At 70.1% G+C, this 53426-nt stretch carries 62 protein-coding genes (2 of these 62 running past the window's edge); 25 read left to right on the top strand and 37 right to left on the bottom strand.

From position 1 onward, the window contains the following. From ACIHFD_RS26930 to ACIHFD_RS26920, 3 genes are all read right to left on the bottom strand, one after another. Positions 1-258, bottom strand: partial view of an LLM class flavin-dependent oxidoreductase gene (locus ACIHFD_RS26930; protein ID WP_397369191.1) — the 5' end (the start) only. It extends 849 nt beyond the left edge of the window; only the first 258 of its 1107 coding nucleotides appear in the window; the start codon lies at positions 256-258; its stop codon lies beyond the left edge, outside the window. A gap of 1054 nt (positions 259-1312) precedes the next feature. Further along, positions 1313-2704 carry a cysteine--tRNA ligase gene (gene cysS, locus ACIHFD_RS26925; protein ID WP_397369190.1) on the bottom strand — a complete coding sequence of 464 codons (1392 nt, stop codon included), beginning with the start codon at positions 2702-2704 and terminating at the stop codon, positions 1313-1315. A gap of 64 nt (positions 2705-2768) precedes the next feature. Next, positions 2769-3155, bottom strand: a complete 387-nt coding sequence (locus ACIHFD_RS26920) for a PPOX class F420-dependent oxidoreductase (RefSeq protein ID WP_350733268.1) — start codon at positions 3153-3155, stop codon at positions 2769-2771. A gap of 58 nt (positions 3156-3213) precedes the next feature. On the opposite strand from ACIHFD_RS26920, the gene ACIHFD_RS26915 reads away from it, so the two are divergent. Next, complete coding sequence (locus ACIHFD_RS26915; RefSeq protein WP_397369189.1) at positions 3214-4230, top strand: DUF2637 domain-containing protein; 1017 nt, start codon at positions 3214-3216, stop codon at positions 4228-4230. A 59-nt stretch (positions 4231-4289) separates the two neighbouring features. Here ACIHFD_RS26915 and ACIHFD_RS26910 read toward each other — a convergent pair whose 3' ends face one another. The 4 genes from ACIHFD_RS26910 to ACIHFD_RS26895 all read right to left on the bottom strand — a co-directional run bounded on the left by ACIHFD_RS26910 (position 4290) and on the right by ACIHFD_RS26895 (position 6101). Beyond that, entirely contained in the window at positions 4290-4559 is a 270-nt protein-coding gene (locus ACIHFD_RS26910) for a GlsB/YeaQ/YmgE family stress response membrane protein (RefSeq protein ID WP_397369188.1), read from the bottom strand. 98 nt (positions 4560-4657) lie between these two features. Further along, on the bottom strand, positions 4658-4945 hold the full coding sequence (locus ACIHFD_RS26905) for a GlsB/YeaQ/YmgE family stress response membrane protein (RefSeq protein WP_397369187.1): 288 nt from the start codon (positions 4943-4945) through the stop codon (positions 4658-4660). A gap of 185 nt (positions 4946-5130) precedes the next feature. Then, positions 5131-5601, bottom strand: a complete 471-nt coding sequence (gene ispF / locus ACIHFD_RS26900) for a 2-C-methyl-D-erythritol 2,4-cyclodiphosphate synthase (RefSeq protein ID WP_350733262.1) — start codon at positions 5599-5601, stop codon at positions 5131-5133. 17 nt (positions 5602-5618) lie between these two features. Beyond that, positions 5619-6101 (bottom strand): CarD family transcriptional regulator, encoded by a 483-nt coding sequence (locus tag ACIHFD_RS26895; RefSeq protein ID WP_043624891.1) that lies wholly within the window; start codon positions 6099-6101, stop codon positions 5619-5621. Between the two features lie 275 nt (positions 6102-6376). On the opposite strand from ACIHFD_RS26895, the gene ACIHFD_RS26890 reads away from it, so the two are divergent. Further along, entirely contained in the window at positions 6377-6955 is a 579-nt protein-coding gene (locus tag ACIHFD_RS26890) for a copper chaperone PCu(A)C (RefSeq protein ID WP_397369186.1), read from the top strand. Positions 6956-7018: 63 nt separating this feature from the next. On the opposite strand, the gene ACIHFD_RS26885 is transcribed toward ACIHFD_RS26890, so the two are convergent. Further along, positions 7019-7711, bottom strand: coding sequence for a response regulator transcription factor (locus ACIHFD_RS26885; protein ID WP_185070431.1), 693 nt, complete (start codon positions 7709-7711; stop codon positions 7019-7021). Beyond that, positions 7708-8880 (bottom strand): sensor histidine kinase, encoded by a 1173-nt coding sequence (locus ACIHFD_RS26880; protein WP_397369262.1) that lies wholly within the window; start codon positions 8878-8880, stop codon positions 7708-7710. The genes ACIHFD_RS26885 and ACIHFD_RS26880 overlap by 4 nt, the downstream gene beginning before the upstream one ends. Before the next feature lie 133 nt (positions 8881-9013). Between ACIHFD_RS26880 and phoU the strand changes: the two genes are divergently transcribed. Both phoU and ACIHFD_RS26870 read left to right on the top strand, forming a co-directional pair. Next, entirely contained in the window at positions 9014-9658 is a 645-nt protein-coding gene (gene phoU, locus ACIHFD_RS26875) for a phosphate signaling complex protein PhoU (protein ID WP_350733256.1), read from the top strand. 251 nt (positions 9659-9909) lie between these two features. After that, on the top strand, positions 9910-10185 hold the full coding sequence (locus ACIHFD_RS26870; RefSeq protein WP_350733254.1) for a hypothetical protein: 276 nt from the start codon (positions 9910-9912) through the stop codon (positions 10183-10185). A gap of 406 nt (positions 10186-10591) precedes the next feature. Here ACIHFD_RS26870 and ACIHFD_RS26865 read toward each other — a convergent pair whose 3' ends face one another. From ACIHFD_RS26865 to mshA, 3 genes are read right to left on the bottom strand one after another with little or no spacing between them, the layout of a single operon-like run. After that, positions 10592-11335 (bottom strand): phosphoglyceromutase, encoded by a 744-nt coding sequence (locus ACIHFD_RS26865; protein ID WP_363962087.1) that lies wholly within the window; start codon positions 11333-11335, stop codon positions 10592-10594. A gap of 23 nt (positions 11336-11358) precedes the next feature. Then, complete coding sequence (locus ACIHFD_RS26860; protein ID WP_397369185.1) at positions 11359-11838, bottom strand: YbjN domain-containing protein; 480 nt, start codon at positions 11836-11838, stop codon at positions 11359-11361. Between the two features lie 48 nt (positions 11839-11886). After that, positions 11887-13125 (bottom strand): D-inositol-3-phosphate glycosyltransferase, encoded by a 1239-nt coding sequence (mshA, locus tag ACIHFD_RS26855; RefSeq protein ID WP_350733436.1) that lies wholly within the window; start codon positions 13123-13125, stop codon positions 11887-11889. Positions 13126-13286: 161 nt separating this feature from the next. On the opposite strand from mshA, the gene ACIHFD_RS26850 reads away from it, so the two are divergent. Together ACIHFD_RS26850 and ACIHFD_RS26845 are read left to right on the top strand one after the other, a co-directional pair. Then, positions 13287-14030, top strand: coding sequence for an SDR family NAD(P)-dependent oxidoreductase (locus ACIHFD_RS26850; RefSeq protein WP_397369184.1), 744 nt, complete (start codon positions 13287-13289; stop codon positions 14028-14030). Then, positions 14023-14871: a class I SAM-dependent methyltransferase gene (locus ACIHFD_RS26845; RefSeq protein ID WP_397369183.1), complete on the top strand. Its 849-nt coding sequence runs from the start codon at positions 14023-14025 to the stop codon at positions 14869-14871. The genes ACIHFD_RS26850 and ACIHFD_RS26845 overlap by 8 nt, the downstream gene beginning before the upstream one ends. Here the strand turns inward: ACIHFD_RS26845 and ACIHFD_RS26840 are convergent. Genes ACIHFD_RS26840 through ACIHFD_RS26830 form a run of 3 tightly spaced genes read right to left on the bottom strand, consistent with a single transcriptional unit; the run spans position 14844 to position 17607 of the window. Next, the gene (locus ACIHFD_RS26840) at positions 14844-15347 is read right to left on the bottom strand and encodes an O-acetyl-ADP-ribose deacetylase (protein ID WP_397369182.1); all 504 of its coding nucleotides are present in this window, start codon (positions 15345-15347) and stop codon (positions 14844-14846) included. The genes ACIHFD_RS26845 and ACIHFD_RS26840 overlap by 28 nt on opposite strands. Positions 15348-15363: 16 nt before the next feature. After that, positions 15364-17127 (bottom strand): cytochrome c oxidase assembly protein, encoded by a 1764-nt coding sequence (locus ACIHFD_RS26835; RefSeq protein WP_397369180.1) that lies wholly within the window; start codon positions 17125-17127, stop codon positions 15364-15366. A gap of 3 nt (positions 17128-17130) precedes the next feature. Further along, on the bottom strand, positions 17131-17607 hold the full coding sequence (locus tag ACIHFD_RS26830; RefSeq protein WP_397369178.1) for a DUF305 domain-containing protein: 477 nt from the start codon (positions 17605-17607) through the stop codon (positions 17131-17133). Between the two features lie 104 nt (positions 17608-17711). Here ACIHFD_RS26830 and ACIHFD_RS26825 point away from each other — a divergent pair, with 104 nt between their 5' ends. The 6 genes from ACIHFD_RS26825 to ACIHFD_RS26800 all read left to right on the top strand — a co-directional run bounded on the left by ACIHFD_RS26825 (position 17712) and on the right by ACIHFD_RS26800 (position 21178). Further along, positions 17712-18068 (top strand): BlaI/MecI/CopY family transcriptional regulator, encoded by a 357-nt coding sequence (locus ACIHFD_RS26825; RefSeq protein WP_357725389.1) that lies wholly within the window; start codon positions 17712-17714, stop codon positions 18066-18068. Next, positions 18065-18970, top strand: a complete 906-nt coding sequence (locus ACIHFD_RS26820; RefSeq protein ID WP_350733240.1) for a M56 family metallopeptidase — start codon at positions 18065-18067, stop codon at positions 18968-18970. Before ACIHFD_RS26825 ends, ACIHFD_RS26820 begins: the two co-directional genes overlap by 4 nt. Before the next feature lie 63 nt (positions 18971-19033). Next, positions 19034-19525 (top strand): helix-turn-helix transcriptional regulator, encoded by a 492-nt coding sequence (locus tag ACIHFD_RS26815; protein ID WP_350733238.1) that lies wholly within the window; start codon positions 19034-19036, stop codon positions 19523-19525. Between the two features lie 3 nt (positions 19526-19528). Continuing rightward, positions 19529-19930 (top strand): hypothetical protein, encoded by a 402-nt coding sequence (locus ACIHFD_RS26810; RefSeq protein ID WP_397369177.1) that lies wholly within the window; start codon positions 19529-19531, stop codon positions 19928-19930. Positions 19931-20049: 119 nt separating this feature from the next. Beyond that, on the top strand, positions 20050-20418 hold the full coding sequence (locus ACIHFD_RS26805) for a DUF2516 family protein (protein WP_192789781.1): 369 nt from the start codon (positions 20050-20052) through the stop codon (positions 20416-20418). Positions 20419-20443: 25 nt separating this feature from the next. Then, a complete protein-coding gene (locus ACIHFD_RS26800; RefSeq protein WP_397369176.1) occupies positions 20444-21178 on the top strand; it encodes an alanyl-tRNA editing protein in 735 nt (244 codons plus the stop codon). On the opposite strand, the gene ACIHFD_RS26795 is transcribed toward ACIHFD_RS26800, so the two are convergent. Further along, positions 21175-22086, bottom strand: a complete 912-nt coding sequence (locus tag ACIHFD_RS26795) for a TetR/AcrR family transcriptional regulator C-terminal domain-containing protein (protein ID WP_397369175.1) — start codon at positions 22084-22086, stop codon at positions 21175-21177. The two genes, ACIHFD_RS26800 and ACIHFD_RS26795, sit on opposite strands and share 4 nt — an antisense overlap. Before the next feature lie 109 nt (positions 22087-22195). On the opposite strand from ACIHFD_RS26795, the gene ACIHFD_RS26790 reads away from it, so the two are divergent. Both ACIHFD_RS26790 and ACIHFD_RS26785 read left to right on the top strand, forming a co-directional pair. Then, on the top strand, positions 22196-23284 hold the full coding sequence (locus ACIHFD_RS26790; protein ID WP_397369174.1) for an FAD-dependent monooxygenase: 1089 nt from the start codon (positions 22196-22198) through the stop codon (positions 23282-23284). Positions 23285-23312: 28 nt separating this feature from the next. Further along, positions 23313-24920, top strand: coding sequence for a DUF2207 domain-containing protein (locus ACIHFD_RS26785; RefSeq protein WP_350733228.1), 1608 nt, complete (start codon positions 23313-23315; stop codon positions 24918-24920). A gap of 18 nt (positions 24921-24938) precedes the next feature. On the opposite strand, the gene ACIHFD_RS26780 is transcribed toward ACIHFD_RS26785, so the two are convergent. Then, positions 24939-25847: an asparaginase gene (locus ACIHFD_RS26780; RefSeq protein WP_397369173.1), complete on the bottom strand. Its 909-nt coding sequence runs from the start codon at positions 25845-25847 to the stop codon at positions 24939-24941. Between the two features lie 60 nt (positions 25848-25907). Between ACIHFD_RS26780 and dtd the strand changes: the two genes are divergently transcribed. Next, positions 25908-26333 carry a D-aminoacyl-tRNA deacylase gene (dtd, locus tag ACIHFD_RS26775; protein ID WP_397369172.1) on the top strand — a complete coding sequence of 142 codons (426 nt, stop codon included), beginning with the start codon at positions 25908-25910 and terminating at the stop codon, positions 26331-26333. 155 nt (positions 26334-26488) lie between these two features. On the opposite strand, the gene ACIHFD_RS26770 is transcribed toward dtd, so the two are convergent. From ACIHFD_RS26770 to cyaB, 5 genes are all read right to left on the bottom strand, one after another. Further along, positions 26489-27427: a YgfZ/GcvT domain-containing protein gene (locus ACIHFD_RS26770; RefSeq protein ID WP_397369171.1), complete on the bottom strand. Its 939-nt coding sequence runs from the start codon at positions 27425-27427 to the stop codon at positions 26489-26491. A gap of 273 nt (positions 27428-27700) precedes the next feature. Next, on the bottom strand, positions 27701-28114 hold the full coding sequence (locus ACIHFD_RS26765; protein ID WP_185070409.1) for a Fur family transcriptional regulator: 414 nt from the start codon (positions 28112-28114) through the stop codon (positions 27701-27703). Between the two features lie 860 nt (positions 28115-28974). After that, positions 28975-29271 carry a DUF2470 domain-containing protein gene (locus tag ACIHFD_RS26760; protein WP_350733221.1) on the bottom strand — a complete coding sequence of 99 codons (297 nt, stop codon included), beginning with the start codon at positions 29269-29271 and terminating at the stop codon, positions 28975-28977. A gap of 6 nt (positions 29272-29277) precedes the next feature. Continuing rightward, positions 29278-29766 carry an FABP family protein gene (locus ACIHFD_RS26755; protein ID WP_350733220.1) on the bottom strand — a complete coding sequence of 163 codons (489 nt, stop codon included), beginning with the start codon at positions 29764-29766 and terminating at the stop codon, positions 29278-29280. Continuing rightward, positions 29753-30331 (bottom strand): class IV adenylate cyclase, encoded by a 579-nt coding sequence (cyaB, locus tag ACIHFD_RS26750; RefSeq protein WP_397369170.1) that lies wholly within the window; start codon positions 30329-30331, stop codon positions 29753-29755. Before cyaB ends, ACIHFD_RS26755 begins: the two co-directional genes overlap by 14 nt. Before the next feature lie 366 nt (positions 30332-30697). Here cyaB and ACIHFD_RS26745 point away from each other — a divergent pair, with 366 nt between their 5' ends. From ACIHFD_RS26745 to ACIHFD_RS26735, 3 genes are all read left to right on the top strand, one after another. Then, entirely contained in the window at positions 30698-31060 is a 363-nt protein-coding gene (locus ACIHFD_RS26745; protein WP_350733216.1) for a DsrE family protein, read from the top strand. A 370-nt stretch (positions 31061-31430) separates the two neighbouring features. Beyond that, positions 31431-32297 carry an RNA polymerase sigma factor SigJ gene (gene sigJ / locus ACIHFD_RS26740; RefSeq protein WP_397369169.1) on the top strand — a complete coding sequence of 289 codons (867 nt, stop codon included), beginning with the start codon at positions 31431-31433 and terminating at the stop codon, positions 32295-32297. Between the two features lie 70 nt (positions 32298-32367). Continuing rightward, the gene (locus ACIHFD_RS26735) at positions 32368-33555 is read left to right on the top strand and encodes an NAD(P)/FAD-dependent oxidoreductase (RefSeq protein ID WP_397369168.1); all 1188 of its coding nucleotides are present in this window, start codon (positions 32368-32370) and stop codon (positions 33553-33555) included. On the opposite strand, the gene ACIHFD_RS26730 is transcribed toward ACIHFD_RS26735, so the two are convergent. After that, positions 33507-34220, bottom strand: coding sequence for a type 1 glutamine amidotransferase (locus ACIHFD_RS26730; protein ID WP_397369167.1), 714 nt, complete (start codon positions 34218-34220; stop codon positions 33507-33509). The two genes, ACIHFD_RS26735 and ACIHFD_RS26730, sit on opposite strands and share 49 nt — an antisense overlap. Then, positions 34210-35439, bottom strand: a complete 1230-nt coding sequence (locus ACIHFD_RS26725) for a MurT ligase domain-containing protein (protein WP_397369166.1) — start codon at positions 35437-35439, stop codon at positions 34210-34212. Before ACIHFD_RS26725 ends, ACIHFD_RS26730 begins: the two co-directional genes overlap by 11 nt. Positions 35440-35597: 158 nt before the next feature. On the opposite strand from ACIHFD_RS26725, the gene ACIHFD_RS26720 reads away from it, so the two are divergent. After that, on the top strand, positions 35598-36032 hold the full coding sequence (locus tag ACIHFD_RS26720) for a YjdF family protein (RefSeq protein ID WP_397369165.1): 435 nt from the start codon (positions 35598-35600) through the stop codon (positions 36030-36032). A gap of 51 nt (positions 36033-36083) precedes the next feature. Here the strand turns inward: ACIHFD_RS26720 and ACIHFD_RS26715 are convergent, their stop codons facing one another. Together ACIHFD_RS26715 and ACIHFD_RS26710 are read right to left on the bottom strand one after the other, a co-directional pair. Further along, positions 36084-38960, bottom strand: a complete 2877-nt coding sequence (locus ACIHFD_RS26715) for an ATP-binding protein (RefSeq protein ID WP_397369164.1) — start codon at positions 38958-38960, stop codon at positions 36084-36086. Positions 38961-39127: 167 nt separating this feature from the next. After that, complete coding sequence (locus ACIHFD_RS26710; protein ID WP_397369163.1) at positions 39128-41071, bottom strand: hypothetical protein; 1944 nt, start codon at positions 41069-41071, stop codon at positions 39128-39130. 170 nt (positions 41072-41241) lie between these two features. Between ACIHFD_RS26710 and ACIHFD_RS26705 the strand changes: the two genes are divergently transcribed. Genes ACIHFD_RS26705 through ACIHFD_RS26695 form a run of 3 tightly spaced genes read left to right on the top strand, consistent with a single transcriptional unit; the run spans position 41242 to position 43995 of the window. Further along, positions 41242-41910 (top strand): hypothetical protein, encoded by a 669-nt coding sequence (locus ACIHFD_RS26705; RefSeq protein ID WP_397369162.1) that lies wholly within the window; start codon positions 41242-41244, stop codon positions 41908-41910. Then, complete coding sequence (locus ACIHFD_RS26700) at positions 41907-42551, top strand: hypothetical protein (RefSeq protein WP_397369161.1); 645 nt, start codon at positions 41907-41909, stop codon at positions 42549-42551. Before ACIHFD_RS26705 ends, ACIHFD_RS26700 begins: the two co-directional genes overlap by 4 nt. A 7-nt stretch (positions 42552-42558) precedes the next feature. Next, the gene (locus tag ACIHFD_RS26695) at positions 42559-43995 is read left to right on the top strand and encodes a hypothetical protein (protein WP_397369160.1); all 1437 of its coding nucleotides are present in this window, start codon (positions 42559-42561) and stop codon (positions 43993-43995) included. A gap of 24 nt (positions 43996-44019) precedes the next feature. Here ACIHFD_RS26695 and ACIHFD_RS26690 read toward each other — a convergent pair whose 3' ends face one another. Further along, the gene (locus tag ACIHFD_RS26690) at positions 44020-45267 is read right to left on the bottom strand and encodes a hypothetical protein (RefSeq protein ID WP_397369158.1); all 1248 of its coding nucleotides are present in this window, start codon (positions 45265-45267) and stop codon (positions 44020-44022) included. A gap of 215 nt (positions 45268-45482) precedes the next feature. Here ACIHFD_RS26690 and ACIHFD_RS26685 point away from each other — a divergent pair, with 215 nt between their 5' ends. Next, a complete protein-coding gene (locus tag ACIHFD_RS26685) occupies positions 45483-46031 on the top strand; it encodes a helix-turn-helix domain-containing protein (protein ID WP_397369157.1) in 549 nt (182 codons plus the stop codon). Here ACIHFD_RS26685 and ACIHFD_RS26680 read toward each other — a convergent pair. The 10 genes from ACIHFD_RS26680 to ACIHFD_RS26635 all read right to left on the bottom strand — a co-directional run bounded on the left by ACIHFD_RS26680 (position 46028) and on the right by ACIHFD_RS26635 (position 52044). Continuing rightward, on the bottom strand, positions 46028-46765 hold the full coding sequence (locus ACIHFD_RS26680; protein ID WP_355204254.1) for a methylated-DNA--[protein]-cysteine S-methyltransferase: 738 nt from the start codon (positions 46763-46765) through the stop codon (positions 46028-46030). The two genes, ACIHFD_RS26685 and ACIHFD_RS26680, sit on opposite strands and share 4 nt — an antisense overlap. Further along, complete coding sequence (locus ACIHFD_RS26675) at positions 46762-47322, bottom strand: RNA polymerase sigma factor (protein WP_350733193.1); 561 nt, start codon at positions 47320-47322, stop codon at positions 46762-46764. Before ACIHFD_RS26675 ends, ACIHFD_RS26680 begins: the two co-directional genes overlap by 4 nt. A gap of 85 nt (positions 47323-47407) precedes the next feature. After that, on the bottom strand, positions 47408-47710 hold the full coding sequence (locus ACIHFD_RS26670; protein WP_185070393.1) for a DUF1416 domain-containing protein: 303 nt from the start codon (positions 47708-47710) through the stop codon (positions 47408-47410). After that, a complete protein-coding gene (locus tag ACIHFD_RS26665) occupies positions 47710-48549 on the bottom strand; it encodes a sulfurtransferase (RefSeq protein ID WP_350733191.1) in 840 nt (279 codons plus the stop codon). The genes ACIHFD_RS26670 and ACIHFD_RS26665 overlap by 1 nt, the downstream gene beginning before the upstream one ends. Next, positions 48546-48959 carry a DUF4395 domain-containing protein gene (locus ACIHFD_RS26660; RefSeq protein WP_364258928.1) on the bottom strand — a complete coding sequence of 138 codons (414 nt, stop codon included), beginning with the start codon at positions 48957-48959 and terminating at the stop codon, positions 48546-48548. The genes ACIHFD_RS26665 and ACIHFD_RS26660 overlap by 4 nt, the downstream gene beginning before the upstream one ends. A gap of 171 nt (positions 48960-49130) precedes the next feature. Further along, the gene (locus tag ACIHFD_RS26655) at positions 49131-49580 is read right to left on the bottom strand and encodes a thioredoxin family protein (RefSeq protein ID WP_397369156.1); all 450 of its coding nucleotides are present in this window, start codon (positions 49578-49580) and stop codon (positions 49131-49133) included. Positions 49581-49608: 28 nt separating this feature from the next. Continuing rightward, positions 49609-50436 carry an anti-sigma factor family protein gene (locus ACIHFD_RS26650; protein ID WP_397369155.1) on the bottom strand — a complete coding sequence of 276 codons (828 nt, stop codon included), beginning with the start codon at positions 50434-50436 and terminating at the stop codon, positions 49609-49611. Next, positions 50433-50945 (bottom strand): sigma-70 family RNA polymerase sigma factor, encoded by a 513-nt coding sequence (locus ACIHFD_RS26645; RefSeq protein ID WP_350733182.1) that lies wholly within the window; start codon positions 50943-50945, stop codon positions 50433-50435. The genes ACIHFD_RS26650 and ACIHFD_RS26645 overlap by 4 nt, the downstream gene beginning before the upstream one ends. Positions 50946-51054: 109 nt before the next feature. Then, positions 51055-51720, bottom strand: a complete 666-nt coding sequence (locus ACIHFD_RS26640) for a DUF2993 domain-containing protein (protein WP_397369154.1) — start codon at positions 51718-51720, stop codon at positions 51055-51057. 72 nt (positions 51721-51792) lie between these two features. Then, on the bottom strand, positions 51793-52044 hold the full coding sequence (locus ACIHFD_RS26635; protein WP_397369153.1) for a MoaD/ThiS family protein: 252 nt from the start codon (positions 52042-52044) through the stop codon (positions 51793-51795). A 176-nt stretch (positions 52045-52220) separates the two neighbouring features. Here ACIHFD_RS26635 and ACIHFD_RS26630 point away from each other — a divergent pair, with 176 nt between their 5' ends. Together ACIHFD_RS26630 and ACIHFD_RS26625 are read left to right on the top strand one after the other, a co-directional pair. Then, positions 52221-52913, top strand: a complete 693-nt coding sequence (locus tag ACIHFD_RS26630; RefSeq protein WP_185070386.1) for a response regulator transcription factor — start codon at positions 52221-52223, stop codon at positions 52911-52913. Positions 52914-53012: 99 nt separating this feature from the next. Further along, positions 53013-53426, top strand: partial view of a tetratricopeptide repeat protein gene (locus ACIHFD_RS26625; RefSeq protein WP_397369152.1) — the 5' end (the start) only. Its footprint extends 3048 nt past the window's final position; only the first 414 of its 3462 coding nucleotides appear in the window; the start codon lies at positions 53013-53015; the stop codon falls past the right edge of the window.

Here is a 53426-nt window from a genome sequence, read left to right as displayed (position 1 = left end):
GGCGAGGAGGAGCGGGTGGCGGAGGGCGGGGAGCAGTACGGCGGTGCCGAGTGTGATGCGGTTCGTGGTGGCGGCGACTGCGGAGAGCATCATCAGCGCGTCGGCTCTGGGGCGCGTCACCGGGCTGTCGCCCGCCCACACCGAGTCGAACCCCAATTCCTCGGCCAGCCTCGCCTGCTCGATGAGCGCGGACAGGTTGTGGTTGCCGAGCACTGTCCAGTCGCGTGTCGGGAGTAAGTAGCCGATTTTCGGTCTCATGGGATCGTCTCCGGGTCGTGAGCGGGGGTCGTGGGTGGGGGTCGTGGTCGTCAGATGGTGGTCATTGGGATCTGGTGGGTGGTCGAGGTGCTTGAAATCGCAGGGGATCACGGGGGGCAGGCGCCCGGACGAGGGCGGCGAAGGTCGCACTGACCCTGCTGCCGTGGGGATGGCCGTAGAGCCGGTTGTTGGGGACCGGATGCCGGAGATGTCGGCGGTTTGGCCGCACTGCCCCGAATCCGCGCACGCGACGGGCGGGATGTGCTGGCTTGTGCGTCTGAGGGCGTGCGTGCGGATGTCACCTCGCTTTCCGCCATGTCATGGTCGCAATATTAACCATGAGCTTCCTGATTTTGAAGTGACAAGTTCAATTTTGGGAAGCAACGAATAGGGAGGGTTCTGACGAGACGCTCCGCGCGGTGTAGGCACACGCGGCGAGAAGGCCATCGCACCGGCGCGGTGTACCAGCGACGGCGTTTCTGGACGCCGACGCGGGAGCCTCTCCTGAACGCCAGCGCGGGAGCGTCACCTGAACGCCAGCGCGGGAGCGTCACCTGGACACCGACGCGGTAAAGGCGGGTCGCACGTAGAAGCTCTCTCGGAGGTGCTGAGCTTCTGAGGGGAGCCGCGACCTTGATACCGACCAGACTGCGGGGGCGTCTCTAGCCTGGCCTGGGTGCGGATGGAGGACAGCGGATGGCATCGCCGGTTGGCGGACAGGCAGGCCTGCAGCTCAGCTCACCTCGCGAGTGGCCCAGAGTGGCCTCTTTCAGCCGCATCCTGCTCCGCAGTGGGAACTGCCGGCGCCCGCCCCGGTCCCCGCCTTCATCCGCCTTGTCGAGCCCGTCGACCTGAGAGATTTGCCCCTTTGATGCGGCGCCCTCCCTGGTCAACGGCCTCCCGCGACAGTGGCAGCCCCGCGCATGCCGCACGGAACCACCGTTTATCGCGGCAGTCTCGGCCCCGGCGCATACTGCACGGAACCACCGCCTATCGCGACAGTGGCGGCCCTGTGCACACCGCACAAAGCCGCCACCGCCACCAGAACGCCTGCCTAGCGGGTGAGCTCCCAGCGGGCCCCGTGCGGGGTGTCCTCCACCGTGATCCCCGCCGCCGCCAACTGGTTCCTGATCGCGTCCGCCGCCGCGTAGTCCTTGCGCTCCCTGGCCGCCTTGCGCTGTTCGAGCGCGACCGCCACCAGCGCGTCCACCACCGGCGAGAGGTCCGAGCCCGCACCCCGCCACTGCGGCGAGCGCGGGTCGAGGCCGAGGACGTCCAGCATGTTCTGGGTCTCGGCGAGCAGCCGGGCCACGGCCTCCTTGTCGCCGCGCGACAGCGCCACGTTGCCCTCGCGCACCACCTCGTGCACGACCGCCAGCGCCTGCGGCGTGCCGAGGTCGTCGTCGAGGGCGTCCACGAACGCCTGCGGCAGCGGCGCGTCCGCGTCGACGTCGTGGATGACCTCGGCGGCGCGCGTGACGAAGCCCTCGATGCGCTGGTACGCGGCAGCCGCCTCCAGCAGGGCCTCCTCGGAGTAGTCGATCGAGGAGCGGTAGTGCGGCGCCGCCAGGTAGTAGCGCAGCTCCACCGGCCGGACCTTCTGCACCATCTCGGGGATCAGCAGCGAGTTTCCGAGCGACTTGCTCATCTTCTCCGCGCCGATCTTGAGCATGCCGTTGTGCATCCAGTAGCGCGCGAAGCCGTCGCCCGCCGCCTGGGACTGGGCGATCTCGTTCTCGTGGTGCGGGAAGATCAGGTCGATCCCGCCGCCGTGGATGTCGAAGGCCGGGCCGAGGTACTTCGTCGCCATGGCCGAGCACTCCAGGTGCCAGCCGGGGCGGCCGGGGCCCCAAGGGGTCGGCCAGGTCGGCTCGCCCGGCTTCTCCCCCTTCCACAGGGCGAAGTCGCGGGAGTCGCGCTTGCAGGACTCGTCGTCAGTGTCGGCCGCGGCCCGCATGTTGTCCAGCTTCTGGTTGGACAGCGCGCCGTAGCGATCGGCGTAGGACCGGACGTCGAAGTAGACGTCGCCGCCGGAGGCGTACGCGTGGCCGCGGGCGATCAGCCGCTCCATCAGCGTGATCATCTCGGGCACGTGGCCCGTGGCGCGCGGCTCGACGGTCGGCGGGAAGCAGCCGAGCGTGTCGTACGCCCAGGTGAAGGCCCGCTGGTTGCGCTCGGCCACGACGAACCAGGGCACACCCTCCTCGGCCGCCACCCTGATGATCTTGTCGTCGATGTCGGTGACGTTGCGGCAGAAAGCCACGTCATAGCCGGATCGCGTCAGCCAGCGCCGGAGCACGTCGAAGTTCACGCCCGAGCGGATATGCCCGATGTGCGGAGGAGCCTGCACGGTCGCCCCACACAGGTAAATCGACGCCCGGCCGGCTTCGACCGGAACGAATTCACGGATGGCGCGCGTGCTGGTGTCGTAGATGTGCAGGCTCACGAAGGCAAGGCTAACGCCTCAGAGGGCTAGTCACGCCGATAAATCCCGCCGTCACGCCGATGAATCAGCCTCGCAACGTCACTCTGTCCGGCGAGATCCGTACGATTACTCGCTCGACGCCCGGTTTGTCCTCCCATGGGAGCCCTCGGTACTTGTGCGAGAGCTCCTGAATGAGCGCCCCTTCCGGGTCGGACGTGATGGTCACGCGCCCGCGTACCTCCACATACCTGTACGGATTGTCCGGATCGATGACCAGCAGGCTCGCCCGCGGATCACGTTCGAAATTCCGCGGCTTCCTGCGCCCCCGCACAGTCGAGAACAGCACGTCGTCACCGTCCGTGCGTACCCACACGACCGTCGACTGCGGCCCGCCATCAGGATTGAGGCTGGTCACCGTCGCATAATTCGGGGCATCCAAGAGTTTGCGCGCATCTTCCGACAGCTCGGCCATGTATCTCCCTTGATCGGTCCTGGTCCTCATTCTTCTGTAGGCTCGAACCGCCATGGACGTGACTCCCCCCTCTATGCTGCGCCGCCTGGGCATTGCCCTGGCCGGGCTCGCGGTCGCCGCCCTCGCCGGGGCCGCGTGCGCTCTCTCCTTCGACGACCTGCGCGCGCTGGCCATCACCGGCGAGGCGGGCCAGGATCTCGCCTTCCTCTATCCGGCGGCCTTCGACGCGCTCCTGGTGATCGCGCTGATCGACGTGCTGTTGCTGCGCTCCGCCCGGCTGCTGGTACGCGCGCAGGCCGCGTTCGTGCTGGTCGTGCTCATCGTGGCGGCAGCGGCGGCCAACGTGGCGACGGCGGTGCGGTTCGCGTTCGACGTGCGGGCGACGGCCGTGGGCGTGGCCCTGGCGCCCTGGGTCATGCTGGCCGTGGCCCTGTGGCTCTGGCTGCTGCTGATCAAGCACGTACAGGCACATCGAGCGGAGAGCGAGGAGACCGCGCCCGAGCAGGACATCGTCCCCTTCCATCCGGAGCCCGAGCGGCCGCCCGTCGAGATCTACTCGGAACGGCTCTCCGAGACGCCGCAGCCGGCGCCGGTCCAGGAAATCCCCGAGCCGGTCCGGGAAATCCCCGAGCCGGTCCGGGAAATCCCCGAGCCGGTCCGGGAAATCCCCGAGCCGGTCCGGGAAATCCCCGAGCCGGTCCAGGAGGCCCCCGAGCCGGTCCAGGAGGTCGAAGAGGCCCCTGCCCCGGTGGCGGCGCAGGTGGCGGAGTGGCCCGTGCAGCACGAAGAAGCACCGGAGCCCCCCACGCGCCCCGTCCGCTGGGGCGACCGGGTCAAGCCGACGGACGTCCTGGTCCACCCGCGTGTCGACGAGAAGGACGTGGACACCCAGCCGCACCCCGTGATCGAGGACGACGTACCGGATCCCGGGCACGGCCCCGAGCTGGCCGACGACCTCGAGCGCCCGCGGGAGGACGAGTTAGAGGACACCGCCCCTCACCCGGTGATCCACGACGACGACGCCCCGGCCCCCGCCGAACGCCTCCGCAGCACCCCACGTCCCCCTGAAGACTGAGCCGTAAGACGTGAGAGGGCCCGTCCGGCACGATCCCGGGCGGGCCCAGCTATTTCCGTCTAGACGCTGGAGCCGCGCCGGAGCCCGGCGACCAGGCCCACGCCGACGATGGCCAGCACCACCTGCATCACCAGCTCGATCCAGTCGATGCCGTCGGTCGTCGCGACGCCGAGCACCTGAGCGATCAGCGTGCCTAGCAGGGCGGCCACGATGCCGACGACGATGGTGAGGATCCAGCCGATGGCCTGCCTGCCGGGGAGCAGGAGGCGACCGATTGCGCCAATCACGGCGCCGATCACGATGGCGCCAAGGATGGACTGGATAGTCATGGTACGAAACCTCCCCGTGAGAGTGAGCGGTTCACTCCCACGGAGATGCTCGCTACCCGATCTACCGCTTTTATGCGCGGTCTTTACGAATGAGCAGGTCAGGATGGTGTTCCACGGGTACGCCCGGTGCGTCCCGGGGTGAAGCGCGTCACGAGGAGCACACCGATGACCGCCAGCACGAGCTGGAGTATGTGCTCGATCCAGTCGATCCCCCGCGTGTCGGCCACGCCGGCGGCCTGCGCGATCAGCGTTCCGATCAGGGCTGCCACGATGCCGACGATGAGGGTCAGCCCGATGGACATGTTCTGCCTGCCAGGAACGACCAGCCTGGCCAGGGCGCCGACGATGGCGCCGATGACGATCGCGGAAACTATCGCGCCGATCATGTGCTGCTCCCCCCGAGACGTTCACATGTCGTGGGGACACATACCCTCAGAGCAGGCAAAACAACCAAAAAGGGGAGACGGCGGTCCGTACCGCGCCAGTGACGAACCGCCGCCTCCTGATACAGCGGGCTTCGCGACGACCCGCCGGGACACCCTCACGCATCCACACGTAAGACGCCCGGCGTTCAGGAAAGGTTGACGACCAGGGCTGTCGCGACGGCCGCGATGCCCTCTCCCCGCCCGGTCAGCCCGAGCCCATCGGTGGTGGTGGCCGACACGCTCACAGGCGCGCCCACGGCGGCGCTGAGCGCCTTTTCGGCCTCGGTACGGCGCGGCGCCAGCTTGGGCCGGTTGCCGATCACCTGAATGGCCACGTTGCCGATCTCGTAGCCCGCGGCACGCACCTGCCGCGCGGTCTCCTCCAGCAGCGCGACGCCCGAGGCACCCGCCCATCGCGGGTCCGCGGTCCCGAACAGCTGCCCGAGATCTCCCATGCCGGCCGCGGACAGCAGCGCGTCACACGCGGCATGCGCGGCCGCGTCGCCGTCCGAATGGCCCTCGAGCCCGGTCTCGCCCGGCCAGTGCAGGCCGGCGAGGTTGAGCTCACGTCCCGAGGCTCCTGAAGCGAACGGGTGGACGTCGACTCCGACGCCCACCCGTGGAAGATTGGTGTTCAGGAGTTGAGAACCTCGTCGAGCAGGGCCTCAGCCTTGTCCTCGTTGGTCTTCTCCGCCAGGGCAAGCTCACTGACCAGAATCTGACGCGCCTTGGCGAGCATGCGCTTCTCGCCCGCGGACAGGCCGCGCTCGCGGTCTCTCCGCCACAGGTCCCGAACGACTTCGGCGACCTTGTTCACATCGCCGGAGGCGAGCTTCTCCAGATTGGCCTTGTAGCGACGAGACCAGTTGGTCGGCTCTTCCGTGTGCGGCATCCGCAGGACATCGAAAACCCGCTCAAGGCCTTCCTGGCCGACAACATCGCGCACACCGACGAGTTCTGCGTTTTCGGCTGGCACCTGGACGGTAAGGTCGCCCTTGTCGACCTTGAGCACCAGGTAGGTCTTTTCCTCACCCTTGATGGATCGCTTCGTGATTGCTTCGATCCGAGCAGCCCCATGGTGGGGGTAGACGACTGTGTCGCCGACCTGGAAAGTCATGTGACAAGTACCCCTTCCGCTGTACTCCAGGGTACCACGCATCCACAGCCTCCCGGAACAGTGAAATCCTCATAACTGCAGGTCAAGGCCGCATATTAGGGCTTGACAAGTGCTCAACTCTATGTCTGGCATTTCCGGACATAGCTAATGACCTGCGGGGGCGTGGATATGACCATGGATTCGGATGGATATGGTGGGCGCTGCACATCACGCATGCGCGCCACCTGCGCTTAGCGCATGCGCGAGCCCTCCGCAAGACCAAGGAGAACCCGCCCGTGACCAGCCGTCGCTGGATTGTCGTCGCCGCGTTCTTGGCAGCCCCCATGCTGGCGGGCTGCGGGGCTGGATTCGACGCCACCACCAACAAGCCGTACGCGCCCAACGAGGCGCTGGCATTGATCGAGAACGGTGCTTACGGCACGCGCGGCATTCAGATCCCGCAGGCGTTCATTCTCGGGCCCGACGCCGGCGCGCAGCTCGCCTGGCGCGGCTCCGCCCCGATCTACCTGAACATTCTCAACACCGCCGGCACCCCCGACACCCTTGAGGCGGTCTCCGCGGGGAGCATGGGGACGGTCAAGGTCACGGCCCCGATCCAGCTCCCGAGCCGCCAGCTCGTGAACACCGGCAAGCCCACCCCTCAGCTCATGCTCGAGGCGATCCCCAAGAGCCTCAGGGGCGGCGAGAGCATCAAGCTGGACCTCCAGTTCGCCAACGCCGGGATCGTGTCCTTGAACGTCCCTGTGGTGACGCGCAGCCGTGAGTTCAAGGACTACCCGCCGGCGCCGAACGCCCCCGCGGCCCCCACGCCCACCCCGACGCCGTCCGCGTCGGCCTCCGAAGAAGCCCACTGACCCTTCCCCGGAAACGCCGAAACCCTTGTTCCGGTACGCGACTCGTACCGGAACAAGGGTTTTCTACTCTTCGGTGGCGTCGAATTTGTAACCCAGGCCGCGCACGGTGAGGATGCAGCGCGGGTTGGACGGGTCCGACTCGATCTTGGCGCGCAGGCGCTTGACATGGACGTCGAGGGTCTTGGTGTCGCCCACGTAGTCGGCGCCCCACACGCGGTCGATGAGCTGGCCACGGGTCAGTACACGCCCCGCGTTGCGCAGCAGCACCTCCAGCAGCTCGAACTCCTTCAGCGGCAGCTGCACCTGCTCACCGCGCACGGCGACGACGTGGCGGTCGACGTCCATGCGCACGGGACCGACGGCCAGCACCGCGGTCTCCAGCTCCTCCGTCACGTCGCCCTGGCGGCGCAGGACCGCGCGGATGCGGGCCACCAGCTCGCGCGACGAGAACGGCTTGGTGACGTAGTCGTCGGCGCCCAGTTCGAGGCCCACGACCTTGTCGATCTCGCTGTCCTTGGCCGTCAGCATGATCACCGGCACCTTGGAGCGCTGCCTGAGGGAGCGGCACACCTCCGTACCGGGCAGACCCGGAAGCATCAGGTCGAGCAGCACCAGATCTGCTCCGTTGCGGTCGAACGTGTCGAGAGCCTCGGGCCCGGTCGCCGCGACCGACACCTCGAAACCCTCTTTACGGAGCATGTAGGACAGGGCGTCGGAGAAGGACTCCTCATCTTCGACGACAAGTACGCGAGTCATTGGGCTGTCTCCAGGGGAATCGAGGGTGGTACTGCCACCGCCGTGCCGCCGAAGGCGGGCAGGCGGAGCGTGAAGGTGGAGCCGGACCCTTCCTTGCTCCAAACGGACACTTCGCCGGCGTGTGCGGCGGCGACGTGTTTGACGATGGCCAGGCCGAGCCCGGTGCCACCGGTCGCCCGCGACCTGGCCGCGTCGACGCGGAAGAACCGCTCGAAGATGCGTTCGAGCGCCTCCTCCGGGATGCCGATGCCCTGGTCGCTGACGCTGATCTCCACCGAGTCACCGGCGGGCCGCACGCTGACCACGACCCGGGTGTGCTCCGGACTGTACGCGACGGCGTTGTCGATCAGATTGCGCAACGCCGTCACGAGCAGTTCGTCGTCACCCCAGATGCGCAGGCCCTCGGTGCCGCCGGAGACCAGGGTGATGTCCTTGGCGACGGCCTTGGTGTTGCAGTGGTCGATGGCGTCGTGGATGGACTCGTCGATGGAGACCTGTCCGGGGGTGGGGATGGGCTCGGCGCCCTGGATCCTGCTGAGTGTGATCAGGTCTTGGATGAGGTAGTTGAGCCGGGCGGCCTCGTGCTGCATGCGCCCGGCGAAGCGGCTGACCGCCTCGGGGTCGTCGGCGGCGTCCTGAATGGTCTCCGCCAGCAGGCTCATGGCGCCCACCGGGGTCTTCAGCTCGTGGCTGACGTTCGCGACGAAGTCACGGCGTACGGCCTCGACCCTGCGGCGCTCGGTCTGGTCCTCCGCGAGCACCAGGACCTGGCCGTGCGAGCCGAGCGGAGCCACGCGTACCGCGAAGTTCGTGGTCTCCTGGCCGAACTTGTGCCCCGCCACGTCGATCTCGCTCTCGCGGATCTCGCCGTCACGGCGTACCTGCCGGGCCAGCGCCAGCAACTCGGCGGCCATCAGCCGGTCACCCTTGACCAGCCCGAACGCCCGCGCGGCCGAGCTGGCGCGCAGGACCTTGTCATGCGCGTCGAGCACCACGGCGGAGGAAGGAAGCACGGCCAGCACGGACGCGACGCCCTGCGGCAGCGCGCTCCCGGTCTGTATGCCATCCTCCACGGCAGCGCGTTTCGGAGCCTCGATCTGGTTTCGGTAGAACAGGACCGCCAGGGCGCCCACGACGAACCCGGCCAGGGCCGCGAAGCTCATGGCCATCTCACTCATGTCTTCGATGGTAGGTGGCCTTCTCCCAGGCGCAGACCCTCTCATCAGGGATGGAAGGCCCCTTTCCTGGAAAGTTCATCTGACGGTAGGGGTTCGTTCATCGAGGGGCACGTACGGTGACCACATGCGCGACGCGTACCACGAAGAACTTGATTCGCTGACCGACAAGCTGGTTGAGATGACCAGGCTTGTCCGCTCGGCCATTTCCCGTGCCACCACGGCGCTCCTCGACGCCGACCTTCAGCTCGCCGAGAGTGTCATTTCCCGGGACGAGGAAGTGAACGCGACGTTCGCCGAGGTCGAGGCCTCGATCTTCGACCTGATGGCCCGGCAGCAGCCGGTGGCCGTGGACCTGCGAATGGTCATCACGGCGCTGCGCATGGGCACCGACCTGGAGCGCATGGGCGACCTCGCCGTCCACGTCGCCAAGGTCGCCCGCCTGCGCCACCCCGAGTCGGCGATCCCGGCCGAGGTGCGCTCGACCATCGTGGAGATGGGCCAGATCGCGGAGAACCTCGTCACCAAGACCGGCAGCTGCATCGCCTCGCGGGACGTGGACTCGGCGCTGGAGCTGGAGCAGGACGACGACGCGATGGACCGGCTGCACCGGCGGCTGTTCCGCAACATCCTGTCCAAGGACTGGGAGCACGGGGTGGAGCCGGCGATCGACATCACGTTGATCGGGCGCTACTACGAGCGGTACGCGGACCACGCGGTGCGGGTGGCGGCGGATGTCGTCTACCTGGTCACGGGGGCTCGGCCCAGCTGACAGCAAGGCCTTCCACTCAGTGGCGCTTCGCGCGAAAGGGCTCAGGCTGTGTTGTGTGGGGGCACGCCCCCACACCCCCGGCGAGGGGACTCCCGTCCCCTCGCGCTCCCCTTGCCTGGGCCCTCTCGGTATCGATGTTGGCTTGGAGCATTCCGCCTGGTCTCGGTTCACAGAGTCGACAGGGCCGAGTCCGTCCTTGCGTGGCCCTTCACTGCAACAGGTAGCGTGCTGGCAGGAAGGGGTTGGCAGGCATGAGCGAACATCGCGAGACGACCGGTCGGTGCTATGCGTGCAAGCGCACATTCAGCTTCGACCCGAAAGAAGTCGTAACTTTCCTGATCGATCCCGAGACCCACATGCCGCCAGGGATCACGGTCCTCGGCTCTCTTCGGCCGGCCAAACCGGAAGCCGTGGCCAGGTCTGTCGACGAGCCCATCTGCCCTGATTGTGTGACCAAGGCGAAGCAGTACAGCGAGGAGAGCGGATCGGGTCGCTCCTGGGGAAGCTGGCCGTCGAGCAGCAATTGAGCTCTCGTGGCCCCCGAGATCAAAATCGGGCGGGGCGAGTCCTGAACGCAGCGATTCGGCGATCTTGTGGCGCGCAAAGCCCGCACCCTAGCCTTGGGCCCGCTCGCCTGTCGACGGAACACCATCGACAGCCAGAGGCGTTGATCTTCGGCCCGTCAGCTCACGTGTGACCGGCTCTGGGATGCCATCTTTCGACTGTGACACGGCCTGCCACGACTGGTCGCACGACGGCCGAGGCCCGGGGAGCGCGAGGGGACGGGAGTCCCCTCGCCAGGGGTGTGGGGGCGTGCCCCACACAACACAGCCTGAGCCCTTTCGCGCGAAGCGCGCCTCTCCTGCGAGGACCACGCCTTTGGGGGTCGAAGGGGGCTAAAGCCCCCTGGGAAGCGCTGGAAGGCGTCGTCGCCTAGCGGCCCTGGTTGGCGACGGCCTCGATGGCGGCCTTGGCGGCGTCCGGGTCCAGGTATTCGCCGCCCGGCCGCTGAGGCTGGAAGTCGGAGTCCAGCTCGTACAGCAGCGGAATCCCCGTCGGGATGTTGAGGCCCGCGATCTCCTCGTCGCCGACCCCGTCCAGGTGCTTGACCAGGGCTCGCAGGGAGTTGCCGTGGGCGGCCACCAGGACCGTGCGGTCGGCCGACAGGTCGGGGACGATCGAGTCGTACCAGTACGGGAGCATGCGGTCGACCACGTCCTTCAGGCACTCCGTACGGGGCATCAGCTCCGGGGGAAGCAGGGCGTAGCGGGGGTCGCCGGCCTGGGAGAACTCGTCGTCGTCCGCGATCGGGGGCGGCGGCACGTCGTACGAGCGGCGCCACAGCATGAACTGCTCGTCGCCGAACTCCTCGCGCGTCTGGGCCTTGTTCTTGCCCTGGAGGGCGCCGTAGTGGCGCTCGTTGAGGCGCCAGCTCCGCTTCACCGGCAGCCAGAGCAGGTCGGCCTCCGCCAGCGCCAGCTGGGCCGTCTGGATGGCCCGGGTCAGCAGGCTGGTGTGGACGATGTCCGGGCGCAGTCCGGCGTCCTGGAGGAGCTTGCCGCCGCGGCGGGCCTCGTCCTCACCCTTGGCCGAGAGGCTCACGTCCACCCAGCCGGTGAACAGGCCCTTCGCGTTCCAGTCACTCTCGCCGTGCCTAAGCAGCACCAAAGTCGCCATATCGCCAATCCTATGGTCAGGGATTACCGGTCCGGGTCGGCGAATCGGGCGAACGCCTGCAGGTTGGCCAGCGACTCCCCGCGCTTGGCCCGCCATTCCCACTCGCGCCTGATCGACGAGGCGAATCCCAGCTCCAGCGCCCGGTCGAACCAGTCGTCCGAGTACGTCAGCACGCACCCCAGCAGCCGGTCCACCTCCGCCTCCGTGACGGCGGCCAGTGGCACCCGGCCCACCAGGTAGACGTCCCCCACGGGGTCGAGCGAGAAGTGCACGCCGTACATCGAGCCGTTCTTGCCGAGCAGCCAGCGGTAGAACTCGGTGTGGTTCTCGTCGGGCTGGCGGCAGAAGAACGCCTCGACGTGCAGCGCCTGCTCCCCCACGATCAACCACGTCATGGTGGCGAGCTTGTGCTGCCCGGGCAGTTTGACCAGGAACGCGCCCGGCCGCGGCTCGTCGTAGGTGACGTCCGCGGCCTTGAGCGCGGCTTCGACGACATCGCGCATGCCGACAAGGATAGAAGGCCGCCAGAACAAAGGTCGGGCTGGAAAGGGCTAGAAGTTCAGGGCGATGGGCGTTTTGTGGAGGTTTGCGATGGCGGCCGCGTACACCTCCACCAGGCGGGACGCGGTCGCCTGCCAGCCGAACGCCGCCGCGTGCGCGCGGGCTCCCGCCGACATCGAGTCGCGCCAGCGCGGCGAGACGACGAAGCGGCGCAGCGCCTGCGCCCACTGCGCCGGGTCGTGGCCGTCCACGAGCAGGCCCGACACCCCGTCCCGCACGGCGGTGCGCAGCCCGCCCACGGCGGCGGCCGCCACGGGGGTGCCGCAGGCCTGGGACTCCAGGGCGACGAGGCCGAACGACTCGCTGTACGAGGGCACGACCGTCACCGAGGCCGCCCGGTACCAGTCGGCCAGTTCCTCCTGGGGAGCCGGAGGAACGAGGCGGACGACGTCCGAGATGCCGAGTTCGGCGGCCAGCTCGGTGAGCAGGGACGGCCTGGCCAGGCCGTTGCCCGAGGGCCCGCCGACGCAGACCACGACCAGGCGCTCGCGCAGCGACGGGTCGTCGATGAGCATCCTGGAGGCGGCGCGGAGCAGCACGTCCGGGGCCTTGAGCGGCTGGATGCGGCCCACGAAGAGCAGGACGTGCGCGTCCTGCGGCAGGCCGAGCCGGCGGCGGGCGGCGCCCTGCGAGGCGGGCTGGAAGACGGTGAGGTTGACGCCCGGGTTCACGACGGCGACGCGCTCCTCGACGGCGCCGTACAGGTCGATCAGCTCCCGCGCCTCGTCCACGGTGTTGGCCACGAGGCGGTCGGCGACCTGCACGACCTGCTCCTCGCCGACCACACGGGCCTTGGGCTCCGGGTTGTCGCCCTGGGCGAGCAGGAGGTTCTTGACCTTGGCCATGGTGTGCATGGTGTGCACGAGCGGCACGCCCCAGCGCTCCTTGGCCAGCCAGCCGACCTGGCCGGAGAGCCAGTAGTGGGAGTGGATGACGTCGTAGCGGCCCGGGTCGTACATGGCCTCGGTCCGCAGCACCCCGGACAGGAACGCGCAGAGCTGGCTCGGCAGCTCGCTGCGTTCCATCTCCTCGTACGGTCCCGCGGTGAGGTGGCGGACGAGGACGCCTGGGGCGAGTTCGGCCACGGGCGGGAGGTCGCGGGCGGTGGCCCGGGTGAAGATCTCCACTTCCACGCCAAGGTGAGCCAGCCGCTTGGCGGACTCCACGATGTACACGTTCATGCCTCCGGCGTCGCCCGTTCCGGGCTGGTCCAGGGGCGATGTGTGCATGCTGATGGTCGCGACCCGGCTGACCCGTCGTCGCCTCACTCGACACCACCTCCAGAAGGCTTATAACCGTCCAGATTTTTGCGACATTCCCGACACATGGTCATAACTGGGTATTTAGGGCGGTCGTCAACATGCCCGGGAGGGCTGGCAGGATGAGGAGCATGCGGAGAACGGCTGTGGTGACCGGGGCGAGCAGTGGGATCGGCGAGGCGACCGCGCGGCGGCTCGCCGCCGAGGGTTTCGAGGTGGTGGCGGGCGCGCGGCGGCGCGAGCGGCTCGACAAGCTCGCCGCGGAGGTGCCCACGATCAGGCCGGTGACGTTGGATGTGACCTCCCAGGAGTCGGTCGGCGCGCTGGCGGACTCGCTCGAGCGGTGCGACGTGCTGATCAACAACGCCGGTGGCGCCCTCGGCCTTGAATCGGTCGCGGAGGGGCATCTGGATGACTGGCAGCAGATGTACGACGTGAACGTGCTCGGCTCCCTGCGCATGACCCAGGCGTTCGTGCCCAAGCTCGTCGAGTCCGGCGACGGCGTGCTGGTGATGGTGACCTCGACGGCGGGCCTGGTGTCGTACGAGGGCGGCGGCGGCTACGTCGCGGCCAAGCACGCGCAGACGTCGATGGTCGAGACGCTCCGCCTGGAGCTGGTCGGGCAGCCGGTGCGGATCGTGGAGATCGCGCCGGGCATGGTGCAGAGCGAGGGGTTCGCGGTCACCCGGTTCCGCGGGGACGAGGCGGCCGCGGCGCGCGTCTACGAGGGCGTGCCCGGCCCGCTGACCTCCGACGACGTGGCCGACGCGATCGCCTGGTGCGTGACCCGCCCCGCCCACGTGAACATCGACCGCATGATCATCCGCCCGCGGGCCCAGGCCGCCCAGCACAAGGTGCACCGCGTCGGTGGCTAGACCGGCCGGGGCCGCCAAGGCAGGGGGCGGACCGGTCGGCGCCATCACCAGGGGCACGACCGGGCACAACCGGCTGCGGCGCTCCGACCGGTGGATCGCCGCCGCGCACGGCCGGCTGCTGCGGGCCGCCGAACGCCCCCTCGTGGTGGACCTCGGGTACGGGGCGTCGCACACCACGACGCTGGAGCTGTTCACCCGCCTGCGCCGGGTGGCCCCCGGCGTCGAGGTGGTCGGGATCGAGATCGACCCGGCGAGGGTGGCGGTGGCCAAGCCGTACGAGCGGGAGGGCCTGAGCTTCCGGCTGGGCGGCTTCGAGCTGCCCGTCGGCCGCCCGCCGACGCTGGTGCGGGCCTTCAACGTCCTCAGGCAGTACGGCGAGGCCGAGGCGTGGCACTACTGGGACGTGCTCAGAGGCCGGCTCGCCCCCGGCGGCGTCCTGGTCGAGGGGACCTCGTCCGAGAACGGGCGGCGCGCGATCTGGGTGGGGCTCTCTCCGGAAGGGCCCCAGACGATCACGTTCTCGGCCCGTTTCGATGCTTTCGAGCGGCCTTCTGACCTGGCCGACCGGCTGCCGAAGACCCTCATCCACCGGAATGTGCCGGGCGAGCGGATTCATGCGTTCCTGAGCGACTTCGACCACGCGTGGGCGGTGAGCGCGCCGTACGGGGCCCATGGGCTGCGGCAGCGGTGGCTGGCCTCCGTGCGCGCGCTGTCGGGCTCCTGGCCCGTCGCCGGGCGGCCGCCGCTCGGCGGCCCGGCCCGGTGGCGGCTCGGCGAGCTGACCCTCCCGTTCTCGGCGGTGGATCCCCGCGATCAGAGGCGCGCCTCGAACACGGCGTAGGCCGCGCTGTCGAACAGCACGAAGCGGACGTCCTCCACGGACGTGTCCGCCTGCCGGACCGTGTCCAGGGCGATCCGCGCGGCGTCGTCCATGGGCCAGCCGTAGATCCCGGTCGAGATCGCGGGGAAGGCCACCGACCTGGCCTCCAGCGTGTCGGCCACCCGCAGCGACTCCCGGTAGCAGGAGGCCAGCAGCTCCGAACGGTCCACCGACATGGAGTACACCGGCCCGACCGTGTGGATCACCCACTTCGCGGGCAGGCGCCCGGCCGTCGTCGCGACCGCCTTTCCGGTGGGCAATCCCTTGCCGTAGTGGCCGGCCCGCAGCTTCCGGCACTCCTCGAGGATCTCCGGACCGCCGCGGCGGTGAATGGCGCCGTCCACGCCTCCGCCGCCCATGAGGGAGGAGTTGGCGGCGTTCACGACGGCGTCCGTCGGCTGCTCGGTGATGTCGCCTTTCACCAACGTGATGCGCATCTCACCGAGATTGGCATCAACGGCCGCCCCGCACCAGCACCGCGGTCCCCCTGCCGGCCATGCGCACGGCCGGCAGGACGAGCCCCGGCAGCGGCAGGAGCATGGCCACGGCTCCGGCCAGGCGCTGGTCGGCGAGGACGCCGGGCGCGCCGGACGGGGCCACGAGCGAGATCCAGTCGGCCGCGACCGGGGGCGCGAGCAGCAGGTACGTCCCGACGGCGAGGTGGGTCAGGGTCACGGCGGCCAGCAGGCGGGCACGGTCGCCCCACGTCTCCGGGTCCGCCCCGGTCAGGACGCCGAACACCAGCAGGCCAAGGCCGAAGAACAGGAGCTCGGTGAGCAGGTGAGGGGCGTAGCCGGACAGCGACCACGACAGCCAGGGCGTGCCGTAGAGGAGGACGGACGCCCCGAAGTAGACGGCGGGATGCGCGAGGAACCGGTACCGGCCAGCGACGGTGAACGGGGCGCCCAGGCAGAGCAGGAGCGGGGCGACGACGGTGAGCACCGTGTGCTGGACCGCGTGGACCGGCAACATCGCCCGCGCGTAGCTCCCGACCCCGCCGAGCAGCACGAGCGCCGTCAGCGCCAGGCCCGCGTACCAGGCGATCGCGCGGCCGGCGGGCCAGGTGGCCGCCCTGCGCGCGGCGACCGCGTAGGCGACCGCGGGCAGCATCAGGAGGATCAGGACGGTCGGGTCCAGGCGGAGCTCGGTGATCAGCGCTTCCGGGGTGAAGGGGGCGAGCGCGTACTCCAGGGCGGCCTGGTCGTGACCGCCACCGCCACCGGGCGGGGGCGGTGTGCGGGACAGGCCGATGGCCAGCCCGACGGCCGCCGCCATCACGATCACCTCGCCGGTGGCCAGGCGGACGAAGGTCCGGCGTACGGACCGGTCGGCGATGCCCTCGACCGTGCGGCGGCGATGGGTCCAGCCGAACAGGCCCAGGAGCACGAGGGCCGCGGTCTTGGCCAGCAGGAGCTGCCCGTACGAGCTCTGCCAGAGGTCGGACGGAGTGCTGAGCCGTACCCAGGCGCTGGCCACGCCCGAGACGGCCACGGCGGCGAAGCAGCACAGCGCGAGCGCGCTGAACCTGGGCAGCACCGCCGGCAGATCCGGGGACCGGCGGAAGTGGAGGAGCACCGCGACCAGGCCGCCGACCCAGACCGAGACCGACACCAGGTGCGACATGAGGGCGGAGACGGCGATGTCGTGGTCGCCCGCGGAGGCCGCATGCCCGACGTAGGCGGGCGGCAGCAGCCCGAACACGGCGACCGCCAGCCGGACCGCCGAGGGCAGCCGCCAGGTGAGCCCCACGACGACGGTGGCGGCCAGCACCACGAGCAGGGCCTGGGTCTGCGGGATCGAGGTGCCGAACTCCAGCAGATCAGGCGAGGCGAGCAGGGCTCCGGCGGGCAGCGGGATGAGGTTGGACAGGGTGAGCACGTAGCTCAGCCCGGTCGCCAGGGCCCAGCCGAGCGCCCACCAGCCGGCCGCGCGACGGCAGGACCGGGACTCGGGCGAGGAGGCAGGGGCCAGGAGGGCGGCGACGAGCGTCCCGACGCAGCCGACCGCGCACACGTCGAAGCAGAACCGGGCCAGGGGCAGCCCCCACTCGGTGAACGGCCCGGCGGTGGGAAGCCCGGGAAGCTCCGGCTTGATGGCCCCGCCGAACCGAAGGACGACGACCAGCACCACGACGCCGGCGGCCACCGCCGCACCGGCGTAGGTCCTGGCCGACTTCCCTGCCGCGACCGATGGGACCGATGGGAACGCCCTGGCCATGGGTCAGCCCGCTTGCTTGGCGATCTCGGCCAGCTCCGCCTTCTGGGCCTTGATGATCTTGTCGGCCAGCTCGAGCGTGGGCCCGTGCTTGCCCGACTTCTTGACGGTCTCGGCCATCATCACGCCGTGCTCCAGATGGCCCGACAACGCCGACAGCCACTCCTTGTCGAAGCCGGAGCCGGCCTTCAGATCCGCGCCCATCCGGTCGGCCGGCTCCGGCGGCACGGTCTCCTTCCAGGACTGCAGCCACGACGACATCATGTCGATGTCCGCCTTCTCCTCCGCGATGAGCTTCGTGCTCAGGTCACGGACGTACGGGGACTTTCCGCTCTTGGCCGCCACCTCGGCCAGCTGGATCGTCTGCTGGTGGTGCGTGATCATCTCCTGGCTGAAGACCACGTCAGCCTGATCGTGTGTCGTCGACGTGCTGTCCGCCGAGGCCGCGCACCCGGCCGCCAGCACCAGACCGAGCAGGGCCACAACCGCTGTACTCCAACGCATGCACGGAGGTACGCACGACACGGAGACGCGGTTCACACGACCCAAATGCCTGCTCGACAGGTTGTAGAGCTAGCCTGTAGGGCGTGAAGGGTCTTGGCGAGCTTGAGCGCAGCATCATGGACATCCTCTGGGCGGAGAGCGGCGCGCTGACCGCCCGTGAGGTCGGCAGGCTCATCGCCGACCGCGACCTTGCCCCCACCACGGTGATGACCGTGCTCGACCGCCTCACCCGGAAGGGCTTCCTCCAGCGCACCCGGGACGGCCGCGCATGGAGATATCAACCGGCCGAAAGCCGCGACGCGTACATCGCCGAGCTTATGCTGGAAGCCTTGGACATGACGGGCGACCGATCGGCCGCCCTGACTCGCTTCGCCCAGGCCGTGTCGGGCTCGGAGGCGGAGATCCTGCGCAGAGCCCTTACGGAGCTGGAGGAAGAGTGATCACGGCAGCGGCGCTGGCAGCGCTCGCCACGGCGTGCGCGGTTGGCTCCTGGCGTTTCACGACTGCCCGGTGGACCTCACGCGCTCCTCGGCTGGCCATCATCGTCTGGCAGTCCCTGGGGGTGTCCTGGGGCCTGGCCACCACCGGCGCCATGCTCGCCTACGCGGTCCAGCCGTACGGCGAGGGGGTGCTGCCCGGGCTGTTCGCGTTCGCGCGGGGGGAGGCGCCCCTGGAGGCGTGGGACCCGCTGCACGTGCTGGCCCTGATCGCGGGGCTCACCGCCCTGACCGTGCTGATCGCGGTGCTGCTCACCGCGGGCGTGCAGGCGCTGCGCGCCCGCCGCAGGCACCGCATGCTGCTCGCGCTGATCTCCCACGACGACCCCGGCGTGCCCGGGGTGCGGGTGCTCGCCCACCCCGGCGCCGCCGCCTACTGCGTGCCCGGCCTGCGTTCGCAGGTCGTGGTGAGCGAGGGCGCGCTCAAGCTGCTGTCGGAGGACGAGATGGCCGCCGTGCTCGCGCACGAGGCCGCGCACGTGCGCGAGCGGCACGACCTGGTGCTGCTGCCGTTCGCCGCGCTGCGCAGGGCGCTGCCCTGGTCGAAGGTGGTGGCCGACGCGCAGGCGCAGGTGGAGCTGCTCATCGAGATGGCCGCCGACGACCGCGCCCGGCGCTACTGCTCGCCGCGCAGGCTGGCGACGGCGCTGCTCAGGTTCGGTACGGCGGGCGCCATGCCGACCCCCCACGGCATGCTCGGCGTGCACGCCAAGCACGTCATGGCCAGGGTCGACCGCCTGATCAAGCCGGGTCCCGAGCTGGCCGCCCCGGTGCGCTACGGCTACATCGCACTCTCTGTGACGTTGGTCACCTCGGCGCCTCTCCTGTGGGTCTTCCAGCTCTGACGTGCTTGCTGGCGTTAACCGTCCCGTTTGCAATTGCAAGCACTACGGGGCAGACTATGAGGCATGGCACTACCCAAGGTCGACTCGATCGGTGAATACATCCGCGAGCAACGGCAGCAGGCGAAGATCTCGCTGCGCCAGCTCGCGGCGGCGGCAGGGGTCTCCAACCCCTACCTGAGCCAGATCGAGCGTGGGCTGCGCAAGCCGAGCGCGGAGATCCTCAACCAGATCGCCAAGGGTCTGCGCATCTCCTCGCAGGCGCTCTACGTGCAGGCGGGCCTCATCGAGGACCGCGAGCCGCCGAGCGACGTCATCACGGCGATCAGGGCCGACACGCACCTCAGCGAACGGCAACGCCAGGTGCTGATTGATATCTATGAGTCGTTCCGTAAGGAGAAGCGCGCCGAAGACGAGCAGACCTCCCAGAATGCTCGCCCCCGGCACGACTCCGGATCGGACGACGAACCGCTGTCAGAGGAGTTTCTCGCCGCTCTTGAGCCCTATACGGCGACCTCCGGCAACGGCAACGTCACCCAGGAAACCAAGGAAGGTTAACCCATGACGCTCGCAACCGAGGTCAAGAAGCTTACGGAGTCCAAGCCGTTCTACGCCGTCGCGGGTGTCGGCGACTTCGCGGTCGAGAAGCTCCGCGAGCTGCCCGAGCAGCTGCAGAAGCTGCAGTCGCGCCGCACCGAGCTGACCAAGGACCTGCCGGAGATGGCCCGCGCGTACGCCGGCAAGGCCGAGAGCTTCGCCAAGGAGTTCCCGGAGAAGGCCCGCGGGTACGCCGACCAGCTCGCCGGCAGGGCCACCGAGGCCTACGAGGACTTCGCCACGCGCGGCCGCCGGGTCGTCAGCAAGACGAGCGACGCCGCCGCGCTGGAGCTCGAAGAGGTGGCGCAGGCCGCCAAGCCCGCCACCCCGGCCAGGAAGCCCCGCACCACCAAGGCGAGGGGCTGAGCTGACGCGAAAGCCCGTCTCCCGAGGGAGGCGGGCTTTCCGCTTTGGGGTGCCCGTCTGTCAGGGTCGCCTATTAGGCTGAAGCCGATTTCATTGCGGCGTTGTGCGGAGCCAACAACATGAATTTGATCAACAGTGTCCTCAATCTCCTCTTCCTGGTGCTCGCCGCCGTCATCTTCGGCATGTCGGCGTACGCGCTCGTGCACGCGCTACGGGTGCCGACCGGCGCTTTCGTCTCGGCGGGCAAGCTGCAGAAGAACATCTGGCTGCTGATCCTGGCGCTGGCGACGCTGTTCTCGGTGGGCGGCGCCTGGAGCTACTTCATCGACTTCCTCATCGTCGGCGGCGCCGGTTTCATCGGCCTGGGCGCGCTGGGCTTCTTCTCGATCGTGGCGGCCATCGCCGCCACGATCTACATCGTGGACGTCAAGCCGGCCGTCAAGGGCATGGGCGGGCGGGGCAACAACGGTCCCTACGGCCCCTGGTGATCGACCCGGGCGTTAGGCTGCCGACATGACCTACGACCTCCACGGGCGCACGCAGCGGCTGGAACTGTCCGACCAGGTTCTCCGCGACTTCGAGGCCGTCGTGCTGGACGCGACGCCCGAGGGGATCGTGCTGGACAGGTCGGCGTTCTACCCGGGCGGCGGCGGCCAGCCGGCGGATCACGGGGTGCTGATCTGGCAGGGCGTCGAGACGCGCGTCGTGGGGGTGCGCAAGGGCGACGACCTCCAGCTGATCCCGGCCGAGGGCGATCCGATCCCGCCGGTGGGCACCGTGGTCGAGGCGGCGGTGGCCGACGAGCGGCGCTCGGCCCTCATGCGTACGCACTCGGGCCTCCACGTGCTGTGCGGGGTGGTGTTCAGGGACTACGGCTGCCTCGTCACCGGCGGCAACATGGACGAGCTCAGCGCGCGGATGGACTTCAACCTGCCCGAAGTGCCTCCCGGGTTCAAGGAGGCCGTCGAGGACGCCTGCAACACCGAGATCGCCGCCGACCGGCGCATCGACGTACGCGTCCTGCCGCGCAAGGAGGCGTTCGAGATCCCCGACATCATCCGCACGGCCACCAACCTGGTCCCGGAGGCCGTCCAGGACGTGCGGATCGTCGACATCGTGGGCCTCGACACCCAGGCCGACGGCGGCACCCACGTGGCCTCCACCAAGCAGATCGGCCACATCAAGGTGGCCAAGATCGAGAGCAAGGGCCGCGGCTTCCGCCGGCTGCGCATCCAGATCTCCGACTAGTCGATCACCTTGGCGAGGCCGTCGAGCAGCGGCCCGAGCCCGAACTCGAAGAGCCGGTCCAGGTCGAGGTCGAAGTCGCCGTTCAGCTCGGCCACGACCCCGGCGAAGGCGCGATATTCCTCGGACTCGGCGATCCAGCGCAGGTGCTCCTCCTGCCCGGCCATGAACTCGTCGGCGCTGAGCCCCGTGGCGGCCTGGGCCTGCCGCTCCAGCTCGAGGTTGGCGGCGATGCCCTGCACGTAGCTGTAGACCAGGGTGTGCACGTGCATCTTGGCCGTGGCGTCGAGTCTCGTGCCCGCCAGCGCGGCCATGACCCACTCCGTGTGCCTGAGCAGGCTGGCCGAGGGCAATGGCCTGGTCAGCGAGGTGACGCCGGCCATCCACGGGTGCGCGCGGTAGCCGGCCCACTGGAGGTGCGCCGACACCTCCAGCCTGGCCCGCCAGCCCTCCGGGGGCTCCCCGGGCAGCGGGAACTCGTCGACGACGGCTTCGACCATCAGCAGGACCAGGTCGTCCTTGCCGCCCACGTGGCGGTAGAGGGACATGGTGGCCATGCCGAGCCGGTCGGCGACGCCGCGCATGGTGAGCTCGGACAGGCCCTCGGCGTCGGCGATCTCGACGGCGGCCCGTACGATGCGCTCCCGCGTCATCTCGTTTCCTGAGATATCCGGCCGCCGGGCCGCCGCCCTGCCCCCGCGCGGCTCCGCCACGATCGTCCCCACGCGCGGCTCGGCGACCACGACGCCCTCCTGGGCCAGGAGGGCGAGCGCCTTGGCGGCGGTGGCCAGGGCGACCCCCCGGTCCCTGGCGAGCTGCCTGGTGGACGGGACGCGGTCTCCTGGGCGGAGCCGGCCGTCGGCTATGCGGCGCTTGATGTCGGCGACGATCTCGGCGTAGGGGGCTGCCATCCCATCCTCCTGTACTAGTACAGATCTTGCCATCTTACCCTTGTGAGCTGCTGTCCGTACTGCGTACATTCAGCGTACAACGTCAACATCTGCGAACAAGGAGCAGATCATGAAGGTCCTCATCTCTGGCGCGAGCGTCGGCGGCCCCGTCCTGGCGTACTGGCTGCGGCGGCACGGGTACGAGACCACGCTCGTCGAGCGGGCCCCGGCACCGCGCAAGGGCGGTCAGGCCATCGACATCAGGGGCGCCGCGCTGGACGTGGTCGCGAAGATGGGCGTCATCGAGCAGATCAAGGCTCTGCGGACGACCATGCGCGGCATGTCCATGGTGGACGGCGACGGCAACGAGCTCATGCGCAGCTATGAGGAGACGGTCAGCGGCGGCCGGTTCGACAGCCCGGACATCGAGATCATGCGCGACGACCTGACCGCCATTCTCACCTCGGCCTCGGGCGCCGAGTACGTGTACGGCGACTCGATCGCCACCCTCGACCAGGACGCCGACGGCGTGGACGTGACGTTCGAGAGCGGCGGCCGGGGGCGCTACGACTACGTGTTCGGCACCGACGGCCTGCACTCCAACGTGCGCAGGCTCACCTTCGGCCCGGAGGCGCAGTTCCTCTGCCACCTCGGCATGTACGTCTCCATCTTCACCGCCGACAACTTCCTCGGGCTGGACCACTGGCAGACCTGGTTCCGCGAGGGCGACACGGGAGGCGCCCTCTTCAGCGACCGGGACGCCACCGTGATGCGGGTCAACCTGGGCTTCGGCGCGGGTCCGATCGACTACGACCACCGCGACGTCGAGCAGCAGAAGCGCCTGATCCAGGAGCGCTGCTCGGGGCTGCGCTGGGAGGTGCCCAAGCTGCTGGAGGCCATGTGGAAGGCCGACGACTTCTACTTCGACGCCATGGCCCAGGTCAAGATGGAGCGCTGGTCGAAGGGCCGGGTCGCGCTGGTCGGCGACGCGGGCTACTGCGCCTCGCCGCTGTCGGGGCAGGGCACCAGCCTGGCGCTGGTGGGGGCGTACGTGCTGGCGCAGGAGCTCGGCAGGGACCCGATCGGGGCCTTCGACCGGTACGAGGAGCGCATGCGCCCGTACGTCGCGCAGAACCAGGCGCTCGCCCACGAGAACCCCGGCCAGGGCGCCTCGCCGGAAAGCGTTCAGCGGGCGGCAACCAGCATCACGCTGGACTGACAGTCACGAACCGATACGATTTGCCGCCATGGGTATCAGACTCACGATGGCCGCCCTCGGAGCCACCGCTCTGACGTTGACCGCCGTACCCGCGTACGCGGCGAGCGCCGGGATCACGGACGAGGTGACGATGACCCTCGGCAAGAACGGCACCCTGCACGTGGTCGAGAAGATCAGCGGGGCGTCGGGTGAGCTCAAGCGGACGTTCATCACCAGGACGCGGTACGACGACGGCAACGACCGCGTCTACCAGATCTCGAACGTCAAGGGCGGCACCCTCGCCGGCGACGTGCTCACCGTGAAGGGCGACGGAACGGTCGAGTACGACGTCAAGGGGGCGGTGACCACCTCGGGCGGTGTCGAGGAGCTGCGCTGGTTCGCGGTGAACGGCTGGAGCCAGCAGGTCGCCAAGGCGACGGTCAAGGTGAACGGCCCCGGGCAGGTCCAGAACCTGTCCTGCTTCGCCGGCGAGCTGACCTCGGCCATCGGCTGCACCTCGGCCTCCATGGACCACTCGGCCACCGAGGCCGACTTCGAGCAGGAGAACATCGCCCCCAGCCAGGCCCTGACCGTGGTCGTCGGCTACCCCAAGGGGTCCAGCTCCGGCGTCCCCATCCTGGAGAGGCGCTTCTCGCTGGCCTCCGCGTTCACCCTGAACATCGTCACCGGCGGCGCCCTGGCCGGCCTGCTGGTGCTGCTGCTCGGCGGTGTCGCCCTGCTCTACTGGACGCGCGGCCGTGACGCCAGGGCCGCCGGCCACGCGCAGGGCCCGGTCGATCCGGTGCAGAACGGCCACTTCTCCCCGCCCGACGGGGTACGGCCCGGCCAGATCGGCACCTTGGTGGACGAACAGGCCGACGTGGTCGACGTGACCGCGACGATCGTCGACCTCGCGGTCCGCGGCTACCTGCGGATCGACGAGCAGCCGCGCCAGACGTACGACGCGCCCGACTGGATGCTGGTCAGGCTGCCGAACGCGCCGGTCAACGCGCTGCTGCCGTACGAGCGCGCCCTGTACGACGCCATCTTCGACGGGCGGGACGCGGTGCTGCTGTCGCAGCTGTCCGGCTCGTTCGCGGCCCACCTGGGCAAGGTGCGCGACGCCCTGTACGCCGACGTGGTCAAGCAGGGCTGGTTCGCCCGCCGGCCCGACACCGAGCGCACCAGGTGGACGACGATCGGCGTGGTGCTCATCGCGGTCGGCGTGCTGGCCACGGCGGGGCTGGCCTGGTTCACCACGTACGGGCTGCTGGGTCTGGCCGTCATCATCGCGGGCGGCGCGCTGGCCGTCGGCGGGCAGTACATGCCGGCCAAGACGGCCAAGGGCTCGGCGGCCTTGGCGCACACGATGGGCTTCCGGCAGTACCTGTTCTCCGGCGAGCTGGGGGAGGTGCCGGAGCAGCACCGGGTGGAGCTGTTCTCCCGCTACCTGCCCTATGCGGTGATCTTCGACGGGGTGGAGCACTGGTCGCGGGTGGTGGCCTCGGTCACGGGGAACGGCCACCAGTCCGACAACCTGTACTGGTACCACGGGCCCGCGGAGTGGGACCTGTCCAAGTTCGCCGGGTCGATGCGGACGTTCACCACGACGACCTCGGGCGCCATCTCCGCCACCCGCCAGTTCCGCACGCTCTGACGTCCCTCTGACGTCCTTCTAACGGAACCGGAGCTCACCCACCGGCCGGCCGCCGCCGAACACCGGCGGGGCGGCCAGCTCGGCCAGTTCCGGCGCGTCCAGGCCCAGCGAGCGCAGGGCCGCGACCGTGGCCGGGACGCGGGCGCGCTGGGACCCGTCCTCGATCTTGACGGTGCCCGCGCGCCCGTCCTCGAACGCGAACGCGTCGAACGCCTCCGCCCCCGCCTTCAGCATGAGCCCGGGCAGCGCGCGCATCAGCTTGGCCTCGGGGCGGTCGGTGCCCGAGGTCCACTCGGGGTAGGTGCTCATCGCGTCGAAGATCTTGCGCTCGTACGAGTCGGGGGACGACATCGGGAACGCCCTGAACGCCTTCGTCACGCCGAGCATCGACACGAAGAACAGCGGCGCCCCACACCCGTCCACCCCGGAGGCCGCCACCCGCTCCCCCGTCAGGTCCTCCACGGTCTCGCGGATCGCCCGCTGGAGCGGGTGCTTGGGCTCGAGGTAGGACTCGGTGGGCCAGTCGTTCAGCACGCAGGTGGCCAGCATGGCGGCGTGCTTGCCGGAGCAGTTCATGTAGACGCGGCCGCATTCCGTGGCACTCCGGTCGTACGGGTAGTCCTCAGGGCACAGCAGCGCCGGCTCCTCCAGCCCGGCGCCCGCGAGGATCTTCCTGACGCCGTCCACGTGGAACGGCTCGCCCGAGTGCGAGGCGCAGGCCAGCGCCAGCAGCTCGTCCTCCAGCCCGAGCCCGGAACGGAGCATGCCGAGCGCCTGGAGCGGCTTCATCGACGACCGTGGCGACGCGGGAACATGCACTGCGCCCTTCGCCTCGACCGGGCGTCCTTCCGCGTCCACCGTCAGCATGCGAGCCTGATGCGTGGACTCCACGAACCCGGACCGGACAACTTCCACAATCATCGACATTTCGCTTCCCCTTTCGGCATGAGTCTACGAACCCTTCTTCCTGGTCCAGAATGGGTTGCCATGCGAGCAGTGGTGCAGAGAGTGAGTTCGGCGTCGGTGGTGGTCGACGGTCAGATCGTCGGGGCCATCGACGAGCCCGGCCTGCTGGTGCTGGTGGGCGTCACCCACACGGACACGCGGGCCGAGGCCGCCAAACTCGCCGCCAAGCTCTGGGGCCTGCGCATCCTGCACGGCGAGAAGTCCTGCTCGGACGTGTCGGCGCCGCTCCTGGTGATCAGCCAGTTCACCCTGTACGGGGACGCCCGAAAGGGACGGCGGCCGACGTGGCAGGCCGCCGCCCCCGGGCCGGTCGCGGAGCCGCTGGTGGAGGCCGTGGTGGAGGAGCTGCGCCGGCTGGGGGCGCACGTGGAGACGGGCGTCTTCGGCGCCGACATGAAGGTGTCGCTCGTCAACGACGGTCCGATCACCCTCATCCTCGACTTCTGACCGCCCACGCCCGGGCGCCTGCCCCCCGGAGAGCCCTCACCTCGGCGCCCGCCACCAGAAGAGCCTCACCCGGGCGTCTGCCCCCGGGAGAGACCTCGCCTCGGCGCCTGCCGCCGGGAGAGACCTCACCTGGGTGTCTGCCACCGGGAGGGCCCTCAGCGGATGCGGCGGCGGAGGGCCGGGTCGATGGAGACGTTGCGTCCCGCGTCCGGCGGCACGATGACCTCCTGCGCGGCCGCCACCCCACCGGCCAGCAGCGGCGCGTCCACCGGCACCGTCCGCTTGACCACCGCGAGCGCGATCGGCCCGAGCTCGTGGTGCCGGGCGGCCGACCCGACCACACCGACCTCCTGGCTCTCGAAGATCACCGGATCGCCGTGCACCGGCAGCGTGTCCACACTGCCGTCGAGGTGCAGGAACACCAGGCGGCGCGGCGGGTGCCCGAGATTGTGCACCCGGGCGACCGTCTCCTGGCCGCGGTAGCACCCCTTGCTCAGGTGTACGGCCGCACCGATCCAGTCCACCTCATGGGGAATCGTCTTGTGATCGGTGTCGAACCCCAGCCGCGGCCGGTGCGCCTCGATCCGCAGCGCCTCGTACGCCCACAGCCCCGCCAACGGCTTGCCCAGGTGGTCGGGCAGCTCGTCGCGCGGCACCAGGAAGTCCTCCGCGGCCGTGGACAGCACGGCCAGGTCGTCGGCCCGCGACACCTCGACCCGCAGCATGAACCGCATCCGGTCGAGATAGTCGATCAGGCTCTGCGCGGTGCCCGGCTCGACATGGGCCAGCATGCTCTCACCGTCGTCGACGAGCGTCAGGTGGTGCAGCACGTGACCCTGCAGGTCGAGATCGAGCGTCTGCGTCCACTCGCCTGGCTTCAGGGTGTCGAGTTTCTGCGAGGTGAGGTCGTTGAGCCATTTCAGCCGGTCTACGCCGGAGATGCGGACCACCTCACGGTTGCTGCGGTCGACGACCGCCTCACCCTTGGCCAGCGCACGCTGCTCGGCGAACAGATCGCCGTAGTGCGCGGCAACGTCGGAATCCGGCCCATCGGCCGCGACGGCACCGGGGAGATCGAGCAGAGGGCTACGCATGCCCTCCAGGTTATCGGCACTCACGCCACCGCCTGAAAACCCCCCACCCACTCACCCAGCCCTCGGCCACGACCACTCGCCCACGTACAGCAGCCGTCCAACAACCGGAAGCGACCACTCACGTACTAACGGCAGCCGCCCAACACCTGGGCACACGACCACTCACCCACCCACCTGTGGCAGCCGCTCAACCCCCCGTGAACGACCACCGCCCCAACTCCCAGCAGTCACGACAGTCACGGGAACGCCCGGAGGCGGCCGTCCTCCCGCCCGCTACCGGCAGTTGCGGCACCGTCCGAAGACGGTCAGATGGTGCACATCCGCGACGAACCCCAGCTCCTCGTCCAGCCCCTTGACCAGCCCGTCCGCCAGCTCGGGCCGTACCTCGAACACCTCGTCGCACCCCCGGCACACCAGGTGCACGTGATCGGCCTCAGCGGCCAGGTGGTAGGTCGGCGCACCGTGGCCCAGATGCGTGTGGGTCACCATGCCGAGCTCTTCGAGCAGCTCCAGCGTCCGGTAGACCGTGGAGATGTTCACGCCACGCGCGGTCTCGCGGACCTTGACGCAGATCTCCTCGGGCGTGGCGTGCTCCAACGTCTTGACCGCCTCAAGGACGAGCTGGCGCTGCGGGGTGACCCGGTAGCCCTTGGCGCGGAGTTCCTCATGCCACTGCGTCTCCGTCATGCCCTGAGTGTACGGCCCGGCGATATTCACTTGCCCCTTTCGCGCACAAGCGCATAGCGTCTTTGGTACGCGGAAAGGAGGTGGTCCAAACAATGGTGAATCATAGTTGGGCTAGCGAGGTGGTTGTCCGCTAGCGCTGCGGACTGTTGTCTCGTGACGTATGCGAATACGAGGCAACCACCGGGGCCCCTGGTAGCCGGAGGGCGGGACCATGATCCCGTCTTTGGTCCATCCGGCCCACCTGCCGAGCAGGTGGAGTTCGCCTGGGGCCCTTCTTCATGTCCACGTCGGGAAGCCGAGCCGTTGCACGCACCTTGCCGGACGGACGCCCCGCTCGTGAAAGCCCCGCCTGACGCTTCGGGCCGTGGCCGGCACCGGCTCCAAGAGCACGACCGGGACCACTCACCCGGCCGCTGAGGGGACCTCGACACGACCGGAGTCACTCACCCGGCCACCGGGACCTCCGCACGACCGAGTTACACCCTCGACCACCGCAGAGCACCACCGGGGTTACTCACCCAGCCACCGGGACCTCGGCACGACCGGGTTACGCACCCGACCACCGAGACCTCCGCCACCGCAGAGCACCACCGGGATTACGCACCCGACCACCGAGACCTCGACCACCGCAGAGCACCACCGGGGTTACTCACCTGGCCACCGATATCCCAGCCGCTGATGTTCCGGCCAGCGATATCCGGACCACCGATATGCCAGCCACCGGTGTCCTCAGTCGCCGATATGCCGCCACCATGATCGCTACGGCATGAAGCGCGACTCGGGGGCGAGGGAGACAGTCTCGAGAGACGAGGGGACAGGCTCGAGGGGCGAAGGGGCCAGGCGAGACCAAGAGCCCCCGTTCAGTGCTCACCCCGCGCCGCGATGCCAAGCTTGTCGCACGCGTCCCGATAGAGCTGCACCACGGCCTTACGCACCTGGGCCCGCTCGGTGAGCGTCTCTCCCCAGGGCACCCGCACCCGCTCCCCACCATCGACCATGAACTCGATCGCCTCGGCATCCACGTCACTCGTCACCGCCGAGGTGGCGTCGGGCCGGCCGCCGAGCGCCCGCACGATGATCAGCGAGTCCCCGGCGTGGTCGTCATTCATGTGGCGCTTGATCGCCTCGACGGCGTCAGCGGTGAAAGGCGTGCTCATATCGGCTCAAGCTACCTTCTTCAGCTCCGCCGACATATGGTCCGTGAGCGGGTGACCCACGGCCGCCATCTCGTACGCCCACATCAGGTTGCCGTTGACCAACCCGTACAGCCGGTGCCCCGCCGTGTACTCCTTGGCGGTGCCGGTACGGGCCACGACGTCCGTCCGCAGCTCGATCTTGTGGAAGACGACCTCGCCGATGTAGATCTCGACGATCCCGGTCGGGTGGGCGAGCACCACCTCGATCTGCCTGTCGGGCTGCGGGCGCCAGTACCCCGACTCGGTGGCCAGCGGCTTGACCCGGTTGCCGTCCTGGTCGAGCAGCCAGGTGCGGCTCACGTAGCTCAGGAACGGCTTCCCGTTGTGCCCGAACTCGATCTCCTGCCCGAAGTTGAAGCTCTCGATCGTCGGGTAGCCGCCCACGCCGGCGCCTTCCCACCGGCCGAGCAGGAACGCAATGGGCTCCAGGGCGGGGTGCACCTCAGGTTCTTCCATGCTCCCCAAGCGTAGTGCTCCTGGCTCGCCGTACAGCCTCGGTGTACAGCTCGGTGGTGAGATCATCGCGGCCGATGCCGACGTCCGCCATCACCTGCCTGATCACCCGCAATGCGCCGGGCACCGCGTCGGGCTCGACCACTGCCTCGATTTCGAGAAACGTACCGTCGAGTTCGGGAATGGTCACGAGCGTGGCCAGCAAAGAAAGCCCCGACTTCGAAATCCGGTAGTTCCTGCACCGCTTTTCGTACCGAATCACTTCCCGCAACCCAAGTTTGCGCAGCACCGCTTCCATCGCCACCGGGTCCTCGACGCCGGTCTCGTACTCAGGCTTGGACCCGCTGACCGGATCGACGCTGGGATCCTTGAACGTGAGCAGGCTCACCGCGCCATCGTCCACCACCCTCACCCGGATCTCCCTCCCATCGCGGGAGTACCGGAGATCGGGGGTGTCGTAGTAGACATCGCGGTAGACACTGGCCGTCTCCGGCGCACGCTCCCGCAACGCGGCCCGTACGCCGACGGGATCCCGCACGACGGCCTTCAACTCGGCCTCGATCCACATGCTCCTCCTTCAGCCTCCCTCGTAGCAGCCCGTGGAGCGGTGCCCTCTGGCGCCCCTGCGCGAGCCTGTCGGGCGGCGCCCTCCGGCATCCCTCGTAACAGCCCGTGGGGCGGCGCCTTTCGGCGTCCCCTGCGGGAGCCCGTGGAGCGGCGTCCTCCGGCGTCCCTTGCGGGAGCCCGTCGGGTGGCGTCCTCCGCCGTCCCTTGCGGAAGCCCGTCGGGTGGCGTCCTTCGGCGTCCCTTCGGGGAGCCTGTTGGGCGGTGTTCTTCGCGGCGTTTCTTCGGTCAAGGTGGGGTCTTTCCCGCGCGGGCTTGTGTATTCGGTTGGAGTCCTTCGCCGGAAGTCGGGGGGCGTTAGGGTGACGGTATGGAACGATCACTGGTGATCAAGGTGACCGCCGGGGCGGATGCCCCTGAGCGGTGCAACCAGGCGTTCAATGTCGCGGCCGCCGCGCTCGCGAGTGGTGTGCCCGTTTCCCTGTGGCTGACCGGCGAGGCCTCGTGGTTCGCGCTGCCGGGCAGGGCCAAGGAGTTCAGCCTGCCGCACGCCGCGCCACTCGCCGACCTCCTCGACGCCGTGCTGGCGGCGGGGCGCGTGACACTCTGCACCCAGTGCGCGGCCCGTAGGAACATCACGGTGGACGATCTCATCGACGGGGTCCGCATCGCGGGCGCGCCGGCGTTCGTCGAGGAAGTGGTCAGGGAAGGTGCCCAGGCGCTGGTCTACTGATCCTCCGAGATCGTAGGCCGCACATCCCCCTGAGGCCCATCCGCCGGCGTCCCAAAGACGGGGCGCGCGAAGAGCAGGCGCCTGCCCTGAGTGCAGGGTGAGGCCTCCGGCCCGCCGACATCGGCCGCCGACCCCGGTGGCCGGTATCGGTGGCCGGTGGCGAGGGTGGCAAGGTGCGGGAGTCGTGGTGGGCGACAGCTCCAACGCCCGTTGCGCGCCGGTCGGCCCCTGGCTTTCGGCCCGGCCGTCGTGAGTTCACCAACCAATGCTCGGACCCCGGCCCCAGAAGCCTGTCCTGAACCCCGCCGTTCGGGCGGGCAGAGCGGGTTTGCCTAGGATCGGGAGTCGATCGAGGAGGCGGAGGGTGGAGATGACCGGCGCGTTGGCGGAGGCCGAGTGGGAATCGCATCGCTCCGCGGTCTTCGGGGCGGCCTACCGGATCCTCGGCACCGTGACGGAGGCCGAGGACGTGACACAGGAGGTCTGGTTGCGCGCCGTCGCCGCCGACCTGTCCGAGGTGCGGGATCTGCGGGCCTGGCTGGTGACCGTGGCCGCCCGGACGTCCTACAACGTGCTGCAGTCGGCCCGCGTCCGCCGCGAGTCCTACGTCGGCCCCTGGCTGCCCGAACCGCTACTGACCGGGCCCGACGCCGCCGCCCGGGTGCTCATGGACGAGTCGGTGAGCACCGCGATGCTGGTGGTCATGGAGACGCTCACCCCCGCCGAACGCGTCGCGCTGGTGCTGCACGACGTCTTCGACTTCCCGTTCGCCCGGATCGCCGAGGTGCTCGACAGCACGCCCGCCGCCGGCCGCAAGCTCGCCTCCCGCGCGCGGGCGCGGGTCGCCGCGGTCCAGGAGCGGCCCCGGGCGTCCAGGGCCGAGACCGAACGGCTGCTCAGGGCGTTCAAGGCGGCCGCCGACGCAGGTGACCTGGCCGGGCTCGTCGAGCTGCTGCACCCCGAGGCCGTATACGTCGCCGACGGCGGCGGCGAGGTGACCGCGGCGCGCAGGCCGGTCCGGGGCGCCGAGCGGATCGCCCTGCTGGCGGTCAGGCAGATCGAGCTGAGGCGGCCCGACGCGTTCCGGGTCATCGAGGTGAACGGGCGCCCGGCCCTGGCGACCTACCACGGCGGCGAGCTGGTCTGGCTCGACACCGTGGAGATCGCCGACGGGCGGATCACGACGTTCAGGCGGCTGGTCAATCCGAACAAGCTCGCCCGCCTCGGTCACATCTGACCCCGCCGTCTTGTCTCCCTGCCGACCGGCCCCCGATCCCCCGGGGGCCAGGCGGAGAGAGGACGGGACAGTGGCGCACGTTGTGATCATCGGAGGCGGTTTCGCGGGCGTGTGGAGCGCGGCGGGAGCGGCGCTGGCGCGCGGAGCGGCGGACCTGCGCATCACGCTCATCTCGCCGAACGAGCACCTGGTGCTACGACCACGCCTGTACGAGCCGGAGCCGGACCTGGCCAAGGTGGAGCTCGGCAGAGTCCTCGGGCCGATCGGCGTCGAGCACCTGCGGGCGTCGGTGAGCACGATCGACACCGGCCGCCGCGTGGTGGTGGCCGACGGCCGGGAGATCGGCTACGACCGCCTGGTGCTGGCGGCGGGCAGCCAGCTCGTCCGGCCCGAGGGCCTGCCCGGCGCCGAACGGCTCTTCGACATCGACACCCTGGACGGGGCCCGGCGGCTCGCCGACCACCTGCGCGACCGCGAGAACTACCGTGCCGTGGTCGTCGGCGCGGGGTTCGTGGGCCTGGAGGCCGCGACCGAGCTGGCCGCCCGGGGCCGGGTGCTGCTGGTGGACCGCTCACAGGTGGTCGGGCACCAGCTCGGCCCGGGCCCGCGCGAGGAGATCGAGGCGGCGCTGGACAAGCTGGGCGTCGAACGACGCCTCGGGACGACGGTGACGGAGGTAGGCGACCGGTACGCCGTCCTGTCCGACGGCACCAGGGTCGAGGCGGACGCGGTGGTCTGGGCGGTCGGGATGAGGGCCAGCGAGCTCACCCGGCAGATCTCCGCCGAGCTCGACCACCTCGGCCGCGTGCCGGTGGACGGACACCTGCGCGTCCTTCCCGAGGTGTTCGCCGCCGGGGACACGGCCGCCGCGGCGTTCGACGCCGAGCACACGGTCATGCAGGCCTGCCAGCACGCCACTCCGCTCGGCAAGGTCGCCGGGTACAACGCGGCGGCCGACCTGCTCGGCGTGCCGCTGCGCGACTTCACCCCCGGCCCGTACGTCACCTGCCTGGACCTGGGCGGCGCCGGCGGGATCTTCACCCGGGGCTGGGACCGAAGGGTGATGGCCTCAGGCGCCGACGGCAAGGAGATCAAGACGCGGATCAACCAGGCAATCCACCCGCCGGTCGACGACGCCGCGAAGATCCTCGCCGCCGCCGACCACGTCTACCTGGAGTTGCCCTTCTTCCCTCCCGGCGAGGAGACCGGTCAGCCGGACAGGACGGCGGCCAGGCGTTCCTGGCGCAGGGCCTCGTAACGGGAGTTGTCGAGGGGTGCCAGGTCGCCCACCCGCCACGACAGCAGCAGGTCGGCCAGGGCCGGGTTGCGGGCCAGGGCGGGCCCGTGGAGGTAGGTGCCCACCACGTGGCCCGCGTAGCAGCCCTCGAAGCCGTCTCCGTTGCCCACCCCGACGAGGGTCCGGGACAGGGGCTTGACGCCGGGGCCCAGGTGGGTGATGCCCATGTGGTTCTCGAAGCCGGTCAGGGTGGGGAGGTTGAGCGCGGCGTCCACCTCGGCGGCCAGCTCGCCGACCGCTCGGGCGGGACCGCGGGAGCTGGCGATGTCCAGCAGCCCGATCCCGTCCACCGGCTGGCCCTCCTCGCCCCCGAACGTGCTGCCCATGATCTGGTATCCGGCGCACACCGCCAGCATGGCGGCGCCGCGGGCGATGGCGCGGTGGAGGCCGCCGTCGCGGCGCAGGCGTTCGGCGGCCAGGATCTGGGGGCGGTCCTCGCCGCCGCCGATGAGGTAGATGTCGCCCGAATCCGGCACCGGGTCCGCCGAACGTACGTGGATCGTCTCGGTCGCGATCCCCCGGCGGTTCGCGCGCTGCTCCAGGACGAGCGCATTGCCCTGGTCACCGTACGTGCTCAGCAGGTCAGGATAGATCCAGACGATGCGAAGGGCGCTGTCAGTCGGCACGGCCGAACTCCGTTCGGATCTGCTGGAAGGCGGTGTAGTTGGCGATGACGTCGACCCGGCCGGGAGGCTGCATGGACAGCGCCTCCGTGAACGAGCCGCACAGCGTGAACGGCACGTCCGCCACGTCGAGCCGGAGCGCCAGGTCGAGGCGGCGCTCGCCCGTCACGAAGACGGGGCGCCCGCGCAGGATGCGGTAGTCGACGTCCCACAGCCAGGAGGTGTCGCGCCCGTCGGGACCGTTGGCGTTGACCGAGAGGATGATCGGCAGCTGCGGGTCGGACACGTCGAACGCCTCCAACCACCCCGCCGGGTTCTTCGCCAGCAGCAGCCGCGCGTGGCGGCCGTCGCGCTCGACCGTGGTGTAGCGGCCGGCCACCGAGGTGACCTGGCGCAGCCGCGGCAGCGCCCGCTCCACCGGCACCCCGAACGCCTCGGCCACCGCCAGCGCCATCACCGCGTTGGACCGGTTGGCCAGGCCGGGCAGCTGGATGTCGAGCTGCCACCGCTGCCCGCGCGGATCGACGGCCACCTCGTCGTCGATCGCCCACTGCGGCTCCGGCCGGTGGAACGTGCACTCCTTGCACGCCCAGTCGGCGTCCTTACGGTCCAGCGGGCCGCCGCACTCGGGGCAGCACCAGGAGTCTTCCTTCCACCGCTGGCCGCCGGAGACCCAGGTGACCTTCGCGGCCGTGGAGGCGCCCCAGGTCACGAGCGGGTCGTCGCAGTTGGCGATGACGTGGGTGGGCTTGCCGGACAGCGCCCTGCGCCACTTCTGCGCGAGCAGCCAGATCTCGGCGGCGCGGTCCATCTGGTCGCGGCTGAGGTTCATCAGGCACACGACGCCCGCGCCGGTGGTGTCGAGGACCTCCGGCAGGTATTTCTCGTCCACCTCGAGCACGCCGTACGGGGCGGCCTTGTTCTGGGAGAGCGCCGAGACGTGGCCGGCGGGCATGTTGGCGCCCAGCGCGTTGGTGGCGACGTCGCCGAGCTCGAGGAGCGCCGAGGCGATCAGCCGCGTGGTGGTGGTCTTGCCGTTGGTGGCGCTGACCAGGGCCAGCTTGCGGTCGCGGGCCAGCTTGCGCAGGAGGTCGGGCTCAAGCAGCAGGCCCACTCGCCCGCCGATCACCGACCCGTCCCCGCGCCCGGTCATCTTGGACAGCGTCGCGGCACTGCGGCCCAGGACGCTGGCGAGCTGGGCCCGCAGAGGAAGCTGGGTCATGCCCAAGGATCCTAGTCGGCATTGGCCGATAGTCTGGAGATGCACACGAAAACGCGGCCCGGTCGGTAGCCCGGGCGAAGCTTCACCGTATCCGCCCTTCCATGGGATGTCCGGTGTGCCGGAAGCGGCCTCGACAGGCCGTCATTTGGCATACGCGCATGGAGGGCGACGTGGTGACGATGTCGGTCTATCTGGACGGGCCGTTCTGGGTCGGCGTACTCGAGATCGTCGAGGACGGCACGGTCCGGGCGACCCGTTTCACGCTCGGGTCCGAGCCCACCGATCCGGAGCTGTACGAGTTCCTGCGGCGCCACGGCGTCGCGCTGCTCGAACGGGCGGCCGCCGCGCCTCCCGTCCCCTCGGAGGGGCGGGAGACCAAGCGGGTCAACCCCAAGCGGGCCGCGAAACTGGCGGCCCGGGCGGCGGCCGGGGTGTCCCGCCGGAGCACGGCCTCGCAGGAGGCGCTGCGGCTGGAGCTGGAGACCCGGAAGGCGGAGGCGGCGGACGACCGGCGGGCCCGGCGGCGGGAGGCGGCTGAGCACCGGCGGGAGGTGGCCCGCCGCAAACGCCTCGAACGCCGCCGCGACCGCTGAGACCCTCCACCGTCATCGCTGAGACCCGCCGCGACCGCTGAGCCTCTGAGGTCAGGACGGTGAGGGGGCGGCGTCGACGAAGGCGATCTCCGGGGCGCCACCGTGGTCGAACGGCAGGACGAAGCGTCGCGGCCACGACAGCACGCCCTCCAGCCACCCCGCCCCCATCGTCTGCCCCACGTGCCGCAGCCGCGCCGACGACTCGATCCCGATCGCCACCGTCGTGATGTCCCGCTGCACCCCCTCGTTCTCGTCGTCCCCCAGGATGACCCGCCAGGCCAGCGCCCGGTTCCGGTCCACCTCCATCGACAGCGGGTGGTGCCGCAGCGCCTTGGCACGGTGCCCGAGCAGCTCGGTGTGCACGAGGTCGGGGTTGGCGCCGTTGCCGTTCGGGGGCTGGCGGAAGAGGGCGTACTCCATGGGCGGCGCGGGGCTGCGCAGGTTGGGGGCCGCGTGGCCGTACGGGAAGAGCCTGTCCACCTCGTGCAGCCACCGAACCTGCGGGATCACCCACGAGGCGCCCGGCCGGTCCCCGCCGCCGTCGAGCCCGGCGAGCAACCGCGTGGCGGTCTCGGCGGCCTTCTCGGTGAGCAGGGCGGGGTCGAACCAGCTGCGCAGCGACCAGGCGCGCCGCTGCACCGAGCGTTCGATCAGGGTCGCCAGCAGGCACTCGCCGCGCCGCGCCGGCAGCTCGCCCCAGGCGGCGCCCAGGGCTCGCGGAACGCCGGGCAGCGGCCGGTTGCTGACGAAGGCGAGCACGACCGTGTCGCACCAGATGCGCAGCCAGGCCCACTCGGGGGCGTCGGCGAGCACGTCGGCCTCGCGCAGCTCCACCAGCGTGCACGCCTGCCCGGTACGGCAGGACGCGCCGCACGCCGCGGACCGGCGGCCGCGGATGGGCGGCGGCGGGCCGGGCAGCACCTTCTCGCGGGACTCCCCCAGGGGTACGCGGACCCGCAGCGGCCGGTCCATCCCGTCGGCGAAGACGGCGGCCGAGCCCGGCTGCAGGGAGACCACGTGGCGGGACTGCTCGTCGCTGAGGTTCATGGCGGCGCCGACGAGCTTCCTGTCGTCCTCCGCCGGGAGCCGGTGCACGACCTTCAGCGCGGTGTTCTTGACGACGTCGGAGACGAGCTTGGTCGGGATCTGCTCCGCCACCACGATGCCCTCGCCGTACGCGCGGATCTCCGCCAGCAGCCCGGCCAGCAGCTCCACCGCGTGCGTGGAGGCCCGGCCGTGGCCGCGGTCGCGCAGCAGCCGGTGCGCCTCCTCGATCACGATGACGTGGCGCAGCTCGTGGGACTTCTCCCGGCGGGCCCGCATCCGCAGGTGCTCGACGATCCGGATGATCAGCGTGCCCATGAGGAACGCCTTGTCCTCGTCGTTGGCCACGTCCTCGATCGCCAGCACGACGTCCCGCTCCAGCAGGCCGCCGATGTCGGCGGGGTGGCCGCCCTCGAAGAAGCGCCCCGCCGAGCCGACCCGCAGGGACCGGAGCCGGAGCGAGATGAAGCCCTCCACGTCGGCCTGGACCTCGCGGCCGTAACCGATCTCCTTGATCACGTCCATGGCGTGCTGCTGGAGCTGTTCGAGGGTGGGGATGTTGGGCGGGACGTTCGAGCCCGGCACGGCGCCGCCGGTGACGACGTCCCAGCCGGTGGCCTCGTAGACGCGCTGCAGCGCCAGCGACATGATCTGCGGGAACGGCTCCTCGGCGTCGAACGCCGCCATGAACAGCGCCCTGACCATGTCGATGTGGGCCTGGACGGGGTAACCGGGCTCGGGTTCGAGCGGGTTGATGCTGAACGGCACGCCGTCGGGCGCCGACGGGTTGATGACGGTGACCGGGTCGTCGAGGCGCCCGGCCATGGCGGCGTACTCGGACTTGGCAGGCTCGATGGCCAGCCACGGGATGCGGGCCCGGCTGAGCTGCTCCAGCAGGTGGCGCACCGTCTGCGACTTGCCCGAGCCGGTGGCCCCGGTGACGAACGCGTGCCGGTTGAGCGTGGCCAGCGGCACCCGGAACGTCCCGACCCCCCTGTCCTGCCCGTCGAGGATCTCGCCCAGCTCCAGCTCGCCGCCGTCGGCCTCGGACGTCACGTCGAAGAAGCCCGACTCGAGCACGCGCACCCCCGGGACCTCCCGCCTGGGCAGCCCGGCCAGCGCCGCGAGCGCCCCGGCGGTGGCGGCGAACGGGGCGGCGGCGCCGTCCGTCGGGTCCTGCATGGTGATGGCGAGGGCCTCCGACAGGCCGTAGGCGGCGCCGTGCGAGCTGCGCAGCCGGTACGGGTGATGGCTCATCTCGACCGACCCGACCAGCACGGGAGCGATCTGCCGTAGCTCCTCGGCGGTGGCGCCCCCGGCCAGCACGCGAACGTTCCAGAGCCCGGCCTCCCTGAAGGCGTCCAGCTCCTGCATGCGCCGCTCGGCCCGCTCGGCGTCGAAGCGGGAGCGCTCGGAGGCGTCCCCGTACTGCCTGAGCACGTTGAGCTGGGTACGCAGGTGCGCCACCTCGGCGTCGAGCAGGTCGGTCGGCTCGGCCACCACCAGCCAGGCGAAGGGCCGCGACATGAGCGTCACCAGCGTCGACTCGAACAACGTCGGCCGCCTGAGCTCGTCCGGGTCGAACTCGCGACCCTTGTTCCCCAGCGGCGGCGCCTGGCGGCCCGGGCACGGCGTCCACACCAGGTCCGCCAGGTCGGCGAGATACTCCTCGTCGAGCTGGACCCCGCGCGCCCCGCCCGGGAACAGCAGCGGCTGCGGCCCGCTCGGGCGGCCGGGCGCGTCGGTGGACCTGCGCGGCTGGCGCGGCGGCGACAACGGCCCGGCGTTGGTGATGAGCTCGAGCGGCGCGCCGGATCCCCGCGACAGCCACCCGATGACGAACGGCCGGTCGCGTTGCGCCGCCGACAGCACCGCGGGCAGCACGGTGACGAAATCCCACTCCGCCGACGAGCTTCGCGAAGGCGCTGCGATCGACTGGATTCGATACCAGGGCCCATTCAGCGACACACTCGGCTGCATTTCATTCCCCCACAGACGGTTCTTTGTTAAATTCCGCCAACCGTCAGCTCGTCACGTTGACATTGACCATGTCATTGCCTGCCCTTGCGCCAGTCCAGGCGTGGCGGTGGTGGCCCGAGGTTCGGTGGGGGTTCCCCGTCGGTGCCCTGTGCCTGGGGGTCGAGCGCGAGCACGGCCTCGCGTACGTCCTCCAGCTCGCCGAGCGTGGTCTTGGGGAAGGTCAGGATGGCGGGGTTCGCGTCGGCGAGGCGTACGCGCCTGCCCTGGGCCGTGGCGTCGGTGACGATCACCGAGGTCGTGGGGAGCTGCTGGAGCTGGTGCGGCTCGACGAGGAACTCGCGCGAGCGCTGCAGCACCCGCTCCTTCTCGGAGATCTTGTCGGCGGTCCTGCCCCACTCGGTGGACTCGGTGATGTCGCCGGCCAGATCCGCGAGGTTCTCGTCGCGGTCCTCCGTGCCGTCGTCGTCCATCTGGGAGATCGTGGAGGTGTAGCCGCCGTCGAGGCCGGGCAGCGAGTCGCTGATCGTCTCGGTGAGCTGGGCCAGCTCCAGCCGGTGCTCGGTGCCGACGTGCTCGCTGGCGACGCGCGCGTCCTCGGCGTTGCCCAGCCGCATGAACGCCACCGCCGCGTGCCCCCTGCCGAGCCGCTCCCGCACGGTGGGGGTCAAAGACCGATAAGTCAGGACCAGTCCGGTACGGGAGGTCTCGCAGGCGTCCATCAGCCGGTCGAGCACGTCGCCCCTGAGCTTGTCCGCGCCCGCCACGATGATCGTGTGGTACCAGGGCCGGTCCGAGGCCGGGGACTGGCGCAGGATGTGGGTGAGCGCGGTGGCCACGTACGTGCCGAGCACCCGGTTGCCGAAGGCGCCCGCCTGCCGGTCCATGCTCACCACCCGCAGCCGCGCCGGCGGCAGCCGTACGGCCTCCGAGCCGAGCGTCTCCAGCTTGCGCAGCTGCGACTCCAGCGCCCAGGCCCGCTCGATCACCACCCGCTCGCTCACCCCGCGCCCGAACAGCGTGCCGATGCGCTCCAGCTGGGTGGCCGTGATCAGCCCGAACCTCAGGTCGTCGCGCGGGTCGCCCACCTGCGCGAGCGCCCGCAGCGCGGCCGTGACCTGGCTGATCGTGGCGTTCTCGCCGAGCACCTCGAGCACCCGCTCCAGGATCGCGTTGTCGAAGCTGAGGTCGCGCGTGGTGCGGTGCTCCTCGCTCACGCTCACCACGTGCGCCAGCACGTCCGCGAACGCCTCCGGCTTGAGCGTGGCCCCCAGGTCGAGCTTGGGCAGATCGACCGGCAGCACCCAGACCAGCGGGTCGTCGCCGCCCTTGCGGGCCAGCTCGATCAGGTCCTTCGCGATCGCGCCCTCGGACAGGTCGAGCACGGTCAGGTGGCCGCCGCTGTAGAGCCGCGTGGCGCCGAGCAGCGTGATCAGCGCCGACCAGCCGGGGAGCGTGCCACCCGCCACGTCGATGCGGTCGATCTCGTCCGGCACGGCGACCGCGTACCACGAGAGCTGCCTGTCGTGGCGCTCCTTGGAGTCCTGCCACTCGCGGTAGCGCTGGGCGTGCTCCTCCTGGGCGCGGAACAGCTCCTTGTCACGTTCCTCGCGCCGGCGCTCGTTCCTGGCCTGCTGCTCCAGCACGCGGTACTTCACCGCCCGGTCGCCCTGCAACAGCGCGTAACTGCAGATGCCCGCCACGCCTCCGGCGGCGGAGAGCCCGGCGATCGCGAACGGCCACGCGAGGTAGCCCGCGATCCCGGCGGCCAGGATGAGCACGGCCAGCACCAGCATGAACGTCCGGACGAGCCGCACGGGCTTGTTGAGCATGTCCTCCTGGAGCCGCTCGCGGCGCAGCAGGTCCGGGTCGACGGGGCCGGGCGGGTCGGCGGGCTCCTCGAGCGGAGAGGGGCGCTTGGGCGGCGGGCCAGGGTCGGAGTGCAGCAGGATGTACTGCCAGCCCAGGTAGATGCGGTCCGCCTGGAGCTGGGCATGCTCGGGATGCACGTCCGTCACGTGACCCTCCGGCCGCCGATATGTCGTTAGGAGTAAGGGCCAACCCTTTCCGCTCCGTGACAGCGTATGAGCTTCGAGGCCCGTAGCGGCAGGGTTTCTCGGCAATTCTCCCAGTCCGATGGGAGTATTGCGGCAGATGGGACAAGCGAGACCTACTACCATCCTTACCCATGACGGAACCCTCCGGCGCAAGCAGTGACAAGCCCAGACGCCCGGTAGTGGTGCCCGCCCTTGCCCTGGTGGCTTTCACCGCCATCGGCATCACCGCCCTCCTGGGCGGACTGAGCGAGGCCGCTGAGGAGCCCGAGGCGCTGGGCGCGGGCGCGGTGCTCGATCAGGGCCTGTATGCCACCAAGTTCGTCGAGTCGCGCGTGACGGTGCAGAAGGCCGAGTCGCAGTGGGACGAGGACAAGCGGTTCGTGGAGCTGGTCTTCGAGGTCACCAACAAGGGCGACAAGACCTACCAGGTCGGCCTGCCCCCGGCGAAGCTGGAACAGGCCTTCACGAGCGACTCCTTCGCCGGCTCCCTGGTGAAGATCTCCCCCGCCTTCCCCAAGGACGCGGGGCCGTTCACGTTCGCCCAGGCCAAGGGGGGCGAGACCGGCCAGCTCCACCCGGGGGTGACCAGCCAGGTCATCCTCCGCTACCGGCTCAAGGACAACGAGCAGCCGCCGGAGACGATCACGATGGACGTCGCGTCGTTCGAGTACGAGCCCGGCTTCAGCAGCAACGTCCCGCGCTGGCAGATGGTCTCCAACGAGGACCTCGACACCATGAAGTTCTATCCCGAGATCAAGGCGCGGGTGACTCTTGCGGTCAAGAAGGGTGACGCAACGTGACCGCCACGCAGCAAAGATCAACTGTCGCGCCCCGTCGCCGCGGCAGGAGGGCGGGCCGGGGACCGGGGATCGGCACCCGGCTGCTCAGCGGCGTCGTCGGGCTGGTGCTGCTGGGCGGCGCCGCCTGGCTGCAGACCCTGCACATGGCCGAGGGTGAGATCACCGACCCGATCACGTACACGGGCGCCAAGGGCGAGATGGTGGACGCCCGGCGGTTCTCCCTGCGGCTCGACTCGTTCACGGCCGCGAAGTCGATCCAGAGCGGCAGCAAGACGATCGGGACCGACAACCTCTTCCTCGTCGTCAACGTCACGGCCAAGTCCAGCCTCAAGCCCTATCACCTGGAGCAGCCGGAGCTGCTGACCGCCGACGGGAAGAGGTTCGACGCCACCGACCGGGTCAGCAACGACCTCACGATGGCCATGTCGTGGGTGCAGCCGGACATCTGGAAGAGCGGGCGCTTCTTCTTCGAGGTGCCGTCGTCCGAGCTGGCGGGGGCGCATGTCGTGTTCGGGCTGAACAAGGGGTTCGTGGTGGAGCCGTACCAGCCGGAGGTCGAGGTGGATCTCGGCCTGGACGACGAGGGCGCGCGCAAGCTCGCGGCCTCGCCTCAGGACGTCTACTCGACCGACAAGAAGTGATCTCAGGATGAGCACGAACGAGCGCGACTGGTTCTCGCCCAGGAACGACCCGCGGCGCGAGGACGATCCGGCCCCGCCCCCGCCCAGCCAGGAGCCGCCGCCCGGCCTCGGCAACCACTCCGGCGGCGGCGCACCGCCGCCCGGCCAGGGACGGCGCTCCGGGCACGACCCGCGCCTCGATCAGGACCTGCTCGGCGAGGAGACGGCGCCGGTCCCCCGGGTGCCGTCCGCGGGCGACCTGCCCGGCCGTGGCGGCCGTGGAACGCCGCCTCCGGGCTACGGCGCGCCGAACGGGCCGCAGGAGGCGATGGGCTGGCCTGAAGCGCCTCGGGAGGCGATGGGCCGGCCCAACCCGCCGCAGGAGGCGCTGGAGTGGCCCAACGCGCCACAGGGCCCCACGCATCCCCAAGGCCCCGCCCACGCCCGGCCTCCGGCGGACGCCCAAGGCCCCTCGCAAGGCTTCTCGCACGGCCAGGGCCCGGCGCACGGTCAGAGCCCCGCCCATGGGGAAGGCCCGGCACACGCGCGAGGCCCGGCGCACGGCCAGGGACCGGCACACGCGCAGGGCCCGGCGCGGAGGCCGGGGCTGCCGCCTCGCCCCACCCCGCAGCAGCCCCGCGCCCGGCACGCCGCCCAGCCCGACCAGCAGGTGTGGCCCCCGGCCCCCCGAGAGCCCGTAGGCGGCTCCACACAGCCTCTGCCGGCCGTCCCGGCCGCCATGCCCGTGTCGCCGCAGCAGGGCCCCGGCACGCCCCTCCCGCGCCGGCAGAGCCCCGATCCGGAGCCCGTGGCCCACCAGGCGTCCGGGCCCGAGCCGTCGCCTGAGGCCCCGCAGGAGGCCCCTCCCGGGTCGCGGCGGGCCGCCGCCCCTGGAGGCCGCAAGAAGCGCACGGTGCTGGTCGCCGTGGCCGCCGTCGTCGTGTCGCTGGTCACCATGGGCGCCCAGTCGTACGACGGCTACCTCTTCTACGAGAAGACCACCACGAAGGAGACCAAGGAGACCGTCGTCTCCGCCGGCCAGGCGGCCAAGGTGAAGAACATCGAGTGGCGGGCCACGGTCACCCGCATCGAGATGCCCGACAACCTCCCGTACGGCCCCGAGGTGACCGCGCTGAGGGTGGACATCACCAAGAAGATCCTCGACGCGGGCAGCGTCACCAAGACCGGCCTGTTCACCGAGGCCAAGCTGGAGGACCGCGCCGGCCGCAGCTGGGTCGTGAGCGTCGATCCGCAGAGCGACCGGCCGACGGACCGGCTGGAGGTCGGCAAGGAGTACAAGTTCCTGGCCGCGGCGGTGGTGCCGACCGCGGTGGCGGACGAGGTCGAGCTGTCCTTCAGGCCGAGCAACTACCGTTCGGACACGCCCACGGCGGACCTCTTCAAGCGGGACACAGCGGCCAACCTGGAGGGCGACGCGGACGTCCTGCGGTTCAGACGGCGCTGACCGCTCGGACGTCCCGGAGCCGGCTCAGACGTCCTCGAACGGCTCGCCCCTGAGCCGTGCCCTGGTGGCCGCGAGGTCGTACGTGGCCGCCAGCAGCGCCATCGTGAGCACGGCCACGACCGTCTCGCGCACGAAGCTCAGCGGCGGCCCCTGGAACTGCCACACCCACTCCCGCTCGGTGCCGATGAGCCACCGCAGCCCCCGCTCGGCGTACTCCCCGCCGACCAGCAGGCCCACGTAGCACAGGCACATCATGCCGAACAGCGGGAGGCCGGCCTTGACCACCATCCGCAGCGAGTTGGCCAGCGGCAGCCAGCGGTCCCTGAACCCGCCGGTGAGATGGTCGAACGACTTCTGGGTGAGGTCGTGGGTGCCTTCCAGCCGGTCCACGCCCCGCTCCAGGCGAGTGCCCTTGACCAGGGCGCGGGTCTCGTCGGAGTACGAGCCGAAGACGAGCATCGCCACGGTGAGCCAGGCCAGCGGGACGGCCACGGCGTCGAGGAAGAACGGCCAGGCGTCGCCGAGGAAGCCGGTGACGGTCTCCCACAGCGGCACGTTCTTCTGCGCCTCGGCCCAGAGCTCCTCCGTGCCGGCCACCACGTTGCGGTGCTCGACCCAGTCGGTGCGCGCGGTGCCGATGTAGAGGGTAGCGTTCAGGCCGTAGAAGACGAAGGCGAACTCCGAGAAGGCCGCGCAGAAGCCGTAGAACTTGCCGTTGCCCTCGGTCTTCTCCAGGAGCTTGGCGAAGAGCAGCTTCAGCCCGAACATGACGGCCATCGCCCCCAGCGACACCCGCCAGTCGAGGTCCGTGAGTCCCCGGCCGACCTGGGACTGCTCCCCGAAGAAGGACGCCGACGTCTGGTCGTAGATGTGGTGGAACAGGTCCATCTGGTAGACGTCCCTGGCGTCCTCCGTCTGGAACCCCCACGCCAGGTAGAGCACGGCGAAGGCCGGGGCCACCCGGTCGAGCACCCGGAAGAAGCGCTCGTCCTGCATGCCCTGCTCGGTCTTCGCGCGCATCTCCCACAGGGCGTTGCGCAGGGAGTACAGCATGCCGGCGGTGACCGTCATCACCGACAGAATGATCAACGTGAGCAGCGTCATCACGAGGACCAGGCGGACCTGCCGGAAGTCGCCGTAGGCGACCTCGGTGGCGGCGTAGAGCAGGACGAAGCGGGTCAGCTGACCGGCGGCGTACCAGAGGATCAGTGGCAGGGCGCACTTCCCCGCCAGCCGTAGGGCGTGCAGGGGCAGCGAATACGGCGACGGCATCCCCTGAGCCGGCGTAGGCCCAGGTCGGGGAGGTGCCGCCACACCTGTCGAACCGGACATCTGCAGAATCGTATCGGTCTGTCACACATGTCGCAGCAGCAACCCCGGAAAGCGCGATGCTCCGCATGCCAGTGCGGGTGTGGTCCCTGGGCAGTGACAAAAGAATTATCGGCGGGGAAATGGCGGTCCCGCAGCGGGGCGCGTGCCATTGCTCTATGGAGCCACGGCCCGCACTCGACGCCGATCCCCACGTCGTGGGAGATCGCCTCCGGCGGCTGCGGCACGAGCGCGGCGTGTCGCTGTCGGAGCTCGCCAAGCGCGCGGGCATCGACAGAGAAACCTTGTCGGACGTCGAGACCGGCAAGGTCGACGCGACGGCGGAGACGCTCTGGGCGATCACCGCGCAGCTCGGGGTGCCGATCGGGGCGATACTCGACGCGCCGCCCGAGCCGCAGATCATGCGGGGCAGGGCGATGGAGGCGGAGCTGCTGGAGGTGTTCGAGGACGACCGGATCACGTACGAGCTCTACCGGGTCACCGTCCCGCCGGGCCTCACCCAGACCTCGCCCGCCCACCACGAGGGCGTGAGCGAGCACGTCACGGTCTTCACGGGCACGCTCAGCGCGGGCCCCATGCGCGAACCGCTCACCGCCGGGCCGGGCGACCACATCTCGTGGATCTCCGACGTGCCGCACGGCTACCGCGCGCACGGCCCCGACGTCGTACGCGCCACGCTCCTCATGCGCTACCCGATCAAGCCTTAGGCATTGGCGGGCCGGCACGTGCGGCACGGCCGGTAGCCGGCGGCCCTGGCCTGGGCGATGGTGCGGAAGCCGTGCCGGTGCCGCGGCGTGATGCGCCGGGCGTTGTGGCAGGTCGGGAAGCACACCACGCCCGTGGTGTCGCTGGCCAGGTAGAACACCCGGTCCCCCGCCAGCTCCCGCACCCGCTCCAGGTCGGCGCCCTCGGCCAGCAGCAACCGCTCCTTGGCCGCCGGGCCGAACACGTAGTCCCCCGCGACGCCGTCCGACCGGGTGACGCGGTGGCACGGGATCAGCAGCGGCACGGGGTTGCGGCCGAGCGCCGTGCCCACCGCGCGCACCGCCCTGGGCCGGCCGATCCGCTCCGCGATCCACGAGTACGGCCTGACCTCGCCGCGCGGGATCGTACGGACCGTCTCCAGCACGTCGCGCTGGAAGTCGCTCACCCCGCGCAGGTCCAGCCGCAGGCGGCCCAGGCGCCCCGTGCGCAGCGCGGGCAGCAGCCCGGCGGGCGGGCGTTCGGCGGGCAGCAGCGGGCGGGCGAAGCGCCCTCTGAACGCCTCGGCGAACCCGTCGCCCGGGCGCACGTAGGCCACGCCCTGGTCGGTGAACGCGACCCGCAGCTCCCCGATCGGGCTCGGGACGCGTACCCAGCGGGCCGCGATCCGGTCGAGCAGTCCCTCGGGCGCGTCGGCGGCCAGCGCCGACAGCCCGGCCAGCAGTGGATCGTGGGTCATCGGGCACCTCCCAGTGCGCGCAGCCGCCGCAGTCCCCGCGACACGTGCGACTTGACCGTGCCCTGGGGGATCCTGAGCACGGTGGCGATCTCGCTGACCGGCAGGTCGACGACGTGCCTGAGCACCACCGCGACCCGCTGCTCCTCGGGCAGCAGGCCGAGCAGCCCGGCCAGCTCGTCGCCGGTCTCGCGGCGCACCGCGGCCTCCTCGACGTCCTGACCGGGGTCGACTTCCTCGATCGGCTGGTCCCGCAGCTCCGGTGGCGGCTTGCGGGACCTGGTCCTGGCGCAGTTGCGCCAGACGTTCATCAGGATCGTCATCAGCCACGCCCTCGGCTGGAGCGTGGCGATGCGGTCGCGCTCGTATCCGGCCAGCGCCCTGTACGCACGCAGGAACGCCTCCGCGGTGAGATCCTCGGCGTCGGCCCAACGCCCGCTCAGCCGCAGCGCGGTCGAGAAGACCAGGCCGCGGTAGGCGCCGTACAGCTCGGCGAACCCCTCGTCGAGGTCGTCGAGCAGCGCCTTGCGCACCGGGTCGGGACAGTCGGTTTCTCTCACGTTGGTACAACACCGGCGCGCCCGGATCCGTTGCACCGAAAAGACCCGCGTCCGGATCGGACGCGGGTCTTTTACCTCAGCAGCCTCAGACGGCGACCGCGAGCGAGGAGACCTCGCCCAGCTTCGCCTCGACCTTGATGTCCCTGGTGACGCCGCCGCCCGCGATGATGCGGACGGTCCAGTCGCCGGGGGCGGCGAAGAAGCGGAAGACGCCCTCGTCGGACACCACGACTTCGCCGGTGAACTCGCCGGAGTGGTCGAGCAGACGCGCGTACGCCGTGCCGGCGCCGGTCACCACGCCCTGGATCACGGCCTGGGTGGACAGGTCGATCCCGGCGGGCAGAGTGATCGTCTGCTCCGGCGCTCCGCAACCCTGTGCAGCAGTCATCAGCGGGCCTCCCCCAGCTCGATCGGCACGCCCACGAGCGAGCCGTACTCGGTCCACGAACCGTCGTAGTTCTTCACGTTGTCCTGCTCGAGCAGCTCGTGCAGCACGAACCAGGTGTGCGCCGAACGCTCGCCGATGCGGCAGTAGGCGATGGTGTCCTTGCCGAAGTCGACCCCGGCCTCGCCGTAGAGCGTGCGCAGGTCGTCGTCGGACTTGAACGTGCCGTCGTCGTTGGCGGCCTTGGACCACGGGATGTTGCGGGCGGTGGGCACGTGGCCGGCGCGCTGCGCCTGCTCCTGCGGGAGGTGCGCGGGAGCGAGCAGCTTGCCGGTGAACTCGTCGGGCGAGCGCACGTCGACCAGGTTGAGCTTGCTGATGGCGCCGACCACGTCGTCGCGGAAGGCGCGGATCTTGGTGTCCTGCTCCTGCGCCACGTACTGCGTCTTGGCCCGCTCCGGCACGTCCCGAACCAGCTCGCGGGAGTCGAGCTCCCACTTCTTGCGCCCGCCGTCGAGCAGCTTCACGTTGGAGTGGCCGTAGAGCTTGAAGTACCAGTACGCGTAGGCGGCGAACCAGTTGTTGTTGCCGCCGTAGAGCACGACGGTGTCATCGTTGGAGATGCCGCGGTCGGACAGCAGGGCCTCGAAACCGGTCTTGTCCACGAAGTCGCGGCGCACCGGGTCCTGCAGGTCCTGCCGCCAGTCGACCTTCACGGCGCCACGGATGTGGCCCTTGTCGTAAGCGCTGACGTCTTCGTCGACCTCGACGAGGACGACTCCGGGAGTGTCGAGGTTGGCCTCGACCCAGTCGGCGTCCACCAGGGCGGCGGAGCGGCTCATTTGGAAACCTCCATTTTGGCGGCGGGCAGTAGACGGCGAATGAGCAGGTACATTTCGCAGCCAAGGCAGAATCCGAAGGCTGCGTTGAGGAAGGCGGCGAGGAGAGCCGCCGCCGTGGCCGCGAGGGCCAGCGGCGTGATCCCGGTGAGATATCCGACCAGGCCCGCGATCGCGAAGACCAGCCCCACCGCCTGCGCGAACCGCGGCGGGCGGGCGTCTTCGGTCTCCTTCGGGGCGCTCTTGACGAGCGCCTTGAAGAGCATCGTGTACGGCGAGCGCGCCACGACTCCGAGTGCGAAGACCATCGCCTGGACGGCGAGAAGCCAGGCACTCCCCGTCACCAGGACGAGGGCGAGGACCAGGGTGGTGATGGCCGCGCCGAAGCGCAGCGCTCTAGGATCGGCACGCATCGCGGGATGCTCCTGAAGGGTCGACGGGGCGGACCGGATGTCCGCGGGATCGTCCTCAGGCAGCGCGACAGAGCGCGGTGGTCACGCGGCAGAAATCAACCGCGCGCCGCTTCGTCAGCAGCTCTGTCGTTGGGTACATGCCGAAGACACTACTCGGCGTCTCGTCATCTGTCACATCTCGTCCGGTTGGTGAGACGATTCGTGAGACGACGTCGGCGACACGGCCGCGGCGAGGGCCGCCAGGACGTCCGCCTTGCGGGGCTGGCCGGCGGCCCTTTTCACGATCTTTCCGCTGGTGTCGAGCACCAGGACCGTCGGGGTGCGCATGATGTCCAGCCGCCGTACGAGGTCGAGCCGGGACTCGGCGTCGATCTCGACGTGGGCCACCCCCGGCACGATCCCGCTGACGTCGGCCAGGATCCTTCTGGTCGCCCGGCACGGCTGGCAGAACGCGGTGGAGAACTGCACCAGCGTCGCCCGCTCGCCCAGACCTGCGCCGAGGTCGGCCTCGGACAGCCGGTCGCCACCCGTGTCACGCACCCGTCCGTCGCGGCGCAGGCGAACCACCCCGATCACAGAGCCGAGCGCCAGAGTCGCCAGCGCCACCCACCAACCAGTCATCTCCCGATGCAACCACGCGCACCCGCGTTTACTTCCGCACCGGGATCCTGATCAGCACCTTCTCCTTCTGGTCGACCACGTAGAACGCGGTGATCTCGGACATGGGCAGCGTCGTCGACCGCTTGAAGACGGCCTTGTCCTGGTACGCCTCGCGGCTGATCGTCCAGCTCTCCGTCAGCTCGTGCCGCCCGCCGGCCACGACGAGGAGGCTGCAGGTCGTGTCGACGGGCACGCCCCGCACGCTCACGTCCAGCTCCGTGCCGCTGCCGCCGGGCCAGACCGACACGGTGGCGGAGTACTTCTCGGCCCTGTTCACGCCGGAGAACTTCAGGCCCTCGGCCATCTTGAACGGCGACGCGGACGGCGACGCTGACGGCGCCGCCTTGCTGGGCCGTTTGGCCTGCGGCGTCGGCTCGGCCAGCCGGCTCAGCGGCGCCTGGTCGGACTCCGAGGCCGAGTCCCGCATCGTCTGCGGCTCCTCGGTGGACACGGGAGCCGCCACCCCGGAGGCCGCCTGCTGCTGGGTGCCGCTGTTCACGACCGACACGATCGTGCCGCCGACCCCCAGCAACGCGACGGAGGCGGCCGCCACCAGCAGCAGCCGGCCGCGCCTGTTGCGCTTCGCGCGGGCGTTCAGCAGCCGGTCGAGCACCTGCCGCGGCGGGCTTGCCACCAGCTCCACGTCTCGTTCGGACACCTTGCCAAGAAAGGAGGCCACGCCTTCGAGGTCGAGCAGCTCGCGGCCGCACTCCTCGCAGGTCGCCAGGTGGTTGTCGATCTCCAGCGCCTCGTCGGGGTCGAGCGCGCCCAGCGCGTGCGCGCCCAGGGCGAGCCTTACCTCCTCGCACGTCATCATGGCGCCAACCCCCGCTCCTCGAGGGCCAGTTTGAGCGCCCGCAACGCGTAGTAGGTGCGGGATTTGACCGTGCCCGGCGGTATGCCCAGCGTCGCCGACGCCTCCTTCACCGATCGCCCCCGATAGTAGACCTCCAGCAGCACCTCACGGTGCTCCTGCCTGAGCACGGCCAGCGCCTCGGCCACCGCCCACGACTCGACGGCGCGCTCCAGGTCGTCGTCCGCCGGCATGACGGCCAGCGCCTCGTCCCCGGTCTCCTGCGGTCTGGCCTTCTTGGCCCGATGCTGGTCGACAACAAGGTTCCGGGCCACCGTGAACAGCCACGCGCGCACCGGCCGGCCCGAGAGGGCGTCGGGATGTCGCCAGGCCCGCAACAGGGTCTCCTGCACGACATCCTCCGCCCGCCCGGAATCACCGGTCAGCCGCAGGACGTAGCCGTAGAGTGGCCCGGCATGCTCGTCGAAGAGGGTTCTCACGAGTTCCTCATCCGCGGTGCCGGCTGCGCTCACAGGCCCTCCTTCGTCGGGCCTGTGAGCGCTGCGCTGCTGTGCCGATTGGCTCGCTCGCTGCGCTCTCTCACGTACCTCATCACGTACGTCGGGCCGGACCGGTTCAGACTCATCCACGGATCGGCACGTCAGACGCTTCGGCCGAGATCTCCAATCCTTCGGCCACGCTCTTGACCCCGGTCACCTTCACGTCGAAGGGCAGCTTCCCCTTGAACTTGATGGTGTAGGAGACGAGCGACGCGAGCTGGTCGGGCACGCCCTCGATCTTCTCGGCCTGGATCTTGATGCCGCCGTCGACCAGCTCGACCCGCATCTCGGCGTTGAACTTCACCTTCTGCACCCCGACCGTCACCTCGCCCGACGCCGTGAGCCGCTCACCGTTGCCGCCGATCTTGACGCCGCTGGGGGCGTACTTGTCGATCGTCGCCCTGGTCAGGGTGCCGGCGATGGCCACGCGCCCGGCCTGGATGTTGGCTCTGTTCTGCAGGACGTCCGCCAGGGGAGCCGTCACGTCGTAGGCGGCGCCCCGGAGGTTCTTGATCGGCACGCCACCGTAGGTGAACGTGCCGAGATTGAACCGTACCTCCGGATAGTGCCCCGAGATGGCCTGCGTGAGAAAAGGGATGCCCTCAATTGTCACGGTCGGCTTGTCGGACAGGTCGGTCGCGGCCGCGATCCGGTTGGAGAGATCGCGCTCCACGCCCGCCACGGCGACCCGGTCGACGGCGACAAGGAGAATGACCAGCACGATCAGGAAAATGATCAGCTTCCGCATGGGGCTCCCTGTCTGTGGCGGGGGTCAAGAGCCTATCGACTGGCCTCACTCATTCCCCCATGGAAGGCCCCATCACCCGCCGGCGAACGGCGGCAGCACCTCCACGGTCGCCCCGTCGGCGAGAACGACCTCGTCATGAGGGCGTTTGCCGACCGGAGAGCCATCCACGAGGAACGAGCAACGCCTCACCACGCGCGCCAGATCTCCACGCTTCTGTGTGATTTTCGTCATGAGTTCACCAAGAGTGACCGCGTCGAACGGCTCTTCCGCCACTCCGGCCGCCTCCTTCGCCGCAGCCCAATAACGTACCTTTCCCGTGGCCATGGGCACCTCACAATCCCTTTCCGGTCTATTGTGCGTCGCCCTTAACAAGGTTGTTTCGAGAGACGCGCTGTTCACCTGCTGGACGCGCAATGGACGCGACCGACTCGTGGGATATCCTCACCTACGGGACCTGGGCGACGAAGCCCCCGGGTCCTTGCGTGTTTGAGGAGGCCGTAATGAGCAACCTGCTCCTGCTGACCAACGCCCTCGAGCCGTCCGCCGAGGTGCTTCCAGCGCTGGGCCTGCTGCTCCACTCGGTCCGGGTCTCACCCGCGGAGGCGTCCGCGCTGATCGACACGCCTCCCGCCGACGCGGTCCTCGTCGACGCGCGGAAGGAGCTCGTGCAGGCCAAGAGCCTGTGCCGGCTGATCCGCACGACCGGCATCGACTGTCCGCTGCTGGTGATCGTCACCGAGGGCGGGCTGGCCGCGATGACGGCCGAGTGGGGTGTGGACGACGTGCTGCTCGACAGCGCGGGCCCGGCCGAGGTGGAGGCGCGCCTGCGCATGGCCACGGGCCGCATCTCGCAGGCCGCGACGGAGGAGGTGCCCGACGAGATCCGCAGCGGCGACCTGTCGATCGACGAGGCCACCTACACCGCGCGGCTGCGCGGCCGGGTGCTCGACCTCACGTTCAAGGAGTTCGAGCTGCTGAAATACCTCGCCCAGCACCCGGGCCGGGTCTTCACCCGCGCCCAGCTGCTGCAGGAGGTCTGGGGTTACGACTACTTCGGCGGCACCAGGACGGTCGACGTCCACGTGCGGCGCCTGCGCGCCAAGCTCGGCACCGAGTACGAATCCCTCATCGGAACGGTCCGCAACGTCGGCTACCGCTTCGTCCCCGACCGGCAGGACACCGCCGCCGTCTGATCGTTGACAGAGGCACCCGCCGATATGACACATTGTCGTTGAGGTTGTTTCGCGTCTGTCATACGAGGACACCGCCGTCCCCAGATTGGTGGTGTCGGGGTGGGTCTGTTCCGGTCGTTGGTGGACGAGGGCGCCAGGCCCCGCGTCTTCCGGCGTAACGAGACCATTTGCTCGCCGTTGCGGCCCGCCCACCGGATTTACCTCATCGACCACGGCTACGCCCGCGAATACACCCCCGTGGGCGAGCGCGAGGCCATCCACGACCTGCGCGGCGCGGGTGACCTCGTCGGCGAGCTCGCCTTCTGGAACCCGGGCGAGCGCGCCAAGGTGGACGCGCTGACCGAGGTGCGGGCCTGGCCCATCGACATGCGCCGGCTGCGCGAGCACGCCGCCGCCGGCCCGGCCGTGGCCACGGCGCTGGTGCAGGAGCTGTTCGCCAGGAACGTGGCCGCCCGCAGGCACGAGTCGCTGGCCCGCGCCCCCGTCGCCGCCCGGCTGGCCGTGTGGCTGCTG

This window comes from Nonomuraea sp. NPDC051941 (assembly GCF_044593615.1).
The sequence above is the reverse complement of the archived record's forward strand: the minus strand, read 5'-3'. Positions and strand labels throughout refer to the sequence as shown.

Excerpts from the sequence above, each read along its gene's own strand:
- ACIHFD_RS26920 (WP_350733268.1), bottom strand. The coding sequence starts at position 3,155 with ATGGCCGAGCTGTCGGAAGATGCGCGCAAACTCTTGGATGCCCCGAAT.
- ACIHFD_RS26910 (WP_397369188.1), bottom strand. The coding sequence starts at position 4,559 with ATGACTATCCAGTCCATCCTTGGCGCCATCGTGATCGGCGCCGTGATT.
- ACIHFD_RS26905 (WP_397369187.1), bottom strand. The coding sequence starts at position 4,945 with ATGATCGGCGCGATAGTTTCCGCGATCGTCATCGGCGCCATCGTCGGC.
- ACIHFD_RS26895 (WP_043624891.1), bottom strand. The coding sequence starts at position 6,101 with ATGACTTTCCAGGTCGGCGACACAGTCGTCTACCCCCACCATGGGGCT.
- ACIHFD_RS26885 (WP_185070431.1), bottom strand. The coding sequence starts at position 7,711 with ATGACTCGCGTACTTGTCGTCGAAGATGAGGAGTCCTTCTCCGACGCC.
- ACIHFD_RS26880 (WP_397369262.1), bottom strand. The coding sequence starts at position 8,880 with ATGGCCATGAGCTTCGCGGCCCTGGCCGGGTTCGTCGTGGGCGCCCTG.
- phoU (WP_350733256.1), top strand. The coding sequence starts at position 9,014 with ATGCGCGACGCGTACCACGAAGAACTTGATTCGCTGACCGACAAGCTG.
- ACIHFD_RS26870 (WP_350733254.1), top strand. The coding sequence starts at position 9,910 with ATGAGCGAACATCGCGAGACGACCGGTCGGTGCTATGCGTGCAAGCGC.
- ACIHFD_RS26865 (WP_363962087.1), bottom strand. The coding sequence starts at position 11,335 with ATGGCGACTTTGGTGCTGCTTAGGCACGGCGAGAGTGACTGGAACGCG.
- ACIHFD_RS26860 (WP_397369185.1), bottom strand. The coding sequence starts at position 11,838 with ATGCGCGATGTCGTCGAAGCCGCGCTCAAGGCCGCGGACGTCACCTAC.
- mshA (WP_350733436.1), bottom strand. The coding sequence starts at position 13,125 with ATGCACACATCGCCCCTGGACCAGCCCGGAACGGGCGACGCCGGAGGC.
- ACIHFD_RS26850 (WP_397369184.1), top strand. The coding sequence starts at position 13,287 with ATGCGGAGAACGGCTGTGGTGACCGGGGCGAGCAGTGGGATCGGCGAG.
- ACIHFD_RS26840 (WP_397369182.1), bottom strand. The coding sequence starts at position 15,347 with ATGCGCATCACGTTGGTGAAAGGCGACATCACCGAGCAGCCGACGGAC.
- ACIHFD_RS26835 (WP_397369180.1), bottom strand. The coding sequence starts at position 17,127 with ATGGCCAGGGCGTTCCCATCGGTCCCATCGGTCGCGGCAGGGAAGTCG.
- ACIHFD_RS26815 (WP_350733238.1), top strand. The coding sequence starts at position 19,034 with ATGGCACTACCCAAGGTCGACTCGATCGGTGAATACATCCGCGAGCAA.
- ACIHFD_RS26810 (WP_397369177.1), top strand. The coding sequence starts at position 19,529 with ATGACGCTCGCAACCGAGGTCAAGAAGCTTACGGAGTCCAAGCCGTTC.
- ACIHFD_RS26805 (WP_192789781.1), top strand. The coding sequence starts at position 20,050 with ATGAATTTGATCAACAGTGTCCTCAATCTCCTCTTCCTGGTGCTCGCC.
- ACIHFD_RS26800 (WP_397369176.1), top strand. The coding sequence starts at position 20,444 with ATGACCTACGACCTCCACGGGCGCACGCAGCGGCTGGAACTGTCCGAC.
- ACIHFD_RS26795 (WP_397369175.1), bottom strand. The coding sequence starts at position 22,086 with ATGGCAGCCCCCTACGCCGAGATCGTCGCCGACATCAAGCGCCGCATA.
- ACIHFD_RS26790 (WP_397369174.1), top strand. The coding sequence starts at position 22,196 with ATGAAGGTCCTCATCTCTGGCGCGAGCGTCGGCGGCCCCGTCCTGGCG.
- ACIHFD_RS26785 (WP_350733228.1), top strand. The coding sequence starts at position 23,313 with ATGGGTATCAGACTCACGATGGCCGCCCTCGGAGCCACCGCTCTGACG.
- ACIHFD_RS26780 (WP_397369173.1), bottom strand. The coding sequence starts at position 25,847 with ATGTCGATGATTGTGGAAGTTGTCCGGTCCGGGTTCGTGGAGTCCACG.
- dtd (WP_397369172.1), top strand. The coding sequence starts at position 25,908 with ATGCGAGCAGTGGTGCAGAGAGTGAGTTCGGCGTCGGTGGTGGTCGAC.
- ACIHFD_RS26770 (WP_397369171.1), bottom strand. The coding sequence starts at position 27,427 with ATGCGTAGCCCTCTGCTCGATCTCCCCGGTGCCGTCGCGGCCGATGGG.
- ACIHFD_RS26765 (WP_185070409.1), bottom strand. The coding sequence starts at position 28,114 with ATGACGGAGACGCAGTGGCATGAGGAACTCCGCGCCAAGGGCTACCGG.
- ACIHFD_RS26760 (WP_350733221.1), bottom strand. The coding sequence starts at position 29,271 with ATGAGCACGCCTTTCACCGCTGACGCCGTCGAGGCGATCAAGCGCCAC.
- ACIHFD_RS26755 (WP_350733220.1), bottom strand. The coding sequence starts at position 29,766 with ATGGAAGAACCTGAGGTGCACCCCGCCCTGGAGCCCATTGCGTTCCTG.
- cyaB (WP_397369170.1), bottom strand. The coding sequence starts at position 30,331 with ATGTGGATCGAGGCCGAGTTGAAGGCCGTCGTGCGGGATCCCGTCGGC.
- ACIHFD_RS26745 (WP_350733216.1), top strand. The coding sequence starts at position 30,698 with ATGGAACGATCACTGGTGATCAAGGTGACCGCCGGGGCGGATGCCCCT.
- sigJ (WP_397369169.1), top strand. The coding sequence starts at position 31,431 with ATGACCGGCGCGTTGGCGGAGGCCGAGTGGGAATCGCATCGCTCCGCG.
- ACIHFD_RS26725 (WP_397369166.1), bottom strand. The coding sequence starts at position 35,439 with ATGACCCAGCTTCCTCTGCGGGCCCAGCTCGCCAGCGTCCTGGGCCGC.
- ACIHFD_RS26720 (WP_397369165.1), top strand. The coding sequence starts at position 35,598 with ATGGAGGGCGACGTGGTGACGATGTCGGTCTATCTGGACGGGCCGTTC.
- ACIHFD_RS26705 (WP_397369162.1), top strand. The coding sequence starts at position 41,242 with ATGACGGAACCCTCCGGCGCAAGCAGTGACAAGCCCAGACGCCCGGTA.
- ACIHFD_RS26695 (WP_397369160.1), top strand. The coding sequence starts at position 42,559 with ATGAGCACGAACGAGCGCGACTGGTTCTCGCCCAGGAACGACCCGCGG.
- ACIHFD_RS26690 (WP_397369158.1), bottom strand. The coding sequence starts at position 45,267 with ATGCCGTCGCCGTATTCGCTGCCCCTGCACGCCCTACGGCTGGCGGGG.
- ACIHFD_RS26685 (WP_397369157.1), top strand. The coding sequence starts at position 45,483 with ATGGAGCCACGGCCCGCACTCGACGCCGATCCCCACGTCGTGGGAGAT.
- ACIHFD_RS26680 (WP_355204254.1), bottom strand. The coding sequence starts at position 46,765 with ATGACCCACGATCCACTGCTGGCCGGGCTGTCGGCGCTGGCCGCCGAC.
- ACIHFD_RS26670 (WP_185070393.1), bottom strand. The coding sequence starts at position 47,710 with ATGACTGCTGCACAGGGTTGCGGAGCGCCGGAGCAGACGATCACTCTG.
- ACIHFD_RS26665 (WP_350733191.1), bottom strand. The coding sequence starts at position 48,549 with ATGAGCCGCTCCGCCGCCCTGGTGGACGCCGACTGGGTCGAGGCCAAC.
- ACIHFD_RS26660 (WP_364258928.1), bottom strand. The coding sequence starts at position 48,959 with ATGCGTGCCGATCCTAGAGCGCTGCGCTTCGGCGCGGCCATCACCACC.
- ACIHFD_RS26655 (WP_397369156.1), bottom strand. The coding sequence starts at position 49,580 with ATGACTGGTTGGTGGGTGGCGCTGGCGACTCTGGCGCTCGGCTCTGTG.
- ACIHFD_RS26650 (WP_397369155.1), bottom strand. The coding sequence starts at position 50,436 with ATGATGACGTGCGAGGAGGTAAGGCTCGCCCTGGGCGCGCACGCGCTG.
- ACIHFD_RS26640 (WP_397369154.1), bottom strand. The coding sequence starts at position 51,720 with ATGCGGAAGCTGATCATTTTCCTGATCGTGCTGGTCATTCTCCTTGTC.
- ACIHFD_RS26635 (WP_397369153.1), bottom strand. The coding sequence starts at position 52,044 with ATGGCCACGGGAAAGGTACGTTATTGGGCTGCGGCGAAGGAGGCGGCC.
- ACIHFD_RS26630 (WP_185070386.1), top strand. The coding sequence starts at position 52,221 with ATGAGCAACCTGCTCCTGCTGACCAACGCCCTCGAGCCGTCCGCCGAG.